At 72.3% G+C, this 54,820-nt stretch carries 52 protein-coding genes (1 of these 52 cut by a window edge); 24 read left to right on the forward strand and 28 right to left on the reverse strand.

Annotation, left to right across the window (positions count from 1 at the left end):
• A protein-coding gene (locus tag ACZ52C_RS31590) for a non-ribosomal peptide synthase/polyketide synthase (protein ID WP_469077944.1) crosses the window boundary here: on the reverse strand, window positions 1–8,270 show its beginning. It extends 10,630 nt beyond the left edge of the window; 8,270 of the gene's 18,900 nt are visible here — the first part of the coding sequence; its start codon is at window positions 8,268–8,270; its stop codon lies beyond the left edge, outside the window.
• Between the two features lie 199 nt (window positions 8,271–8,469).
• Here ACZ52C_RS31590 and ACZ52C_RS31595 point away from each other — a divergent pair, with 199 nt between their 5' ends.
• The 3 genes from ACZ52C_RS31595 (at window position 8,470) to ACZ52C_RS31605 (ending at window position 11,618) form a co-directional block, all read left to right on the forward strand.
• Window positions 8,470–9,510 (forward strand): FecCD family ABC transporter permease, encoded by a 1,041-nt coding sequence (locus tag ACZ52C_RS31595; RefSeq protein WP_469077945.1) that lies wholly within the window; start codon window positions 8,470–8,472, stop codon window positions 9,508–9,510.
• Window positions 9,511–9,574: 64 nt separating this feature from the next.
• A complete protein-coding gene (locus ACZ52C_RS31600) occupies window positions 9,575–10,684 on the forward strand; it encodes a FecCD family ABC transporter permease (protein WP_469077946.1) in 1,110 nt (369 codons plus the stop codon).
• A 4-nt stretch (window positions 10,685–10,688) separates the two neighbouring features.
• Complete coding sequence (locus ACZ52C_RS31605) at window positions 10,689–11,618, forward strand: ABC transporter ATP-binding protein (protein ID WP_469077947.1); 930 nt, start codon at window positions 10,689–10,691, stop codon at window positions 11,616–11,618.
• Between the two features lie 52 nt (window positions 11,619–11,670).
• On the opposite strand, the gene ACZ52C_RS31610 is transcribed toward ACZ52C_RS31605, so the two are convergent.
• Entirely contained in the window at window positions 11,671–12,618 is a 948-nt protein-coding gene (locus ACZ52C_RS31610; RefSeq protein WP_469077948.1) for a methionyl-tRNA formyltransferase, read from the reverse strand.
• Window positions 12,619–12,738: 120 nt separating this feature from the next.
• On the opposite strand from ACZ52C_RS31610, the gene ACZ52C_RS31615 reads away from it, so the two are divergent.
• A complete protein-coding gene (locus ACZ52C_RS31615) occupies window positions 12,739–14,070 on the forward strand; it encodes a lysine N(6)-hydroxylase/L-ornithine N(5)-oxygenase family protein (RefSeq protein ID WP_469077949.1) in 1,332 nt (443 codons plus the stop codon).
• 351 nt (window positions 14,071–14,421) lie between these two features.
• Here the strand turns inward: ACZ52C_RS31615 and ACZ52C_RS31620 are convergent, their stop codons facing one another.
• A complete protein-coding gene (locus ACZ52C_RS31620) occupies window positions 14,422–15,708 on the reverse strand; it encodes a streptophobe family protein (RefSeq protein ID WP_469077950.1) in 1,287 nt (428 codons plus the stop codon).
• A 208-nt stretch (window positions 15,709–15,916) separates the two neighbouring features.
• Here ACZ52C_RS31620 and ACZ52C_RS31625 point away from each other — a divergent pair, with 208 nt between their 5' ends.
• Window positions 15,917–17,272, forward strand: coding sequence for a DUF6777 domain-containing protein (locus tag ACZ52C_RS31625; protein ID WP_469077951.1), 1,356 nt, complete (start codon window positions 15,917–15,919; stop codon window positions 17,270–17,272).
• Window positions 17,273–17,338: 66 nt separating this feature from the next.
• On the opposite strand, the gene ACZ52C_RS31630 is transcribed toward ACZ52C_RS31625, so the two are convergent.
• Window positions 17,339–18,811, reverse strand: coding sequence for an esterase (locus tag ACZ52C_RS31630; RefSeq protein ID WP_469077952.1), 1,473 nt, complete (start codon window positions 18,809–18,811; stop codon window positions 17,339–17,341).
• Between the two features lie 304 nt (window positions 18,812–19,115).
• On the opposite strand from ACZ52C_RS31630, the gene ACZ52C_RS31635 reads away from it, so the two are divergent.
• Window positions 19,116–19,667, forward strand: a complete 552-nt coding sequence (locus ACZ52C_RS31635; protein ID WP_469078015.1) for a DinB family protein — start codon at window positions 19,116–19,118, stop codon at window positions 19,665–19,667.
• A gap of 80 nt (window positions 19,668–19,747) precedes the next feature.
• Window positions 19,748–20,101, forward strand: coding sequence for a helix-turn-helix domain-containing protein (locus ACZ52C_RS31640; protein WP_469077953.1), 354 nt, complete (start codon window positions 19,748–19,750; stop codon window positions 20,099–20,101).
• A gap of 109 nt (window positions 20,102–20,210) precedes the next feature.
• Here the strand turns inward: ACZ52C_RS31640 and ACZ52C_RS31645 are convergent, their stop codons facing one another.
• Window positions 20,211–20,813 carry a ClpP family protease gene (locus ACZ52C_RS31645; RefSeq protein ID WP_469077954.1) on the reverse strand — a complete coding sequence of 201 codons (603 nt, stop codon included), beginning with the start codon at window positions 20,811–20,813 and terminating at the stop codon, window positions 20,211–20,213.
• Complete coding sequence (locus ACZ52C_RS31650) at window positions 20,813–21,469, reverse strand: ATP-dependent Clp protease proteolytic subunit (RefSeq protein ID WP_469077955.1); 657 nt, start codon at window positions 21,467–21,469, stop codon at window positions 20,813–20,815. The genes ACZ52C_RS31645 and ACZ52C_RS31650 overlap by 1 nt, the downstream gene beginning before the upstream one ends.
• Window positions 21,470–21,691: 222 nt before the next feature.
• Here ACZ52C_RS31650 and ACZ52C_RS31655 point away from each other — a divergent pair, with 222 nt between their 5' ends.
• Both ACZ52C_RS31655 and ACZ52C_RS31660 read left to right on the forward strand, forming a co-directional pair.
• Window positions 21,692–22,171: a VOC family protein gene (locus ACZ52C_RS31655; RefSeq protein ID WP_469077956.1), complete on the forward strand. Its 480-nt coding sequence runs from the start codon at window positions 21,692–21,694 to the stop codon at window positions 22,169–22,171.
• A gap of 159 nt (window positions 22,172–22,330) precedes the next feature.
• Entirely contained in the window at window positions 22,331–23,359 is a 1,029-nt protein-coding gene (locus tag ACZ52C_RS31660) for a TerC family protein (RefSeq protein WP_469077957.1), read from the forward strand.
• Window positions 23,360–23,381: 22 nt separating this feature from the next.
• Here ACZ52C_RS31660 and ACZ52C_RS31665 read toward each other — a convergent pair whose 3' ends face one another.
• The 3 genes from ACZ52C_RS31665 to ACZ52C_RS31675 form a co-directional block, all read right to left on the reverse strand.
• Window positions 23,382–24,332, reverse strand: coding sequence for an SGNH/GDSL hydrolase family protein (locus tag ACZ52C_RS31665; RefSeq protein ID WP_469077958.1), 951 nt, complete (start codon window positions 24,330–24,332; stop codon window positions 23,382–23,384).
• Window positions 24,333–24,462: 130 nt separating this feature from the next.
• Window positions 24,463–25,134 (reverse strand): DUF3105 domain-containing protein, encoded by a 672-nt coding sequence (locus tag ACZ52C_RS31670; RefSeq protein ID WP_469077959.1) that lies wholly within the window; start codon window positions 25,132–25,134, stop codon window positions 24,463–24,465.
• An 87-nt stretch (window positions 25,135–25,221) separates the two neighbouring features.
• A complete protein-coding gene (locus ACZ52C_RS31675) occupies window positions 25,222–25,674 on the reverse strand; it encodes a DUF6153 family protein (protein ID WP_469077960.1) in 453 nt (150 codons plus the stop codon).
• Window positions 25,675–25,869: 195 nt separating this feature from the next.
• On the opposite strand from ACZ52C_RS31675, the gene ACZ52C_RS31680 reads away from it, so the two are divergent.
• Both ACZ52C_RS31680 and ACZ52C_RS31685 read left to right on the forward strand, forming a co-directional pair.
• Window positions 25,870–26,679 carry a VOC family protein gene (locus ACZ52C_RS31680; RefSeq protein WP_469077961.1) on the forward strand — a complete coding sequence of 270 codons (810 nt, stop codon included), beginning with the start codon at window positions 25,870–25,872 and terminating at the stop codon, window positions 26,677–26,679.
• Between the two features lie 33 nt (window positions 26,680–26,712).
• The gene (locus ACZ52C_RS31685; RefSeq protein WP_469077962.1) at window positions 26,713–27,459 is read left to right on the forward strand and encodes a ribonuclease H family protein; all 747 of its coding nucleotides are present in this window, start codon (window positions 26,713–26,715) and stop codon (window positions 27,457–27,459) included.
• Between the two features lie 33 nt (window positions 27,460–27,492).
• Here the strand turns inward: ACZ52C_RS31685 and ACZ52C_RS31690 are convergent, their stop codons facing one another.
• The 3 genes from ACZ52C_RS31690 to melC1 all read right to left on the reverse strand — a co-directional run bounded on the left by ACZ52C_RS31690 (window position 27,493) and on the right by melC1 (window position 29,339).
• Complete coding sequence (locus ACZ52C_RS31690; protein ID WP_469077963.1) at window positions 27,493–27,945, reverse strand: SRPBCC family protein; 453 nt, start codon at window positions 27,943–27,945, stop codon at window positions 27,493–27,495.
• A 97-nt stretch (window positions 27,946–28,042) separates the two neighbouring features.
• The gene (melC2, locus tag ACZ52C_RS31695) at window positions 28,043–28,867 is read right to left on the reverse strand and encodes a tyrosinase MelC2 (protein WP_469077964.1); all 825 of its coding nucleotides are present in this window, start codon (window positions 28,865–28,867) and stop codon (window positions 28,043–28,045) included.
• Window positions 28,868–28,955: 88 nt separating this feature from the next.
• Window positions 28,956–29,339: an apotyrosinase chaperone MelC1 gene (gene melC1 / locus ACZ52C_RS31700; protein WP_469077965.1), complete on the reverse strand. Its 384-nt coding sequence runs from the start codon at window positions 29,337–29,339 to the stop codon at window positions 28,956–28,958.
• 338 nt (window positions 29,340–29,677) lie between these two features.
• Here melC1 and ACZ52C_RS31705 point away from each other — a divergent pair, with 338 nt between their 5' ends.
• Window positions 29,678–30,889, forward strand: coding sequence for an FAD-dependent monooxygenase (locus ACZ52C_RS31705; RefSeq protein WP_469077966.1), 1,212 nt, complete (start codon window positions 29,678–29,680; stop codon window positions 30,887–30,889).
• Window positions 30,890–30,927: 38 nt separating this feature from the next.
• Here the strand turns inward: ACZ52C_RS31705 and ACZ52C_RS31710 are convergent, their stop codons facing one another.
• The gene (locus ACZ52C_RS31710; protein ID WP_469077967.1) at window positions 30,928–31,557 is read right to left on the reverse strand and encodes an alpha-ketoglutarate-dependent dioxygenase AlkB; all 630 of its coding nucleotides are present in this window, start codon (window positions 31,555–31,557) and stop codon (window positions 30,928–30,930) included.
• Between the two features lie 108 nt (window positions 31,558–31,665).
• On the reverse strand, window positions 31,666–32,340 hold the full coding sequence (locus ACZ52C_RS31715) for an AIM24 family protein (RefSeq protein ID WP_469077968.1): 675 nt from the start codon (window positions 32,338–32,340) through the stop codon (window positions 31,666–31,668).
• A gap of 103 nt (window positions 32,341–32,443) precedes the next feature.
• Here ACZ52C_RS31715 and ACZ52C_RS31720 point away from each other — a divergent pair, with 103 nt between their 5' ends.
• Window positions 32,444–33,127, forward strand: coding sequence for an NUDIX domain-containing protein (locus ACZ52C_RS31720; protein ID WP_469077969.1), 684 nt, complete (start codon window positions 32,444–32,446; stop codon window positions 33,125–33,127).
• 9 nt (window positions 33,128–33,136) lie between these two features.
• Here the strand turns inward: ACZ52C_RS31720 and ACZ52C_RS31725 are convergent, their stop codons facing one another.
• Complete coding sequence (locus ACZ52C_RS31725) at window positions 33,137–34,045, reverse strand: LysR family transcriptional regulator ArgP (protein ID WP_469077970.1); 909 nt, start codon at window positions 34,043–34,045, stop codon at window positions 33,137–33,139.
• Between the two features lie 78 nt (window positions 34,046–34,123).
• On the opposite strand from ACZ52C_RS31725, the gene ACZ52C_RS31730 reads away from it, so the two are divergent.
• From ACZ52C_RS31730 to ACZ52C_RS31740, 3 genes are all read left to right on the forward strand, one after another.
• Window positions 34,124–34,735, forward strand: a complete 612-nt coding sequence (locus ACZ52C_RS31730; protein WP_469078016.1) for a LysE/ArgO family amino acid transporter — start codon at window positions 34,124–34,126, stop codon at window positions 34,733–34,735.
• A gap of 145 nt (window positions 34,736–34,880) precedes the next feature.
• Window positions 34,881–36,200 carry an MFS transporter gene (locus ACZ52C_RS31735; RefSeq protein WP_469077971.1) on the forward strand — a complete coding sequence of 440 codons (1,320 nt, stop codon included), beginning with the start codon at window positions 34,881–34,883 and terminating at the stop codon, window positions 36,198–36,200.
• A 64-nt stretch (window positions 36,201–36,264) separates the two neighbouring features.
• Window positions 36,265–37,233 (forward strand): aldo/keto reductase, encoded by a 969-nt coding sequence (locus ACZ52C_RS31740; protein WP_469077972.1) that lies wholly within the window; start codon window positions 36,265–36,267, stop codon window positions 37,231–37,233.
• Window positions 37,234–37,254: 21 nt separating this feature from the next.
• Here the strand turns inward: ACZ52C_RS31740 and ACZ52C_RS31745 are convergent, their stop codons facing one another.
• Window positions 37,255–37,755, reverse strand: coding sequence for a hypothetical protein (locus tag ACZ52C_RS31745; RefSeq protein WP_469077973.1), 501 nt, complete (start codon window positions 37,753–37,755; stop codon window positions 37,255–37,257).
• A 325-nt stretch (window positions 37,756–38,080) separates the two neighbouring features.
• Here ACZ52C_RS31745 and mraY point away from each other — a divergent pair, with 325 nt between their 5' ends.
• Complete coding sequence (mraY, locus tag ACZ52C_RS31750) at window positions 38,081–39,148, forward strand: phospho-N-acetylmuramoyl-pentapeptide-transferase (RefSeq protein WP_469077974.1); 1,068 nt, start codon at window positions 38,081–38,083, stop codon at window positions 39,146–39,148.
• Here mraY and ACZ52C_RS31755 read toward each other — a convergent pair.
• The 3 genes from ACZ52C_RS31755 to ACZ52C_RS31765 all read right to left on the reverse strand — a co-directional run bounded on the left by ACZ52C_RS31755 (window position 39,124) and on the right by ACZ52C_RS31765 (window position 40,746).
• A complete protein-coding gene (locus tag ACZ52C_RS31755; RefSeq protein WP_469077975.1) occupies window positions 39,124–39,696 on the reverse strand; it encodes a GNAT family N-acetyltransferase in 573 nt (190 codons plus the stop codon). The two genes, mraY and ACZ52C_RS31755, sit on opposite strands and share 25 nt — an antisense overlap.
• 97 nt (window positions 39,697–39,793) lie before the next feature.
• Complete coding sequence (locus tag ACZ52C_RS31760) at window positions 39,794–40,345, reverse strand: DUF6624 domain-containing protein (RefSeq protein ID WP_469077976.1); 552 nt, start codon at window positions 40,343–40,345, stop codon at window positions 39,794–39,796.
• A 14-nt stretch (window positions 40,346–40,359) separates the two neighbouring features.
• A complete protein-coding gene (locus tag ACZ52C_RS31765; protein WP_469077977.1) occupies window positions 40,360–40,746 on the reverse strand; it encodes an ATP-binding protein in 387 nt (128 codons plus the stop codon).
• A 304-nt stretch (window positions 40,747–41,050) separates the two neighbouring features.
• On the opposite strand from ACZ52C_RS31765, the gene ACZ52C_RS31770 reads away from it, so the two are divergent.
• Window positions 41,051–41,905, forward strand: a complete 855-nt coding sequence (locus tag ACZ52C_RS31770; protein WP_469077978.1) for an SDR family NAD(P)-dependent oxidoreductase — start codon at window positions 41,051–41,053, stop codon at window positions 41,903–41,905.
• A 28-nt stretch (window positions 41,906–41,933) separates the two neighbouring features.
• On the opposite strand, the gene ACZ52C_RS31775 is transcribed toward ACZ52C_RS31770, so the two are convergent.
• The gene (locus ACZ52C_RS31775) at window positions 41,934–43,346 is read right to left on the reverse strand and encodes a hypothetical protein (RefSeq protein WP_469077979.1); all 1,413 of its coding nucleotides are present in this window, start codon (window positions 43,344–43,346) and stop codon (window positions 41,934–41,936) included.
• A 304-nt stretch (window positions 43,347–43,650) separates the two neighbouring features.
• On the opposite strand from ACZ52C_RS31775, the gene ACZ52C_RS31780 reads away from it, so the two are divergent.
• The 5 genes from ACZ52C_RS31780 to ACZ52C_RS31800 all read left to right on the forward strand — a co-directional run bounded on the left by ACZ52C_RS31780 (window position 43,651) and on the right by ACZ52C_RS31800 (window position 46,887).
• Window positions 43,651–44,472, forward strand: a complete 822-nt coding sequence (locus tag ACZ52C_RS31780) for a helix-turn-helix domain-containing protein (RefSeq protein WP_469078017.1) — start codon at window positions 43,651–43,653, stop codon at window positions 44,470–44,472.
• Between the two features lie 3 nt (window positions 44,473–44,475).
• Window positions 44,476–44,727, forward strand: a complete 252-nt coding sequence (locus tag ACZ52C_RS31785; protein WP_086804512.1) for a DUF397 domain-containing protein — start codon at window positions 44,476–44,478, stop codon at window positions 44,725–44,727.
• A gap of 287 nt (window positions 44,728–45,014) precedes the next feature.
• The gene (locus tag ACZ52C_RS31790; protein ID WP_469077980.1) at window positions 45,015–45,515 is read left to right on the forward strand and encodes a hypothetical protein; all 501 of its coding nucleotides are present in this window, start codon (window positions 45,015–45,017) and stop codon (window positions 45,513–45,515) included.
• A gap of 34 nt (window positions 45,516–45,549) precedes the next feature.
• Entirely contained in the window at window positions 45,550–46,359 is an 810-nt protein-coding gene (locus ACZ52C_RS31795; protein ID WP_469077981.1) for an SAM-dependent methyltransferase, read from the forward strand.
• 102 nt (window positions 46,360–46,461) lie between these two features.
• Window positions 46,462–46,887, forward strand: coding sequence for a MarR family winged helix-turn-helix transcriptional regulator (locus ACZ52C_RS31800; protein WP_469077982.1), 426 nt, complete (start codon window positions 46,462–46,464; stop codon window positions 46,885–46,887).
• Here the strand turns inward: ACZ52C_RS31800 and ACZ52C_RS31805 are convergent.
• The 6 genes from ACZ52C_RS31805 to ACZ52C_RS31830 are packed head-to-tail and all read right to left on the reverse strand — an operon-like array spanning window position 46,880 to window position 52,709.
• Window positions 46,880–48,625, reverse strand: a complete 1,746-nt coding sequence (locus ACZ52C_RS31805; protein ID WP_469077983.1) for a PP2C family protein-serine/threonine phosphatase — start codon at window positions 48,623–48,625, stop codon at window positions 46,880–46,882. The two genes, ACZ52C_RS31800 and ACZ52C_RS31805, sit on opposite strands and share 8 nt — an antisense overlap.
• Entirely contained in the window at window positions 48,622–49,689 is a 1,068-nt protein-coding gene (locus tag ACZ52C_RS31810; RefSeq protein WP_469077984.1) for a SpoIIE family protein phosphatase, read from the reverse strand. Before ACZ52C_RS31810 ends, ACZ52C_RS31805 begins: the two co-directional genes overlap by 4 nt.
• Complete coding sequence (locus ACZ52C_RS31815) at window positions 49,689–50,129, reverse strand: anti-sigma regulatory factor (RefSeq protein ID WP_469078018.1); 441 nt, start codon at window positions 50,127–50,129, stop codon at window positions 49,689–49,691. Before ACZ52C_RS31815 ends, ACZ52C_RS31810 begins: the two co-directional genes overlap by 1 nt.
• On the reverse strand, window positions 50,129–50,569 hold the full coding sequence (locus tag ACZ52C_RS31820) for an STAS domain-containing protein (protein WP_469077985.1): 441 nt from the start codon (window positions 50,567–50,569) through the stop codon (window positions 50,129–50,131). Before ACZ52C_RS31820 ends, ACZ52C_RS31815 begins: the two co-directional genes overlap by 1 nt.
• Window positions 50,566–51,465 (reverse strand): STAS domain-containing protein, encoded by a 900-nt coding sequence (locus tag ACZ52C_RS31825; RefSeq protein WP_469077986.1) that lies wholly within the window; start codon window positions 51,463–51,465, stop codon window positions 50,566–50,568. Before ACZ52C_RS31825 ends, ACZ52C_RS31820 begins: the two co-directional genes overlap by 4 nt.
• Window positions 51,466–51,524: 59 nt before the next feature.
• Window positions 51,525–52,709, reverse strand: coding sequence for a PP2C family protein-serine/threonine phosphatase (locus ACZ52C_RS31830; protein WP_469077987.1), 1,185 nt, complete (start codon window positions 52,707–52,709; stop codon window positions 51,525–51,527).
• Between the two features lie 63 nt (window positions 52,710–52,772).
• On the opposite strand from ACZ52C_RS31830, the gene ACZ52C_RS31835 reads away from it, so the two are divergent.
• Window positions 52,773–53,246 carry a MarR family winged helix-turn-helix transcriptional regulator gene (locus ACZ52C_RS31835; RefSeq protein ID WP_469077988.1) on the forward strand — a complete coding sequence of 158 codons (474 nt, stop codon included), beginning with the start codon at window positions 52,773–52,775 and terminating at the stop codon, window positions 53,244–53,246.
• Window positions 53,247–53,431: 185 nt separating this feature from the next.
• Here ACZ52C_RS31835 and ACZ52C_RS31840 read toward each other — a convergent pair whose 3' ends face one another.
• Window positions 53,432–53,836 carry an STAS domain-containing protein gene (locus ACZ52C_RS31840; RefSeq protein WP_469077989.1) on the reverse strand — a complete coding sequence of 135 codons (405 nt, stop codon included), beginning with the start codon at window positions 53,834–53,836 and terminating at the stop codon, window positions 53,432–53,434.
• Window positions 53,837–53,953: 117 nt separating this feature from the next.
• A complete protein-coding gene (locus tag ACZ52C_RS31845) occupies window positions 53,954–54,781 on the reverse strand; it encodes an RNA polymerase sigma factor SigF (protein WP_469078019.1) in 828 nt (275 codons plus the stop codon).
• Window positions 54,782–54,820: the final 39 nt, after the last annotated feature.

Here is a 54,820-nt window from a genome sequence, read left to right on the forward strand (position 1 = left end):
ATGTCCGCGACCGTCTCGTGCGGCACGGGCTGGCGCTGCGCGGCCTCCTCGCGGGCGAGAGAGGCGGCCTCGGCCGGCAGCAGCGCGTCCAGCGAGCCGACCGGGGCGGCCGGGTCGGCCACCAGCCGGTCGACCAGCAGCACGAAACGGTCCAACAGGGCCCGCGCGTAGGCGTCTTCCAGCAGATCGGGCCGGTAGGCCAGGGTCACCCGCACCCGCTCGCCCGGTGTCACCACCAGGTTCGCCGGATAGTGCGTGGCGTCCACGTTGGCCGCGGCCGTCGCGCCGTGCCGTTCGCGCAGCTCGGCGAGCCGCTCGTCCGTGTCGGCGTTGCGCAGCACGAACAGCGTGTCGAACAGCCGCCGGTGGCCCGTCTCGGCCTGGAGGACACCGAGCCCCAGGTACTCGTACGGCATGACCTCGAGACGCTCGCCCTGGATACGGCGCAGCAGATCCAGGACCGGCTCACGCGGGTCGAACGCGATGCGCGCGGGCACGGTGTTGAGGAACATGCCGATGACGTTCTCGACGTCCGGCACCTCACTCGGCCGCCCGGCGACCGTCGTACCGAACGCGATGTCCGTGCGGCCGGTCACGCCGGCCAGGACCAGACCCCAGGCCGCGTTGAGCACGGTGTTGAGCGTCAGACCGTGGAAACGGGCGGTGTCGCGCAGCCGCTCCCCGACCGCCGCGTCGAGCACGGCCTCCAGGTGTTCCGGGATCACCGGCTCCTGGCCCCGCTCGGAGGCGGCGGGCACGAGGAGCGTCGGCTCCTCGAAACCGGACAGGGCCGCCCGCCACGCGCGGGTCGCCTCGGTGTCGTCCTGACGCTCCAGCCAGGTCAGATAGTCGCGGTAGGAGCCCGGGCGGTCCAGGCCCGCCGGGTCGCCCCCGCTCTCGTACAGGGCGAACAGCTGGTCCAGGAACAGCCAGGCCGACCAGCCGTCCCACAGGATCAGATGACGGCCGACGATCAGCCGGTCACCGCGCTCCGCACCGAGCCGCACGAGCAGCATCCGGAACAGCAGCGGGCGGGTGAGGTCGAACCGCTGCGCCCGCGACTCCTCCAGCAACTCCCGCATACGCAGGTCCTGTTCGGCCGCCGGGAGTCCCGCCAGATCCACTTCCCTGAGCGGGACGTCGGCGTCGCGGACGATGAACTGCACCGGCTGGCGCAGCCCCTCACTGGTGAAACCGGCACGCAGGCTGGGGTTGCGGCCCAGCAGCGTCCGCACGGCGTCCGACAGCCGCTCGGCGTCGACGCGTTCGGCGAAGTCGAAGGACTCGTGGACCGTGTAGACGTCCAGGGAGCTGTCGTCGAAGTTCGAGTGGAAGAACAGGCCCTCCTGGAGCGGGGCGAGAGGCCAGACGTCCTCGATCCGGCCCGGGGCGAGCCCTTCGACCCGCTCCCGTTCCTCCTCGGTCAGCGTGAACGCGGACGCGACCGGGCTGTCCTCGGCGGTCGGCTCGTCGAGGGCCGCCGTCGCCGCGAGCGCCGCCGGCGTGCGGTGCTCGAACACCTCCCGCGGGCCGATCACCAGACCCGCGCGGCGGGCCCGGCTGGAGACGGCGATCGAGGAGATGCTGTCACCGCCGAGCAGGAAGAAGTCGTCGTCGACGCCGACCTCGTCGAGCTTCAGCACGGCCGCGAAGATCTCGACGAGCACCTGCTCCCGGGGGCCGGCCGGGGCGCGGGTGACGGTCGCGCGCACGGCCTGCGGCGCGGGCAGCGCGGCCCGGTCCAGCTTGCCGCTCGGGGTGAGCGGCAGCGCGTCCAGGACGACCCAGGCGCTCGGGACCATGGGGGAGGGGAGGGACCCGGTCAGGGCCTCGCGGAGGTCGCCCACCTCGGTGGCGCCTCCGACGGGCACGACGTAGGCGACCAGCGCGTCGTCGCGTACCGTCACGGCGGCCTGCGCCACCTCCGGCAGCCGCGCCAGCGCGGCCTCGATCTCGCCGAGCTCGATCCGGTTGCCGCGCAGCTTGACCTGCCGGTCCGTGCGGCCCAGGTACTCGATCACCCCGTCCGCGCGGCGCCGGACCAGGTCGCCGGTGCGGTACATCCGGCTGCCGGGCGGCCCGTACGGGTCGGCGGTGAACCGCTCGGCGGTCAGGGCCGGCCGGGCGTGGTAGCCGCGGGCGAGCTGGACGCCGGTCAGGTACAGCTCGCCGGGGACACTGTCCGGGACGGGCCGCAGACAGGTGTCCAGCACACGCAGCCCGGTGTTCCACACGGGGCGCCCGATGGGCACGGACGCGCCGGTCGGCTCCTCCTCGGGGGTGTACGGGTGGTACGTGACGTCGACGGCCGCTTCGGTCGGGCCGTACAGGTTGTGCAGCGGAACGCCCGTCAGCGCGTGCCAGCGGCTCGCGGCGGTGACCGGGAGCGCCTCGCCGCTGCTGAGGACGCGGCGCAGCGAGGCCGACCAGGTGGGGTCGCCGGTGACGGCGTCGTGCTGGAGGAAGGCCTCCAGCATCGACGGCACGAAGTGCATGGTCGTGACGGCCCGCGCACGCACGAGTTCCGCCAGGTAGGCGGGGTCGCGGTGGCCGTCCGGGCGGGCGAGCACCACGGTCGCGCCTTCGAGGAGCGGCCAGAAGAACTCCCAGACGGACACGTCGAAGCTGGACGGCGTCTTCTGTAGCACCCGGTCGTCGGGACCGAGCCCGTACGCGCCCTGCGTCCACGCCAACCGGTTGACGATGGCCCGGTGGGTGACGACGACGCCCTTGGGCAGACCGGTCGACCCGGAGGTGTAGATCAGGTAGGCGGGGTCGTCGGGGCGTGCGGGTGTGGGGGCGGGGCCGGCGGCGGCCTCGGCCGGCAGGGCGTCGGCGGCGTCCAGCAGCAGTACGGAGGGCGCGTTCCCCCCGGCGGACCGGCTCGGCCCGGGCAGTCGGTCCCCCGTCGCGGCGAGGGTGACCACCGTCGTGGCGCCCGAGTCGGCCAGCATGTGGGCCACCCGGTCCGCCGGGTAGTCGAGGTCTACCGGCAGATAGGCGGCGCCCGACTTCAGGACACCCAGCAGCGCCACCATCAGCTCCGCCGAACGCGGCACGGCGACCGCCACGAACGCCCCGGGGCCCGCGCTCCGGCCGCGCAGCCGTACGGCCAACTCCTCGGCGCGGGCGTCCAGTTCGGCATAGGTCAGCTGCTCGTCCTCGAAGACGACGGCTGTCGCGTCGGGCGTCCGGGCGACCTGTGCGGCGAACCCTTCCGCCAGGGTGGACCCCGGTACGACGCGCTCCTCGCCGGCGAGGAGCGCGTGCAGGGCCTCGTCGGGGGCGAGCAGTTCGACGGAGGCGGCCGCGCCCTCCGGTGCCTCGGCCACGGCCTCCAGGACACGGGCGAGCCGGTCGCCGAGGGCGCGTACGGTGTCGCCGTCGAGACGCTCCGCGTGGTGCTTGAGCCGCAGGTCGAGCCGCCGGCCGGGCTTGACGACGAGGGCGAGGGGATAGTGCACGGCGTCGTGGAAGGCGTCGCCGGTGATGCGTACGGTGCCCGAGGCGTCCCGCAGGTCCGACTCGGCGGGGTAGTTCTCGAACACCACGAGGGTGTCGAAGAGTTCACCGGAGCCCGCGTGGCCGGTGAGCCGCTGGATCTCCGCGAGGCCCAGGTGCTGGTGGTCCAGGAGCCGGGCCTGTTCCTCCTGGAGGCGGACGAGCAGGGTTCCGAGAGACTCGCGCGGTGCCCAACGGAAGCGTGTCGGCAGGGTGTTGATGAACAGGCCCACCATGGAGGCGATGCCGTCGACCTCGCCGTCGCGCCCGGAGACCGTGGTGCCGAACACCACGTCGTCCCGGCCGGTCAGCCGGCCCAGCAGCAGACCCCAGGCGCCCTGCACCACGGTCCCGAGGGTGACACCGAGTTCACGGGCCCGCTCGGCGAGCCGCGCGGTGGTCCGCTCGGACAGCTCCACCCGCACGTGCTCCGGCCGTACGGGTGCCCCCCCGTCGCCCGGGGCGCCGACCAGCCGGGTCGGCTCGTCCAGCCCGGCGAGCGCGTCGCGCCAGACCTCGCGCGCCGTGTCCCGGTCCTGCTCGGCGAGGCGGCGCAGGAAGCCGCGGTAGGGGGCGACCTCGGGCAGCGCGGGCGCGTCGGTGCCGTAGTACGCCATCAGTTCGCGGTGCAGCACCGGCAACGACCAGCCGTCCGCGACGATGTGATGGAACGTCAGCACCAGGCGGCTGCGCTCCTCGCCGAGCCGGACCAGGGCGCAGCGCAGCAGCGGCGGCGCGGCCAGGTCGAAGCCGCGGGATCGCTCGTCCGCGGCCACGGCGTCGCCCAGCGACTCACGGACCTCGCCGTCCTGGGACGAGAGGTCGACCTCCCGCCAGGGCAGTTCGGCGTCCCGCGTGATGATCTGCACCGGGGTGCCGTCGGGGCGCTGGCGGAACGCGGCCCGCAGCGGCGCGTGCCGGTCCAGCAGGCACTGTGCGGCACGGCGCAGCACCGCGGCGTCGACCGGTCCGGCGAGGTCCAGGACCTGCTGGACGACATAGGTGTCCCCGTCGGCGCCGCCGGTGAGGGAGTGGAAGAAGAAGCCCTGCTGGAGCGGGGTGAGCGGCAGCAGTTCGGCGACCGGCAGCGGGTGGGTGCCCTGGATCTCGGCGAGTTCGGCCGGGTCGACCTCGATCAGGGGCTCGTCGGCGGTGTGTTCGGCGACCCGCTCGACGGCGGCCTGCGCCAGTGCCTCGACCGTGCGGTGCCGGAAGACGTCGCGGGTGGTCAGCCTCAGGCCCGCCTCCCGGGCCCGGATGAGCAGCTGGATGGCGCTGATGCTGTCGCCGCCGAGCGCGAGGAAGTCGTCCTCGGCCGTCACCGCGTCCACGCCGAGCACCTCGGCGTACAGCGCGCACAGCAGCTTCTCGCGCGGGGTGCGCGGGGCCCGGCCGGAGCTCATGGTGGCGTAGTCCGGGGCCGGCAGCGCTCTGGCGTCGATCTTGCCGCTGGGGGTGACCGGCAGGGCGTGCAGCGGGACGAACGCCGAGGGGACCATGTAGTCGGGCAGCCACTCGGCGGCGTGCCCGCGCAGGGTCCGCATCAGCGCGTTCACGTCACGGAAGGGCGCGGGCCGGTTGGCGTGCGGACGGGTCCCGGTCGTCCGGTACAGCGGGCCGAAGGGTCCGTCGAGGACGAGCACGGCGTCGAACGCGCCGTCGTCGGCGTTCCCGTTCCAGGTCAGTGCCGCCCGGTAGCCGTGCTCGGCCGCCAGCGCGTGCAGGTCCTCGGGGTCGGTGGCGTCGGCCGCCTGCCGGCTGCTGTCCTCCAGCCGCCGCAGGTCCGCCAGGTCGTCCGCGAGGCGCGCGTTGGGCACACCGGTGACGCGGAGCCCCTCCGGGCGCCCGGCCAGCAGCTCCGCCAGTCCGCCGAGTCCGCCGACCGCCGACCAGTCGGCCTCCGGCAGCTCCCGGGCGGCCACCGGCGCCGCCGGACGCAGCACGACGTCGTAGCGGTACCGGCTCAGCTCGTTGTGGTGCGCGGCCCGCTTGAGACGGATCTCCGCGTCGAAGCCGTCGAGGGCGGCGAAGAAGTCCGGGTCGAGCAGGAGTTCGCCCTCCCAGCGCACCGAGCGCTCGACGGCGGCCCGCAGCGCGCTCTTGTCGCCCTCGTCGCCGCCGGCGGACCGCCGGGTCTCCACGGCCGCGCGCAGCGTCCGCAGCAGACGCAGATTGCGGACGTCGCCGACGAAGATCCGGCCACCGGGGGCGAGCAGCCCCGCCGCCTTGCGGAGCACGTCGGCGAGGTACTCCCCGCTGGGGAAGTACTGCGCGACGGAGTTGACGACGACGGTGTCGAAGTACCCCTCGGGCAGGCCCTCGGTGTCGTGCGCGGGCATCGCCCGCAGCTCGACCTTGGCGGCCAGCTCCGGATCGGTGTCGACCTGCGCCGCGAGTGCCGCGACGGCCTCGGCCGAGAGGTCGGTGCCCCAGTAGGCCTCGCTGTCGGGCGCGATCGCGGACAGGATCAGGCCGCTGCCGACGCCGATCTCCAGCACCCGCCGGGCGGGGCCGAGTTCACGGATGCGGTCGATGGTCGCCGTCCGCCACTCGCGCATCTCCTCGACGGGGATCGGCGTGCCGTCGTACATGCTGTTCCAGCCCGCGAAGTTCTCGCGCAGGCCGGAGCCGTCGGTGTCCGCCGCGCGCGAGTCCTCGGCGCCGGCCGCCCCGTAGAGGAGTTCGTGCAGTTCCTTCCACTCCTCGACCCGCGCGTCCGCGTCCGCGGCACGCGGCGCGTCGAGGGCCGGGACGACATAGGCGGCGAGGCGGCGGTCGCCCGGCCGGTCCTCGCGGACGACGACCGTGACCTGGTCGACGGCCGGATGGCCGCGCAGCACCGACTCGATCTCGCCCGGCTCGATGCGGAACCCGCGGATCTTGACCTGGGCGTCGGCGCGCCCCAGGAACTCCAGTCGTCCGTCCGCCCGCCAGCGCACCAGGTCGCCGGTGCGGTAGAGCCGCTCGCCGGGCTCCCCGAAGGGGTCGGCGACGAACCGCTCGGCGGTCAGGTCCGGCCGTCCGAGATAGCCCCGGGCCAGGCCCGCGCCGCCCAGGTACAGCTCGCCGGTGACTCCGGCGGGCACCGGCCGCAGGAACGCGTCCAGGACGTACGCCCGGGTCCCCGGGTCGGGCACACCGATCGGCACGATCGCCCCGGCCGGGATGTCGGGATCGCACAGGCCGAGCGTGGAGTTGGTGGTGGCCTCGGTCGGGCCGTAGGCGTTGAACATCATCCGGCCGCGCGCGTACCGGCCCACCAGCTCGGGGGAGACCCGCTCGGTGCCGGCCAACAGCGTTGCGGTCGGGGGCAGTTCGACGTCGTCGGGCATGGCGGCGAGCAGCGCCGGCGGCAGGATCATGAAGGTGATGCCGTGCGCGTTCGCGTAGTCGGCGAGCGGCGCCCCGGGCACCCGGCGCTCGGCGGGGACGACGACGAGCCGGCCGCCGGACAGCAGTCCGAGGCACAGGTCCCAGAAGGCGACGTCGAAGCTGGGCGAGGCGAACTGCAGCACCCGGCTGTGCGGTCCGATGCCGAACCGCTCGCTCTGCGTGGCCACCAGCTTCGCCACACCGCCGTGGGCGAGGACGACGCCCTTGGGGCGGCCGGTGGAACCCGAGGTGTAGATCACATAGGCGGCGTTGAGGACGCTCAGAGGCGCCCCGCGGTCCGCCTCGGTCGGGTCGTGGACCGGCCGCCCCGCCAACTCGGCGGCCGTGGCGGGCGCGTCCAGTTCCAGGAGAGTCATCCCCTCGGCCGGTTCGGGGAGATCACGCGCGGTCTCGCCGGTGGTCACCATGCAGACGGGCCGTGCGTCGCCCAGCATGTACGCGACGCGGTCCGCCGGATAGTCGTGGTCGATCGGCAGATAGGCCGCGCCCGACTTCAGGACGGCCACCTCGGCGACGATCAGCTCGACGGAACGCGGCAGCGCCAGGGCGACGATCCGCTCTGGCCCGGCACCCCGCGCGATCAGCGCGTGCGCCAGGCGGTTGGCGCGTTCGTCCAGCTTGGCGTAGGTGAGTTCCTCGTCCTCGAAGACCAGCGCCACGGCCTCGGGCCGCTGTCGCACCTGCGCGGCGAACATCGCCGGCCAGGTGTCCGACGGCACCGTGTGCGTGGTGTCGTTCCAGTCGAGGACGACCTGCCCGTACTCCTCCCGGGACATCAGGTCCAGCCGGGCCACCGCCGTCCCGGGGCGGTCCACGGCGTCGGCGAGCAGCGTGCGGTAGTGACCGAGCAGCCGCTCGATCGTCGTGCCGTCGAACAGGGCGGGGGAGTACGACGCCCGCGCCGAGTCCCCGTCCACCTCCAGCAACACGTCGACCGGGGCCGGGAGTTCACCGGCCGGGCGGGAGGCCGTGGCGAACGCCGTGTTGAAGAACAGTCCGCCGCCGCGCGCCGGCCGGGGCCGCAGCTCCTCGACCAGGAGGCCCACGGGCACCCGATGGGTCTGCGCCTCCTCCCACGCCTGCGTCACCCGCCGCGTCAACTCGGCGAACGTCGGCTCGTGTTCGACGGAGACCCGCAGCGGGAGCCCGTCATGGCCGACGGTGAGGTCCGTCGCCCCGGTGTAGCGGTGCAACAGCGCGACGAACGCGGCGAGTCGGACGGCGTCGGGGGCGTCCGGAACGTCCGACAGCACCCGTGAGTCCCGCTCGGGCAGCGGTTGTGGCGGATGCGGCCGGTCGGCGGGCAGCGCGATCTCGAGCGGAAGCGGTGTCAGCAACCGCCGCCAATGGGACAGAACTTCCTCGGAACCGCACACAGCCGTGAGCCTCCCCAGCGGGTCGGGGTCCCGGACCTGGGGCCGGGGTCGCCGACATACTAAGGTAAGGGTTACCTAATTCACAGAGTGCTCCCAGAGAGGTACCCGCCGGGACGGTGCGGCATTCGACGGAAGACCTACAGTTCACCCCGTGCTCGCCCTACAGTTAAGGCAAGCCTCATCAAAGAAAGTTGAAGACGTGGGGACCTCGACGGTCCGGGCGGCGAAAGGCCCCCGCGCGGTACTGCTGCTGACGCTCTCGGGCGTACTCCTGCTCACGCTGTGCGCCCTGTCGATGGCGTTCGGCGCCCTGGGCGTCCCGCTCGACCAGGTGTGGCACACCCTGGTCGGCGACGCCCCCAGCACCCGCGTCGACAACGTGATCTGGGCGGTGCGCCTGCCGCGCACCGCCCTCGCCCTCGCCACCGGCGCCGCCCTCGGTCTGTCGGGCTCGCTGATGCAGGCGCTGACCCGTAATCCGCTGGCCGATCCCGGCATCCTCGGAGTGAGCGCGGGCGCGGCCTTCGCCGTGGTCCTGTCGGTCGGGGTGCTGGGCATCGGATCGGTGTACGGATACATCTGGTTCGCCTTCGGCGGCGCGTTCGCCGCCAGCGTCCTCGTGTACCTCCTCGGCGGACTGGGTCGCTCCGGCTCCACCCCGGTCAAACTCGCGCTGGCCGGTGTGGCGGTGACCTCCCTGCTGTTCTCGCTCACCAGCGCCATCGCCCTGACCGACCCGGACGCGCTCAACCGCTACCGCTTCTGGAGTGCCGGCTCCCTCGCCAACCAGGACGAGGCCGTGCTCCTGCGCGTCCTGCCGTTCCTGGTCGTCGGCGCGATCCTCGCCCTCGCCTGCGCCCCCGCCCTCAACAGCCTCGCCCTCGGCGACGACGTCGCGAAGTCGCTCGGCCTCAAGCTCGGCCTGGTCCGCGTCCAGGGCGTCGTCGCCGTCACCCTGCTCACCGGGGGAGCGGTCGCCGTCATCGGGCCCGTGGTCTTCGTCGGCCTGGTCGTCCCGCACATCGCCCGCGTCCTCGCCCAACTCGCCGGGATCGGCCCGGACCACCGCTGGCTGCTCCCGCTGTCGGCCCTCCTCGCCCCCTGCCTCCTGCTGGCCGCCGACATCGCCGGCCGCCTGCTCGCCCGCCCGACCGAGATCCAGGCCGGCGTCCTCGTCGCCTTCGTCGGCGGCCCCTTCTTCATCGCGCTGGTCCGCCGCCGACGCCTCGCGGAGCTGTGAACCATGACCTCACGACCGGGCGTACGCGGGCCCGTCGCGACCGATTCCGTGGAGCTGTGAGCCGATGACCACCGAACTCGCGCCCGTACCGCCTCCGAAGGGCGCCGGGGACCCCACACCCGCACGGCGTACGGCCGACCGCATCGCCTTCCGGCTGCCCGCCCCGCCCGTCTCCGGAGTCGTACGGCCCCGGCTGCTGGTGGTCTGTCTGCTGCTCGCGGCGGCCGCGTTCCTGGCGTTCGCGGTGGTGACCTCCGTCGGGGACATCGCCCTCCCGCTCGGCGACGTGCTGAAGGCCCTGGTGGGCACGGGCGACCCCGGCACCGAGCTGATCGTCCACGAACTGCGGCTGCCGCGTGCCCTCGCCGGACTGCTCGTCGGCATCGCCTTCGGCGTCTCCGGAGCCCTCCTCCAGACGGTGACCCTGAACCCGCTGGCCAGCCCCGACATGATCGGCATCACCCAGGGCGCCGGCACGGCGGTCGTCGCCGGGATCGTCCTCGGCTGGGACGCGGGCCTGGGCACCCAGGCCCTGGGCCTGCTCGGCGCGACGGTCACCGGGCTGCTGGTCTACACGCTGGCCTGGAAACGCGGCACCACCGGCTACCGCATCGTCCTCGTCGGCATCGGCGTCGCCTGGATCTGCACCAGCCTCACCGACTACCTCATGGCGCGCGGCCAGCGCTTCCAGGCCCAGGCCGCCCTCGGCTGGCTCGTCGGCAACCTCAACGGCCGTACCTGGGACCAGATCGGCCCGCTCGCCGTCACCCTGGCCGTCCTCGTGCCGCCGGCGATCCTGCTCGGCCGGCAGATCCGCGTCATGCAGCTCGGCGACGACGTCGCGAAGGGCCTCGGCACCCGGGTGCAGGTCGTCCGGGTGGCCGTCCTGCTCATCGCCGTCGGCCTCGTGGCCTTCGGCACGGCCACCGCCGGACCCATCGCCTTCGTGGCGCTCGCCGCGCCCCAGGTCGCCCAGCGCCTGGCCGGCACCCCGTTCCCACCGCCCGTAGCCGCGGGGCTCACCGGCGCCGTGATGGTCCTCGTGTCGGACCTCGCCGCCCGCAAGCTCGTCCCGGACACCGAGCTGCCGGTCGGGGTCGTCACCGGGGTGCTCGGGGCCCCCGTACTGCTGTGGCTGCTCATCCGCGCCAACCGCGCCGGTTCAGGAGGCTGAAGACGTGTCATCGAAGGACGAGCCGACGACGAAGCGCGACACCCGCGCCGACGCCCACGTCGCCGATCCCCGGGCCGGCGGTCCCGCCGACGGCCCCGAACTGCGCGCCGAGGGCCTGCGCCTGGCCTACGACGACCGGATCGTCGTCGAGGACCTCGACCTGGTGATTCCGACCGGCCGGGTCACCGCGATCGTCGGCGCCAACGCCTGTGGCAAGTCGACCCTGCTCCGCGCCCTGGCCCGCCTGCTGACCCCCAAGGCGGGCACCGTCCACCTCGACGGTCGCTCGGTGCACTCCATCCCGACCCGGGTCCTCGCCCAGCGGCTCGGCATCCTCCCCCAGACGCCCGTCGCACCCGAGGGCCTGACCGTCATCGACCTGGTGGGGCGCGGACGTTCCCCGCACCAGACCTGGTGGCGGCAGTGGTCCCAGAGCGACGAGGAGGCCGTGCACGAGGCGCTCAGGGCCACCGCCATGAGCGACCTCGCCCACCGTCCCGTCGACGAACTCTCCGGCGGACAGCGGCAACGCGCCTGGATCGCCATGGCCGTCGCCCAGGGCACCCCCGTGATGCTGCTGGACGAGCCGACGACCTATCTGGACCTCGCCCACCAGATCGACGTCCTGGACCTGGTCACCGATCTCAACCGACACCAGGGCCGAACCGTCGTGATGGTCCTGCACGACCTCAACCAGGCCTGCCGGTACGCCGACCACATCGTCGCCATGAAGGGCGGGCGCATCGCGGGCCAGGGCGCCCCGGCCGACGTCATCACCGCCAGGACGGTCGAGGACGTCTTCGGACTGCGCTGTGTGGTCGGAGAGGACCCCGTCAGCCGCACACCGCTCGTGATCCCGATGGGCCGTCACCACGAGGGCGAGGGCGACGGCGTGGACGCCGACGCGGTGCCCGTGGCGGGCACCGCCGGCTGACACGGGCGCCAGGTCGGGCGCCGCCGGCCGCCACGGCCGACGGCGCCCGATCTCACGGACGGGCCGTCAGATAACCACCCATCGTGCGGAAGTAGTCCGTGGCCGCGAGTTCCGTGCCGTCCTCCGTCCGCACCCGCTTGACCACCAGCCCCGGCAGCCGCCCGGAGCGGGCCTCGGCACCGGCGACGATGACGACACCGTCGCCCTCCCGGATGAAGATCCGCCCCGGCGTGCCGCCGTAGCGGCCCTCGGACACGGCGGCCGAGACGATCCGGATGCGCTGCCCCCGGTGGTGGGTGAAGGCGTTCGGGTACGGGTCGGACTGGGCCCGTACGAACCGTTCCAGGTCCTCGGCGGGCCAGGTCCAGTCGATCCGGCTGTCCTCCAGGGACCGCTTGTGGAAGAAGCTCGACCGGGAGCGGTCCTGAGGCGTCCACACGGCCTCGCCGGAGGCGATGAGGTCCAGCGACTCGGTGACCAGCGGGCCGATCAGATCGACCGTGCGGTGGAACAGGTCCGTCGCCGTGTCCTGCGGTCCGACCCGCACCGAACGCTGCAACAGCACGTCGCCCATGTCGAGTTCGGCGTCCATGCGGTGGGCCGTGACACCGACCTCCGGCTCGCCGTTGATGAGCGCCCAGATGAGCGGCGAGAAGCCCGCGTAGGTGGGGAGCAGCGAGTCATGGATGTTCAGGGTGCCATGCGGCGGAAGGTCGAAGATCTCCGGCGGCAGCCAGGTGCGCCAGTTGTTCGCCACGATGAGATCCGGCTCGGCCTCCTTGAGCACGCGCAGCAACTCGTCGTCGTCCGGCCGGTTGCGCAACAGCACCGGTACGCCGTGCTGTTCGGCCAGGTCGGCGACCGAGTCGTTCCAGATCTTCTCGTACGCGTGGTCGCTCTTCGGATGGGAGACCGCCAGCACCACCTCGTGGTCGGATTTCAGCAGTGCCTGCAGCGTCCGGTGTCCCCAGGTCTGGTACCCGAACATGACGACCCGCATATGAGCCCTCCTCAGCCGTTGCTAGGTAAGGCTTACCTTATCTAACATGGCTCTGCTGGGGGAGGCTGTGTTCCGGCTTGGGAGACTCTGTGACCCCTTCTATGAAAGGCAGATGACGCGGTGACGACGCTGCACACCGGGGCGGATTCCATCTACGACGTACTGGGGATCGGGTTCGGCCCCTCCAATCTCGCACTCGCCATCGCATTGCACGAACACTCCGTGGCGTCCGGCACCGAGGACGGACTGCGGGTCGGGTTCCTGGAGAGACAACCCCGGTTCGGATGGCACCGGGGCATGCTCATCGACGACGCCACCATGCAAGTGTCCTTCCTGAAAGACCTGGTGACGATGCGTGACCCCACCAGCGACTTCAGCTTTCTGTGCTACCTGCGCGACCGCGGACGTCTGGTCGACTTCCTCAACCTGAAGACGCTCTTCCCGCTGCGCATCGAGTTCCACGACTACTTCGAGTGGGCGGCCGCCCGCGTCGCGCACCTCGTCGAGTACTCCGCCGAGGTCGTCTCCGTGCGCCCCGTCACCCGGGACGGCGAGATCCGCTACTTCGACGTCACCAGCCGCACACCCGGCGACCCGGACAGCCTGACCGTCCGCCGGACCCGTAGCATCTGCGTGGCCACCGGCCTGGAACCCCACCTCCCGCCCGGCGCGGCCCTCTCCGAACGGGTCTGGCACAACAGCCAGTTGCTGCCCCGCGTCGACCAGGTCGTAAGCTCCGGACAGCCGGTGCGCCGCGCGGTCGTCCTCGGCGCCGGACAGAGCGCGGCGGAGGCCGTGGACTACCTCCACCGCAGCTTTCCCGAGGCCGAGATCTGCTCCGTCTTCGCCAAGTACGGCTACACGCCCGCCGACGACAGCCCCTTCGCCAACAAGATCTTCGACCCCGAGGCCGTCGACCTGTACTACGGCGCGCCCCGCGAGGTGAAGCAGTCGCTGTTCGACTACCACCGCAGCACCAACTACTCCGTCGTCGACATGGACCTGATCGAGTCCCTGTCCCGGTCCATGTACCAGGAGAAGGTCCAGGGCCGGGAGCGGCTGCGGATGATGAACGTCTCCCGGCTGCGCGAGGTCGAGGCCGGCACCGAGGACGTCAAGGTGACGGTGGAGTTCCTGCCGACGGGGGAGCGCGAGATCCTCTCCGCCGACCTCCTCGTCTACGCCACCGGCTACCGGCCCCAGGGCGTCGGCGACAACCTCGGCGAGATCGGCAAACTCTGCCTGCGCGACGACGAGGACGCCCTCATGGTCGGCCGCGACCACCGGGTCACCACCAACCCCAACGTCACCGCCGACATCTATCTGCAGGGCGGCACCGAACACACCCACGGCCTCACCTCGACCCTCCTGTCGACGACCGCCGTACGCGCGGGCGAGATCTGTGCCTCCCTCCTCGCCCGCCGGGCCACGGCCCTGGCGGCGCGCGGGTGACCGACCGCTGAGGTGCGCCCCCGGAGAGCCGGACGACCGGACTCCGGGGCGGGCCGGCACCGCGGGGTGATGTTCTCCGTCGCGCCGGCACACGGCGCGACTCCGCACAGCGCCGGTGCACACGGGACGACCGGTGCCGTGACACACGCGACTGGCTCGTCCGAACTCCCCCTCCACCGCGGTGACATACCGCCCACAGCCTCCCTGTCGGTCGGGGGCCTGCGCCGCACGGGCCGACGCGCGGCCCCCACGCCGCAGCCGGTGCCCGTCCGACGGGCCTGATCGGCCGGCGAGGGCGGACGCCGTGCCGTGTCCGCCCCCGTCGTGGCCGGCGGTCGATGCCGGCCCCCGCTACCGGTGGCCGGGGTGCGCGTCGACCTCGCCCCTTCGACGTACGCCCTTCGCCAGCGCGCCGCCCAGGGCACCGGTCACGAGTCCCCACAGCACGGCGAGTCCGAGCGCGGACCACAGGTGGGGGCGCAGGTACAGTTCCCCGCCCAGATCGCCACCGAGGTCGCCGATGCCGAGGACCGACAGTCCGTAGTGCGCGGAGATGCGGCCCACCAGACAGATCGTCAGGACGGTGAGGGCGAGCGCGGCCGCCATGTGCACCCCGTGCTGCCACCACCGCACCCGGGCCGGGGAGCGGGCCGCCATCACGAACGCGGCGAGCGTCAGCAGCACGGCGTTCACGAGCAGCAGCCACCAGACCCGGCCGTCGTACTCGGCGAGGGAGTCCAGGTTCAGGGTCGACACGTCGGGGCCGCGCACCACCTCGTCCAGGATCTTCGGCATCGGCAGCCCGAAGGGCCCCTCGACCTGGCTGTCCCAGGTCGCGCCCAGCCCGATCGTGAGGACCAGCCACATCACGTTCGGCAGCCCCAGCAGGATCACCGCGGCCGTCTCGGCGGCGTGCCCCCGGGTCAGCGCCACCACCACCGCGATCACCAGCCCGATGCCGACGTACGCCAGCAGCAGGCCCACCATCGCGTACGCGGCGGGCCGCACCGACTCCTGGAACCGCAGCAGCCGCGCCGGGAGCGGCGCGCCGCGCGACACCAGCAGCGCCAGGACCAGCACACCGGCGAGCCACAGCAGCCCGAAGTACACGGTCGGTGCCATGGCCGTCTCGAAGCCCACCTCGGCGGAGGTGCCGAAGAAGTCGCCCACGTCGCCGAGGGAGATGTCGAAGTCCTGGCGGGCCGTGAGCGCGAGGCCGACCAGCGCCGCAAGCCACAGGACGGCGACGCGGGCGGCCCAGCCCGCGAGTTCGCCCGCCCCCGCGACCGCCCGGTGCCGCAGCGGCCGCAGGAATCCGGCGGCGATCACCAGCGCGCCGACGAGGGTCACCGACAGCGGGACCACGGTCAGGCCCGCCCGTGTATCGGCGAGGGGCCCGGCGTCGCCGGAGAGTTCGATGGTGCCGCCCACCGCCGTCACCACGGTGGCCGCGACGACCCGGGGGAACGCCCCGTCCGGGAGGTCCGTCGCACCCGCCGCCCAGAGCCCGAGGGCCGCCGTCACGACCATCGCGACCAGCCCGGCCAGCACGGTCGCGAGGGCGTGGAGCCAGCCGTGGCGGGCGGGCACCCGCTCGGGTGAGGTCGTCCGCCGCGGACGCAGGGTCTGGGGACTCACTCTTGCCACGCTAAGCACGGCCGAGGCACTCCGCGCGCCGAGGCCGGGTCCGACGGGCGCGCGGGCCGGCGGGGCGACCGCCTTCGGTCCGCCGACGCCCCTCGGCTTGCGGGCGGCACGGGACCAGAGCACACAATGGGCCTGTTGTGGAGCAGAACGCCGTCATCGGTGTGAATCGCCGCAGAATCCCTACGGCGGGAGAAGCCCTGTGAGCGCCGACCAACCGTCCTCCGGCCGCCCGACCGGCCCGCCCTCCGGCCCCCTGTCGGGACCGTCCCAGCCCGGCCCCACCCCGCACGACCCGACCCGGCCGAGCGTCGGGCGCCCGCCGGAACCCCCGAGCGGGCCCTCGGGCCCGGGCGGAACGGGCGACACCGGCGGCGGGAGCGGCGGACCCGGCGGTCCTGGAGGGCCCGAGGGGCCTGGAGGCCCCGGCGGGCCCGAGGAGCCCGGCGGTCCCTCCGGCGGCTCCGGGGCAGGGCCCGCGGGCCCCGGACGCCCGTGGTGGCGGTCCGCGCCCCGCATCGCGCTCATGGTCCTCGCGGCCGTCGTCGCCGTGGTCCTGGTCGTCGTCCTCACCCGCTCCGACGACCCGGGCGGCTCGGCGGACGGCGAGGTCTTCCTCCAGGCCGCCGGCAAGTCCGGACCCGACCCGTTCACCGAGTCGACCGCGAAGGACAGCTCCACCCCACCGGAGACCCCCACGGCGACACCGACCCGGTCGGATCCCGCCCACGTGACCCGCGCCGTGGACGGCGCCGCCGCCGGCCTCTACGGCGGCACCCGCGACGTCGCCAGCTGCGACGTCGAGAAGCAGGTCGAGGTGTTGCGGGCGAACCCCGCCAAGAACGACGCCTTCGCCTCCGTCGCAGGCGTCGACTCCTCCGACGTACCCGCCTATCTGCGCGCGCTCACCCCGGTGCAACTGCGCATGGACACCCGCGTCACCAACCACGGCTACCGCGACGGAGCCGCCACCAGCTACCAGGCCGTCCTCCAGTCCGGCACCGCCGTCCTCGTCGACGACCGCGGGGTGCCCCGGGTGCGCTGTGCCTGCGGCAACCCCCTCAAGCCACCGGTCGCCCTGAAGACCACACCGGAGCCGAAGGGCGACTCCTGGGCGTCGTACCGGCCCCAGAACGTGGTGGTGGTCGAGCCCGCGACGGTGATCATCAACGTGTTCGTCCTCTACGACCCGGAACACGACGACTGGTTCACCCGTCCCGCCGGCGACACCGGAGGCACGGACAAGAAGACCACCCCGCCCGTCGACCAGCCCTCCCCGTCGGCGTCCACGTCGTTCTCCGAGGAACCGCCCACCGAGTCGCCCGAACCGTGTCCCTCGACCCCGGGCGGAGCCGCGGACGACGAGACCGCCACTCCGTGCCCCTCGTCGTCCTCGGTGACACCCTCCACCTCCGCACCGACCGAGACGAAGACCTCCGCGCCCGAGCCGGAGCCGGAGAGCCCCGAGACGGCCGACTCTCCGCAGGACGACACCGGGACGACCGGGTCGGCGCCCCTCCAGGGCAGCAGCCGGGAGCCGGTCACCCCGACCTCGTGACCGGCCCGGCGAGCGGCCCGGGGGACTGCCGGCCTTTTCGATCCGGCAGTCCCCGGGCCGTCCTGCTCATTCGTCGATCGCCGACCCGAACAGCGCGTCCACGGCCGGCGCCCCGAGCGAGGCGGCGTCGAAGGTCCACGACCCCGACGCCGTGATGCCGCCCGCGCCCGCCGACAGCACCCAGACATGCCCGTCGTCGGTGTTCTCGCCCGGCGCGGCGGCGAGCAGCCCGAAGCGGCCGTCGCCGTTCGGGTCGGTCAACCGGACCTGGGCGCCCCACTTGTCGCCCTTCTCGGCCGCGCCCGGCACGTCCGCCGAGTTCTGGTCCCAGGACCTGGCGCCGGCCGAGGTCAGCCCGGAGGCCGAGCCGCGCAGCACCCACACGGCACCGGCGTCCCGCACCGTGCCGATGTCCTCGCCCGCGGCGCCGATCGCCACGTCCGCGTAGCCGTCCCCGTCGGTGTCCGCGACCGACAGGTCCGAGCCCCAGCCGTCACCGGCCTCGGCGACCCCGGGCACGCCGTCGGAGTCCTGCACCCACCAGTCGGGCTCGGCCGCCGGCCCGTCCGGACCGCCGAGCCGTACGCCGACCAGGCCGCCCGTCGTGGTCTCGCCGGGCTGGTCGTCCGGGGAGTTGGGCTCACCGGTCACCAGGTCGTCGTACCCGTCACCGTTGATGTCGCCGGACGCCGCCACCGGACCGCCACGCAGATCACGCTCGTACGTCAGCCCGTCGGCGTTCCCCGACAGATAGGTCGACCAGCCGTAGCCGGGTTCGTCACCGACGCTGAGTCCCGACACGACGAGGTCGGCGAAGCCGTTCTTGTCGTAGTCGCCCGTGGTCAGGGACTTGGCGGCGATCTGGCGGGCCTCGGCGGACTTCGGTGCGACCCGCCGGGTGGCCTCGTGGCGCATCGAGGCGCGGGCCGCCTCGTCGTACGCGAACAGCTCCACGTCGTACCCGTCGAGGACGGCGAGGAGGTCGCCCTCCGTCTCGGCGGTGAAGCGCGCGGCGGCGAGGCCGAGGCCGAACCGCTCGCCGGCGGCGGGTTCCTGGGTCTCCAGCCAGTCGCTCGCGGCGCCCGTGAGCCCGGCCTTCGAGCCCCACAGGACGGCGACGCCGCCCGCGTCCTTCAGGGTGCCGAGGTCCTCGCCGGGGATGCCGACCACCGCGTCGTCGAACCCGTCGCCGTCCAGGTCGCCGGTGGCGACCGCCCGGCCGAAGCCGTCGCCCGCCTCGGCCGCCCCCGCGACCCCCGAGGTCGACTGGCTGAACCGGGCCACGTCGCCGGTGCCGATGCCTCTGGCCGAGCCGTACTGCACGGTCACCAGCCCCGCGCCCTTGCTCCCGCTGACGGTGGCACCGGGCGCGCCGACCAGCACGTCCTCGTAGCCGTCGCCGTCGAAGTCGCTGTTGCGGTCACTGGCTTGCGTACTGCCGGGCACCCCCGCGTAGGCCGACGGCGCGGCGACGATCGCCGCGCCGGAGACGAGAAGAAAGGTGGCTGCCGCGAGGGCAGCCGAACGGATCTTGCGCATGTACGGCTCCAAAGAGTAAGAACGGCCGGGCAGCGCGGGGGTGTCCGGAAAGGGCCCGTTCCTTGTCCGGCGCCCTGTTCGACCGCGGAGGAGAGGGAAGGGTTGCACGGCCGGGAGCGAAGGAAGCAGAGGGAAAAGAGGTGGCGCGCCGCCCTGGTGGACGCCGATGCTCCTTCGCATGACCGACCGAGGCGCAACACGCCAAGACGCACAGCCGCGACACGCACCGCACCACGAACAGGCTGAACACGAACAGGCTGAACACGAAGAGGTTCGACCGGCACATCCTCAGCACGAACAGCCGCTGCCCGAGCGTCGGCCCGGGTGGGGTGACCGCTTCGTCGGCCCCGAGGGGGACCCGCGCGCCGAGGGCGGCTTCGAGGGGGAACGGGCCACCCTCGTCGGCTACCTCCGCAACCAGCGCCTCACCCTGGAGTTGAAGTGCGCGGGCCTCGACGCCGAGGCACTGGCCCGCCGTTCGGTGCCGCCGTCCAACATGTCGCTGCTGGGGCTCGTACGCCACCTGGCCGGCGTCGAACAGTACTGGTTCCGCGAGGCGTTGGCGGGCCGGCCGGAGCCTCGCCACTACCGCGCCGGCGAGGACCCCGACGGGGACTTCAACGGCGCCGTGGCCGACCCCGAGGCCGTGGCCGAAGCCTGGCGGACCTGGCGCGCGGAGGTCGACTTCGCCGAGCGCTTCGTGGCCGCCGCCCCCGACCTGGCCGTCACCGGACAGCACGACGGCGAGCCCGTGGCCCTGCGCGAGGTGCTGGTCCACCTGATCGAGGAGTACGCGCGCCACAACGGCCACGCCGACTTCCTGCGCGAACGGATCGACGGCCGCATCGGTCAGTGACGCCCGGCGCGGAACCGGATTTCCCTCAGGGCGGAACGCCACCCCCTTCCCCTCCCGCCCGCCGTTCCTAGGCTGGAGAAGTGAGCCCACACGCCTCGAACCAAGCCCGAGTCATCCCCCTGCGTCCGGCCGCGGCCCCGCCTCCCGGCCCGCCCGCCAAGGAACCCCTGTGGCGGGACCTCGTCGGCGACGTGCTGCGCCGCGAGCGCCTGGCCCAGGAACGCACCCTGAAGGACGTCGCGGACGCGGCCCGTATCTCGATGCCGTACCTCTCCGAGGTGGAACGCGGCCGCAAGGAGGCCTCGTCGGAGGTCCTCGCGGCAGCCGCCCAGGCCCTGGGCCTCGGCCTGGGCGACCTGCTCTCCCTGGCCCAGACCGAACTGACCCGCAGCACGCCCCGGGCGTCTTACGACGGTCTGTGCCTCGTGGCCTGACGAGGGTTCACCGTCCCGCGCCCCGTCAGGGGCGCGGGGAACTGCGCGAGCAACCACGGACGACCCGCAGCCGCACGACAGGCGAAGCCCCCACCCCCGCAGGCGACACTCAGACCTCCACCAGCCGCCGGCTCAACACCTCGTCGGCCAGCCCGTACCCGACCGCCTCCTCCGCCGTGAACACCTTGTCCCGGTCCATGTCGGCCCGCAGTTCGGCCACTTCGCGCCCCGTGTGCCGCGCGAGCACCTTCTCGACCTGTGCCCGGATCCGCACCATCTCCTTGGCCTGGAGGGTGAGATCGGAGACCGTGCCCTGACGGCCTCCGCTCGCCGGCTGTCCCAGCAGCACCCGCGCGTGCTCCAGCACGAAGCGCCGCCCGGGATCCCCGCCCGCCAGCAGCACCGCCGCCGTCGAGGCCGCCTGACCCACACAGAGGGTCGAGATCGGCGCGCGGACGTACGACATCGTGTCGTAGATCGCCATCAGCGAAGTGAACGAGCCGCCGGGGGAGTTGATGTAGACGGAGATCTCGCGGTCCGGCATCGCCGCCTCCAGATGGAGGAGCTGGGCGATGACGACGTTCGCCACCCCGTCGTCGATCTCCGTGCCGAGGAAGACGATCCGCTCGGAGAGCAGGCGGCTGAAGACGTCGTAGGACCGCTCGCCCTGTGCGGTCCGCTCGACCACGTTCGGAATGGTGTACGTCCCCATCACTGCAGTCCCATCCGTCGACGCGAGGAGGCCGGCCGGACGTCGTCGAGCGACTCGACGACACGGTCGACCATCCCGTACTCCCGGGCCTGTTCGGCCGTGAACCAGCGGTCGCGGTCGCCGTCCCGGGAGACCGTCTCCTCGGTCTGCCCGGTGTGCTCCGCGGTGATCCGCTCGATGGCCCGCTTGGTGAACTCCAGGTTCTCCGCCTGGATCTCGATGTCCGCGGTGGTGCCGCCGATGCCGGCCGACGGCTGGTGCATCATGATCCGCGCGTTGGGCAGCGCGAACCGCTTGCCGCGGGCGCCGACGCTCAGCAGGAACTGGCCCATGCTCGCCGCGAAGCCCATCGCCAGCGTGGACACGTCGTTCGGGATCAGCCGCATCGTGTCGTAGATGGCGAGGCCGGCCGTCACCGAACCGCCGGGGCTGTTGATGTAGAGGCTGATGTCGGTGCGCGGGTCCTCCGCCGACAGCACCAGCAACTGGGCGCACACCCGGTTGGCGGAGACCTCGTCGACCTGGGTGCCGAGGAAGACGATCCGCTGGGCGAGGAGCTGCGCGGCGAGATGGTCGTCGAAGCGCGACGGCGGGGTGTCGCCCTCCTCCGCGCGCGGGGCGAGCATCGGGGCCCGGCCGGTGATCAGTGGAGCCACGGTTCCTCCCTGGGGGTGAACGCGACCGCGGTGGCCGCTGTCTCCACCCTTCCCGAGAACCCCCTCTCACCTGGCCTTTCTCTGCCCTGGGCAGATTCGCCGACAGCAGAGCGGAGCACGGCCCGCCCCCACCCGGCAGATCTCGTGGCCGCGCCACCGATGAGTTTTGGGACCAGCGTCGGTCGACACAGGAGACGACCCACCCCGCCGGAGGAGGCGCACATGTCCAGCGAAGGTTTCACCACCTGCCTGTGGTTCGACGGCCAGGCCGAGGAGGCGGCCGCCCACTACGTCTCGGTCTTCAAGAACTCCCGGCTCGGCCGGGTCACCCACTACGGCGAGGGCGCCCGGCAGCCGGCCGGCTCCGTGCTCACGGTGGAGTTCACGGCCAACGGCCAGCAGTTCGTGGCGCTGAACGGGGGCCCGGAGTTCAAGTTCACCGAGGCCGTCTCCTTCCAGATCCTCTGCGCCGACCAGGACGAGATCGACTACTACTGGAACAGGCTCACCGAGGGCGGCGAGCCGGGCCCGTGCGGCTGGCTCAAGGACCGGTTCGGGGTCTCCTGGCAGGTCGTGCCCGCCGAACTCGTCGACATGATCAGCGACTCCGATCCGCAGAAGGCGGCCCGGGCGACCGCGGCGTTCATGGCGATGGGGAAGTTCGACCTCGCCGCCCTGCGCAAGGCGTACGCGGGCGAGTAGCCGTCCCCGCGCCCCCTCCCGCCCTGGTGGGAGGCCTCCGCGACGGGGCCCCACCAGGGCGCGCACGACGATTTCCACGATTCTTTACCTGAGCCGGGTAGCGGCCGCAAAGGACTGCGGTGAGGCTTTCCAGTGCACCAGCTGTTACCCGGAGGAACCTTGAACGTCACCCTGACCACCTGGCTGTTCACCGTCGTCGCCCTGTGCGTCCTGGTGGGGGTGGACTTCTTCATCGGCCGAAAACCCCACGACGTGTCGCTCAAGGAGGCCGGCATCTGGTCGGCCGTCTGGATCGCCCTGGCCATCGCGTTCGGCCTGGGCGTGCTCGCCGTCGGCGGGGGCAAGCCCGCGGGCGAGTTCTTCGCGGGCTTCATCACCGAGAAGTCCCTGAGCGTCGACAACCTCTTCGTCTTCGTGCTGATCATGGCGAAGTTCGCGGTGCCCTCGCAGTACCAGCAGCGGGTGCTGATGGTCGGCGTCCTCATGGCCCTGGTGCTCCGCGCGATCTTCATCGCGGCGGGCGCGGCGATCATCTCCAGCTTCTCCTGGGTCTTCTACATCTTCGGCGCGTTCCTGATCTACACCGCCTGGAAGCTGGTCGAGGACGCCCGCAAGGGCAGCCACGAGGAGGAGTACGAGGAGAACAAGCTCCTCAAGGCGGTGGAGAAGCGCTTCGGGGTCGCCGACCGGTACCACGGCACCAAGCTGTGGATCGAGGAGAACGGCAAGCGCGTCATGACGCCGATGCTGGTCGTGATGCTCGCCATCGGCTCCACGGACGTCCTCTTCGCCCTCGACTCCATCCCCGCGATCTACGGCCTCACCCAGGACCCGTACATCGTCTTCACCGCCAACGCGTTCGCCCTGATGGGCCTGCGCCAGCTGTACTTCCTCATCGGCGGCCTGCTGAAGAAGCTCGTCCACCTCTCCTACGGCCTGTCGATCATCCTCGGCTTCATCGGCGTCAAGCTCGTCCTGCACGCGCTGCACGAGTCCGGTGTCCACGTCCCGGAGATCTCCATCCCCTTCTCCCTCGGCTTCATCGTCCTGGTCCTCGCGGTGACGACGGTGACGAGCCTGTGGGCGTCGAAGCGGCAGCAGGAGGCGGAGGCGGCCGCCACGTCGGAGGCGGAAGCGGCGAACGCCGAGGGCTCGGGCGACGACGAGCCCACGTCCCAGCGGGTCTGAGCGGCCGCCCGGGGCACGACCCCTAGTGCCGGTCGGTACGCGCGTCGGCGATGGCCCGGGTGATCTCCCGGGCCATCCGCGTGATCCCCGGGGACCGGACCGGGCACGGCCTGGGCTTGGACGTCGTCGGAGCCAGACAGAAGTGCAGGTAGTCCTGGTCGTGGTGGAGCGCGGTGCGGTCCCGGCCGGGCTGGGTGCAGTAGCCGTCGTGCTCGCGTTCGTAGGCGGTGCAGGGCAGGTACTGGGCCCAGGTGTAGCGGCCGGTGGCCGGGCTGACGGCCTTTCCGGCGTCCGCGACCAGATCCCCGGAGGCCTCGGCCTGCTTGGTGTACAGGGCGTTCACCCGGCGCACCCGCTCCGGCGTCATCGGGTCCGGGCCCTGGAGCACCCACACGATCCTCGGCCGGTGCTCACCACCCGCGTTCGCGATCTGCTCGGTGAGCTGCTCGGCGGCGGCCGTGTACCGCCGGAAGTACTCGGCGCGGGCCTTGCCGTAGGTCACGCCGTCCATGCAGGGCGTGTAGTCCCAGGCGTTCCCCCAGAACTGCAGGACCACATAGTCCGGGCGCAGCCGCCGCACCAGCGCGGCCGCCTTGTCCCGCGGCGGGACGAGCGACCGGTCGGCGGTGCCCTCCAGGTAGTCGCACAGGGTGGTGCCCGAGTAGGGGGCGCTGGTGTAGCGGGCGCCGAGGTCGTCCTTCAGCAGGTCGCCGAGCACGTTCTGGTTCTCCGTGGCGAGGGAGTCCCCGAGGTAGAGCACCTCGGGCGCGGGCTTCGCCGCCCCGGTGCCGCCCGTGCCGGCGCCGTCGCCGGGAGGTGCCGTGGCCGCGCGCCGGTGCGTGGTCGACGACGGGCCCGGTGCGGCGGCCGACGGCGGCACCTGGTCCGGCGCGGACTCCGGATCCCCGCACGCGCCGAGCAGCAGCCCGGCGAGCACCGCCCCCGCCACTCCCACGATCCACGGCTTGCCCATACGGCGACTCCCGCCCCGATCACCGAAACGGCTCCCCAGGCAAGCACAGCCCGCCCCGGGGCGGAAGACCCGTGTCGGCCATGAGGGCGCCCGGTCCGGCCGGACGCCCTCGCTCCGTCAGGTCACGGGGTCACGGGGTCATGCCACCCGTGCACGCGGCACCCGGCTCCGGTGTCTGCTCACCCTGCACGTACTTGTCGAGGAACTTCCGCACGCGCGGGTCGGACGCCTTGTCCACCTTCAACTGGTGCTCCCAGGCGCTCAGCACGATGGGCGAGGACTGGTCCTCGTAGGGGCTCATGAAGGTGTACGTCGTCTTGTTCACGAGGCCGGTCAGCGACTCGACGTCCGCCTTGGCCGCCTTGTCGTTGTAGGTGATCCAGACGGCGCCGTGCTCCAGCGCGTGCACCGCGTTCTCGTTCGGCACGGCCTTGGTGTACACCTGCTTGTCGCAGTTGACCCACACCTGGTTGTGGTCGCCGCCCACGGGCGGGCTCATCTTGTAGTCGACCTTCTCGGTGACGTGGTTCTGGGTGAGCTTCGACCAGCTCTTCACGCCCTCGACCGGCGCGGCCTTCGCCTCCTCCTTCTCCTGCGCGGCGTCGATCAGGAACCAGCCGCCGCCGACGAGCCCGGCGAGGATCACACCGGTGACGCCGAGGGTGAGCAGCCGCATGCGCCGCTCACGGGCCTGCTCCGCCTTGCGTATCTCCTCGACGCGGGCACGCCGCGCCGCCTCCCTGGCCTTGGGGCTGCTGTTCTTGCCCTTCGGCGCGCTGTTCCTGGACTTGGATGAAGCCATGGGGTGCCCTTCTCCCGGCCCTGCCCGCACGGGGCACGGCGGTCCTGCGAGTCGTCTGAGGTGGTGTCGTCGGGGCCGGCGGCCGGCCTAGACGCGGAGCAACTGCAGTTCGTGGAGATCGGGAGGGCGGGCCCGTCCCGGCTCCCGTGAGCCGTCCGGCGCGACCGCGGCCGGAGCCGGGGCGGGCTGCCAGGGCGCGGCGGTGTGATCGGCGCCCGGCAACGGCATCTGGCCCAGCACCGCGGCCGGGTCGGGGGAGTGGCAGTCGTGCTCACCGGGACTGTGGCCGCAGGGGTCGCGCTCCACCTGACGCGTGTGCGCCGTGACCGACCGGCCCGCGGCCGGCCGTCCCTCCACCGCCTTCTCCTGCGCCGGTCCCGCCGAGGCCGCCTGCGGACGCCGCTCGGGCGCCTCGCCGGGGGGCGAGCCCGCGCAGAACAACAGGAACGTGGCCAGGGCGATCGCGGCCACGAGCGACAGGTGCGCCGTCCGGCCCGGGGCGCACGGCAGCGCCGTACGTCGGAACGGTCGGCCGGACATGGCGGCACCTCACGCGGAGAGGCGAACGGGAGTGCGAGCGCCGCTGAAATTATCAGACGAGGCACGGCCGTGGCCCCGCCCCACGGAACTCGTGCCGGTTTCACGCGGTCCGTCCTGTTCGGCGCGCGACCGGGACCCGTCCTGGCTAGCGTGAGAGCCGGTGAACCACCTGTCGAACCGAGGAGAGTGGCAGTCATGGCCGCACACCCCGAGGGAACGCCCTGCTGGGTCGACGCGATGTTCAGCGACGTCGAGGGCGCCAAGAACTTCTACGGCGAGGTCCTGGGCTGGACGTTCGGCGAGTCGTCCTCCGAGTACGGCAACTACACCCAGGCGTACGCGGACGGCAAGGCGGTGGCCGCGGTCGTCCCGCCCATGCCCGGCCAGGAGGGCCAGTCCGCCTGGTGCCTGTACTTCGCCACGTCCGACGTGGACGCCACCGCCGCGAAGATCCGCGACAACGGCGGCGACGTGCTGATGGAACCGATGCGCGTCGGCGACTTCGGCTCCATGCTGCTGGCCCGCTCCCCGGACGGCGTCGTCTTCGGCGGCTGGCAGGCCGGCGCGCACCAGGGCTTCGAGTCGATGGGGGTGCCCGGCGCGTACACCTGGGCCGAGATCTTCACCCGGGAGCCGGAGAAGTCCGACGCGTTCTTCCCGGCGGTCTTCTCCTACCGTTCCAAGCAGATGGACGACCCCGACAACCCGCACATGGACTTCCGCGTCTTCGACCTCGGCCAGAACCCGCTGCTCGGCCGGATGAAGATGACGGCGGAGGACTTCCCGCCCGAGGTGCCCTCGTACATCAACGTGTACTTCGCCGTCCCCGACTGCGACGACGCGGTCGCCAAGGCCACCAAGCTCGGCGGTGTCCTGCGCTTCGGTCCGATGGACACCCCCTTCGGCCGCTTCGCCGCGCTCAGCGACCCGCAGGGCGCGTCGTTCTCGGTCATCGACGTCACCAACACACAGGGCGAGATGCCCGAGCTGAAGGACGTCGGCTGAGCGGACGGGCACGGACGGGAACGCGCGCATGGCATGATCGAGCGCATGTCGGAACGTGTTGTGGCCGCCTGCGACGGAGCCTGCAAGGGAAACCCCGGGCCGGCGGGCTGGGCCTGGGTGGTGGCCGAGGACGATGAGATCCCTGCGCGCTGGGAGGCCGGGCCGTTGGGCCGGGCCACCAACAACGTCGCCGAACTCACCGCGCTGGAGCGGCTGCTGGCGGCCACCGACCCGGCCGTCCCGATCGAGATCCGGATGGACTCCCAGTACGCGATGAAGGCGGTCACCACCTGGCTGCCCGGCTGGAAGCGCAACGGCTGGCGCACGGCCGCGGGCAAGCCGGTCGCCAACCAGGAACTCGTGGTCCGTATCGACGAGTTGCTCGCCGGCCGCTCCGTGGAGTTCCGCTACGTCCCCGCTCACCAGGTCGACGGCGACCGCCTCAACGACTTCGCCGACCGCGCGGCGAGCCAGGCGGCCACCGTCCAGGAGCCCGCCGGTACCGAGCTGGGCTCCCCGGAACCGCCGGCCGCGCCGGACACCGTCCCGGCCCGCCGCGCACCGGCGAAGAGGTCCGGGAAGCCGGGCGGGACCGGCGGCCGTGGCGGCTCCTCCGGCTCCTCGTCCCGCTCCGGCTCCTCGTCCCGCACCATCAAGGCGAAGTTCCCCGGCCGCTGTCTGTGCGGCCGCCCGTACGCCGCGGGTGAGCCCATCGCCAAGAACGACCAGGGCTGGGGCCACCCGGAGTGCCGTACGGGGGCGACCGCCGGGGCCGAGTAGGCCGCCGGGCGGGAGACCACCAGGGCGTGCGCGTCACACGACAGTGCCGCGCCACTCCCCGGTCTCCCGGCCGCGCTCCTCGATGAACTTCTTGAAGCGCTGCAGGTCGCCCTTGGTCTGCCGCTTCACCACGCCCAGCTTGTCGGCCACCTTCTCGGCGGTGCCCTCCGGCTGGAACTCCATCTGCAGCATCACCTTGGTGCGCCCCTCGGCGAGATGGTGGAAGGTGACGACACCGGCCTGCCGGGCGTCACCGGAGACGGTCGTCCACGCGACCCGCTCGTCCGGGACCTGCTCGGTGATCTCCGCGTCGAACTCCCGGTGCACACCGTCCACCTCGGTCACCCAGTGCGTGAGCGTGTCCGACCGCTGCTCGATCCGCTCGACCCCGCTCATGAACTCGGGGAACGTCTCGAACTGCGTCCACTGGTTGTAGGCGGTCCGTACAGGGACCTGGACCTCGACGGACTCCTCGATCTGGGTCATCGGGCGCCTCCCTCACATCGGTTCTCGTTGCGGTCGCGACCGGGTCGCCCCGGCCGCGTCCGGCGCGAGTACCCAGGTCCCCGGCGGATCAACGTCCTCAGGCCGCGTCGAACGTGTAGTGCGGGGTGTGGTCGAGCAGCGCCGCAGGGGTCGTGTCGTTCCACGGCTTCATGGTCTCGTTCAGGTCGACCACGTTCGGCGTCCCGGCCGCAGGTGCGTACGCCGAGCCCGGGTGCAGCCGCTGCCAGTCGGCCCACAGCTTGTCGACGAACGCGTGGTGCAGCCAGAACACCGGGTCGTTGGGGGAGACCCCGGTGCCCATCTGGCCGCCCACCCAGACGTGCACCCGGTTGTGGAGGTTCACGCCCCGCCACCCCTCCAGGTGGTTGCGGAAGCCGTCCGAGGCGCTGTTCCAGGGAGCCATGTCGTACGTGGACATCGCGAGCACCGAGTCCACCTCGGCCCGCGTCGGCAACTGCCGCACCGCGCCGCCGAGGGAGCGTCGCAGATAGGTGCGGCCGTCGATGCGCACATTGATCGGCCAGTTCCCGGTGGACGCCGCGAACGGCCCGTCCATCACCCGACCGTCGCGGCTGCGCCCGGTGCCGCCCAGGAAGTCGGGCGCCCAGAGGGAGGAGCGTGCCGTGCGATCGGCCGTCCAGTCCCAGTAGGGCAGGGCGACGGTGGGATCCACGGACTGCAGGGCCCGTTCGAACTCCAGCAGGAATCTGCGGTGCCAGGGCAGGAAGGAGGGCGAACGGTGGCCGGTGCGCTCGCCGTTGTCCGTGTCGCCGAGGATGAACGCGTTGTGCGTCGTGACGAACTCGTCGTAGCGGCCGGAGCGCTTCAGCGCGATCAGCGCGTCGACGAAGCGCCGTTTCTCGTCGGCGGTCAGGGTCGCCTGGTTCTTGCGTGTGGTCATGGCTCTGCGGCTCCTTGCGGTGTTTCCGGTGGTGCGTGTGCGTGTGCGTGTGCGTGCTGCGGTTGCCGGCGCGGTCGCGGGCGGCGGGTCAGTTGAAGGGGACGAGGCGGGCGCCCTGGAGTTCGTCGACCGCCGCGCGGGCCGCCGCGCGCGGTGTCGGCACGGGGGAGTAGTGGCTGACGACGCTGATCCAGCTGCCGTCGGCGTTCCGCATCACATGCAGCTCCGCCTCGTCGACGAACACCGCGTACCCGGTGCCGTGGTGGTGGCCGCCGCCCTCGGTCGGGCGCCCCTGTATCCGGCGGCCCCGGTAGACCTCGTCGAAGGGCTGGAGGCCCTGGTGACCGTCGTGGTCGCCGTGACCCCCGTGGCTGCCGTGGTCGTCCGCGGCCGCCGCGGTGAGCGGGGCTCCGACCGTCACGGCGAGGGCCGCCGCGGCCCCGAGAGCGTGGCGTCGGGTGATGTCGGGCATGCGAAAACCTCCTGGGAAAGGGGTGATTGATGACCCGTCATACCTATCCACCCGCTGTGCGGCGGGAGAAATCCCAGAAAACCGGTTGGCCGTGATCAGGACAATCGCGGATATGTCGTGCAAGGTTGAACAAAGATGATCTTGCTGTGGCGGCCTCGCGGGTGCGGGCGGAGGGAGATATTCCGCCCGGTGGCGGCGACGGTGCCGATGATCTTGCGGTGCGGGCGCAGGGGGCGTGGCCGGCGTCACGCGGGCAAAGTGGCGCGATTCCGGAGCGGTCGTACGCTGCTACTCTTCGTGGTCAATTGATCGCTTTGCGCAGCGAAATGGGAGTGTGCGTGAAGATCGCATGCGTCGGCGGCGGACCCGCAAGCCTGTACTTCTCGATCCTGATGAAGCGGCAGGACCCGTCCCACGACATCACCGTCCATGAACGGAACCCGGCCGGGTCGACCTACGGCTGGGGCGTCACCTACTGGTCCGAACTGCTGGACAAGCTCCGCGAGAAGGACCCCGAGACGGCCCTCGCCATCAGCGAGAACTCCGTCACCTGGAACAGGGGGGTCGCGCACGTCCGCGACCGCAGGACCGTCCAGCCCGGCGACGACGGCTTCGGCATCGGCAGGCGTCGCCTGCTCGAACTGCTCGCGGACCGGGCCCGCGCCCTCGGCGTCCGGGTGGAGTACGAGGACGAGATCACGGCCGACGCCCTGCCGGACGCCGACCTCGTCGTCGCGGGCGACGGAGTCAACAGCGCCGTGCGCGAGCGGTACGCCGACCGCTTCGGCAGCGACATCGTCCTCGGCCGCAACGCTTACATCTGGCTGGGCACGACCAAGGTCCACGACGCCTTCACCTTCTCCTTCCAGGAGACCGACCACGGCTGGATCTGGGCCTACGCCTATCCGTTCAGCGACGAGCAGAGCACCTGTGTCATCGAGTGCTCCCCCAGGACCCTGAGCGGCCTGGGCCTGGACCGCCTGGGCGCGGCCGACGGCCTGGCCCTGCTGGAGAAGCTCTTCGCCGACATCCTCGACGGCCACCCGCTGCTCGGCCGCGACCAGGGCGACGGCACCGCCCGATGGCTCACCTTCCGCACCCTGACCAACCGGGCCTGGCACCACGGCAACCTGGTCCTGCTCGGCGACGCCGCCCACACCACGCACTACTCCATCGGCGCGGGCACCACCCTCGCCCTGGAGGACGCCATCTGCCTGGCCGAGGCCCTCGGCGCCCACCCGGAGACGGAGGTCGCGCTCGCCGCGTACGAACGGCGACGCAAGTCCGACCTCCTGCGGCTGCAGAGCGCGGCCCGGTACAGCGCCCGGTGGTACGAGAACATCCAGCGGTACATCGACCTCCCGCCGGAGCAGATGTTCGCGCTCCTCGGCCAGCGGCACTCCCCGCTGCTGCCGTACGTGCCGCCGCAGCTCTACTACCGCCTCGACCGCGCGGCCGGCCGACTGGAGGCCCTGCGCCGCCTCAAGCGCTGGCTGGGCCCGAAGCTGGCCCGGACGTCCCAGTCGCGGGCCCTCGCCGGACGGAAGTAGCCGGCGGCGGCCGGCCCCGGGACGGCCGGGACGGGCCGCTAGCGGACGCCGTGCGGCCGGAACTGGATGCTGATGCGCGGCCCCACCGCCCGTGTCGACTTGGGCACCGCGTGGTCCCAGGTGCGCTGGCAGGAGCCGCCCATCACGATCAGATCGCCGTGGCCCTGCGGAAAGCGCCGGGTCTGACCGCCCCCGCCGTGCGGACGCAGGGCGAGGTCACGGGGGTCGCCCACGGACAGGATGGCCACCATCGTGTCCTCCCGGGCGCCCCGCCCGATCCGGTCGCCGTGCCAGGCCACACTGTCCCGCCCGTCGCGGTAGAAACAGAGCCCGGCCGTGGCGAACGGCTCGCCCAGCTCGGCGCCGTAGTGCGCGGACAGAGCCTCCCGGGCCTCGTCCAGGACGGGGTGCGGGAGGCGGTCCTCCGGGCCGTAATAGGCGAGCAGGCGTGGTACGTCCACGACCTGCTCGTACATCTGCCGGCGCTCCGCCTTCCACGGCACGTCCTCGGCGAGCTGTGTGAACAGCGCGTCGGCGCCCCCTAGCCACCCGGGCAGTACGTCGACCCACGCCCCGGCACCCAGCTCACGTCGGTGCAGCCCGTCGAGGGGGCCGAGGCGGAGGTCGTCGGACTGGTCGAAGAGGGAGCCCTGGAGGTGCGCGGCCATACCTGCAGCGTACACCCGTATTCGAAAATATGTTCGCTCGACGTATGGGCAGGCCCGCGAGGCCCCGCCGACACCTCGCGGGCCCGGCTCCTCTCCTCGCCCGCCCGCTCAGTGCTGCTGGGCCTGCGGAGTCACCTCGCTCGGCCGGACGACCACGAAGCCCTCGCCCTCCAGCTTCAGCTGCACGGCCTCCCCGGAGCCGCCGCGGATCATCGACCCGAAGGACTGCGAGCGGTGCAGCGAGGTGGAGAGGTGGGCCGTCCAGCCCACCACCGCGTCCGTGTCGACGAACACCGGCAGCTGCGGAGAGACCGGGATGACCAGCGGATTGCCGTCACAGACGAGACCCAGCCTGCCCTGTCCCGTGAAGACGCTGTTGAACAGCCCGCCACCGGTCATGCCGGCGCCCTTCACCGTCTTGATCTCGTACGACAGCGACGAGTCGAAGCAGAGCACGTTGCGGCCGTTGACGGTGAACACGTCGCCCGGCTCGATGTCGACGATGAAACAGTTCTGCGCCTCGTGCGCGAACCAGGCCTCACCCTGACCGCGCACCGCCATCAGGGCCAGCCCCTCCCCGGTGACCGCGCGCTTGAGCATGCCGCCCACGCCCTGGCCCTTGCGTTCGAACTGCAGATTCCCCCGGAAGGCGATCATCGCGCCCTGCCGGGCGAGCATCTCGCCGTTGACCGCGTACTTGATCGACTTGGCGTTCTGGACGCTCATCCCCGGCGCGTACGCCGGCTGGACCATGTTCTCGTTGGAGAAAAGATCGCTCTTCATACGGGCATGCTGTCCCGGACTGCCCGATTCCGCCAAGCGACGCGCGCGGCAAGCGAATTGAGGAGCATGACAACATCTCGACCGGACTGGTAGAAGCGGACGCATGACCGACAAGACCGCCGGTGTCGACCTCCCGGACCGCCGGGGCCGCACCGGGCTCGACCGCACCGGCCGCGACCTGACCGGCAACCCGCGCGTCAAGGTGCGCGACGTGCGCCTGCTCTCCAGTCACTGGTACGTGGAGCGCACGACGACCTTCGACTTCCAGCACGCCGACGGCACCTGGAGCACGCAGGAGCGTGAGACGCACGACCGCGGCAACGGCGCCACCGTCCTGCTCTACGACACCGACCGCGAAACCGTGCTGCTCACCCGGCAGTTCCGCTACCCGGTGTACGTCAACGGCCATCCCGACGGGATGCTCGTCGAGACGCCGGGCGGCCTGCTCGACGACGAGGACGAGCACCCCGAGGTCGCCGTGCGGCGCGAGGTCGTGGAGGAGACCGGCCACACCATCGGCGAGATCCAGCACGTCTTCGACATCTACATGAGCCCCGGCTCGGTCACCGAACGCGTCAGCTTCTACGCCGCCCCGTACGGACCGTCGACCCGCACCCACGAGGGCGGCGGGCTGGAGGAGGAGGGCGAGGACATCGAACTCGTCGAACTGCCCTTCCGCCGGGCCCTGGAGATGATCCGCAGCGGGGAGATCGCCGACGCCAAGACCATCATGCTGCTCCAATGGGCGGCGCTGGACGGGCCGTTCGGCGCCGGTCGCGAGTCCTGACGGCAGCGCTCAGGGGTCGAGCGCCTCGGCGGCCTCGGCGGCGACCGCCTCCGCCACCGCCGTCAGCGCGGGAGAGTCCAGCTTCCACTGCTGCCAGAACAGCTGGGCGTCCATGGACCGCTCGGGCGCCAGGTCGACGAGCCGGCCGCTGTCGAGCAGCCGTCCGGCCTGGGCGGCGGGCACCATGCCCCAGCCCATGCCGGCGGCCACGGCGTCCACGAAACCCTCCGAGGTCGGCACGTAGTGCCGGCGGGGACCGGCCGGGCGGCCCCGCGTCAGCCGCCGGACGAAGGCGTCCTGGAACTCGTCCCGCCGGTCGAAGAACACCACCGGCGCGTCGGCGATCAGGTCCCTCAGCGGTGTGCCCGATCCGGCGCCGAGCCACCGCTCCGCGAAGGCGGGCGCGGCACACGGCCGGTACCTCATCCGGCCGAGCGGCCGGACCGAACAGCCGGCCACCGCGTCCGGCGCCGAGGTGACCGCGGCCATCACGAGCCCCTCACGCAGCAGCCGTGCCGTGTGCTGCTCGTCCTCCCGGAGCAGTTCGTAACAGGGACGCAGTTCCTCCGGCACCCGGGTCAGGGCGGGCAGGAACCAGGTGGCCAGCGAGTCGGCGTTCACCGCGATCGACACCCGCGTGCTCTCCCCGGCGCCCGTCATCCCGAGCGCGGCGTGCGCGTCGTGTTCGAGACGGGCCAGCTGACGCGCGAACCGGACGATCACCTCACCGGACTCCGTCGGACGCACCGGCTTCTCCCGGATCAGCAGGACCCGGCCGACCCGCTGCTCCAGCGCCTTGACCCGCTGGCTGACCGCCGACGGCGTCACATGCAGGGCACCCGCCGCCGCGTCGAAGGTGCCCTCGTCCACCACGACGAGCAGGGTGCGCACCAGGTCGAGCGGAAGCTGAGACATCACGAGCGCTAATGATACGTAAGAATCTTTAGCTGTACGCATGGCGGTGGGTTTCCTACCGTCGTGGGGGTGTTCAGCGAAATGACAGCCCTCGCGGCCGGCTTCGGCACCGGCCTCTCCCTCATCGTCGCCATCGGCGCCCAGAACGCCTTCGTCCTCCGCCAAGGCCTGCACCGCGACGCCGTGCTCCCGGTCGTGGCCATCTGCGCCCTCTCCGACGCGGTGCTGATCGCCCTCGGCGTCGCCGGGGTCGGCGCGGTGGTCGTCGCCTGGCCCGGCGCGCTGACGGCCATCGCCCTGGTCGGCGGCGGCTTCCTCCTGGTCTACGGCGCGCTGGCCGCCCGCCGCGTCCTGCGGCCCGGCGACGACGCGCTGCGCGCGGAGAGCGGGAGCGGGGCGGCGGGCTCACGGCGCCGGGCCGTCCTCACCTGTCTGGCGCTGACCTGGCTCAACCCGCACGTCTACCTGGACACCGTGTTCCTGCTCGGCTCCATCGCCTCCGACCGCGGCCCCCTGCGGTGGACCTTCGGCCTCGGCGCCGGCCTCGCCAGCCTCTGCTGGTTCGCCGCCCTGGGCTTCGGCGCCCGGCTGCTCAGCCGCTTCCTGGCCCGCCCGTCGGCCTGGCGGGTCCTCGACGGTCTGGTCGCGGTGACCATGCTCGTCCTCGGCGGGATGCTGATCGCCGGAGCCTGAGCCACGGCGGACGCGGACGGGTCCAAGGGCCCGCGGGGGTTCGGCGACAGCATGTGAGACGGCGGCGAAATCGCCTGTCCCGGCGGCGGTGATCTCCGCGATAGTGGTGCCCGTATCGAAAGATGTATCGAGCATCAGGATGCCCGTGGACACCACCCAGAGCAGCGCCGACGACGACACCGCACCGGAGGACGACAGCGCGGCGGACGACGCCCCGACGGCGCCGGCCCGCAGGGGCCGGCGCCACTGGGCGATGGACACCCGCCCGCTGCGCCGCCCGGCCTACCGGCGCCTGTGGTCCTCGACCATCGTCACCGCCGTCGGCAGCCAGCTGACCGCCGTCGCCGTCCCCAAGCAGATCTACGACATCACCGGCTCCTCCGCCTGGGTCGGCTACGCGAGCCTCGCCGGCCTGCTGCCCCTGGTCGTCTTCGCGCTCTGGGGCGGCGCGGTCGCCGACAGCGTCGACCGCCGCACGCTGCTGCTCGTCACCAACACCGGCATCGCCGTCACCTCGGTGCTGTTCTGGGTACAGGCCGTCACCGGCCTCGAATCCGTGTGGACGCTGATGGCCCTGCTCGCCCTCCAGCAGGCGTTCTTCGGCCTCAACTCACCCGCCCGCAACGCCTCCGTGGCCCGCCTGGTCCCCGCCGAGGAACTTCCGGCGGCCGCCGCGCTCGGCTCGACCGTGATGCAACTCGGCCTGGTGGCGGGACCGTTGCTCGCCGGCGCCCTCATCCCGGTGATCGGCCTGGCCGAGCTGTATCTCCTCGACGCGCTGGCCCTCTGCGTCACGCTCTGGGCCGTGCACCGGCTGCCCTCCCTGCCGCCCCTGGACGCCACCACGAAGGGGCGTGCCGGCCTGCGGGAGGTGCTCGCGGGCTTCCGCTACATCGCCCTGCACAAGGTGCTGCTGCTGTCCTTCCTCGCCGACATCATCGCGATGGTCCTGGGCATGCCCCGCGCCCTCTTCCCGCAGCTGGCCGCCACCACGTACGCGCCCTACGGCGAGGGTCTCGCCCTCGGCCTGCTGTTCGCCGCGATCCCCGTCGGGGCCGTCGTCGGCGGACTGATGTCGGGCACCTTCTCCCGCTCCCACCGCCACGGACTGATGGTGATCGCCGCCGTCATGGCCTGGGGCGCGGCCATCACGGGCTTCGGGCTGAGCACCAGCCTGTGGTTCGCGGTGGTGTTCCTCGTCGTCGCCGGAGTCGCCGACATGGTCTCGATGGTCTTCCGGGGCGCCATCCTGCTCTCCGCCGCGACCGACGAGATGCGCGGCCGGATGCAGGGCGTCTTCACCGTGGTCGTCGCCGGCGGCCCCCGCCTCGCCGACGTCCTGCACGGCACGGCGGGCGCCGCCTTCGGCACCCGTACGGCCGTCGCCGGCGGCGGACTGCTCGTCGTCGCGGCGGTCCTGATCCTGGCGACGGCCACACCGGCACTGCGGCGGTACCGGATCTGACCGTTCGGCACACCGCTCTTTCGTACGCTTGTCAGCCCACCCCTCACCGGCAGGAGTTGCGACGATGCAGTACGTGAAGCTCGGCTCGACGGGTCTGGACGTGTCCCGGATCTGTGTGGGATGCATGAGTTTCGGCCTCCCCGACCGAGGCACGCACGAATGGACCCTGGACGCGGAGGCGTCCCGCCCGCTGATCCGGCAGGCACTGGACGCCGGGATCAACTTCTTCGACACCGCGAACGTCTACTCCGACGGCACCAGCGAGGAGATCGTCGGCCGCGCGCTCGCCGAGTTCGCGCGCCGCGAGGAGGTCGTCGTCGCGACCAAGGTGAACGGCGCCATGCACCAGGGCCCCAACGCCTGGGGCCTGTCCCGCAAGGCGATCATGACGGAGATCGACAACAGCCTGCGGCGCCTCGGCACCGACTACGTGGACCTCTACCAGATCCACCGCTTCGACCCCCACACCCCGGTCGAGGAGACGATGGAGGCCCTGCACGACGTGGTCAAGGCGGGCAAGGCCCGCTATCTCGGGGCGAGTTCGATGTACGCCTGGCAGTTCGCGAAGATGCAGCACACCGCCCGGCTGAACGGCTGGACACGGTTCGTGTCCATGCAGAACCACTACAACCTCCTCTACCGCGAGGAGGAGCGCGAGATGCTCCCGCTGTGCGAGGACCAGAGCGTCGCCACGCTGCCCTGGAGCCCGCTCGCGCGCGGCCGCCTCACCCGGGACTGGAACACCGTCACCGCGCGCGCCGAGACCGACGAGTTCGGCAAGACCCTCTACCAGGAGGGCGACCGGGAGATCGTCGACGCCGTCACCCGGATCGCCGGTGAGCGCGGCGTGCCCCGCGCGCAGGTCGCCCTCGCCTGGCTGCTGAGCCGGCCCACGGTCACCGCCCCCATCGTCGGCGCCACCAAGCCCCACCATCTCGCCGACGCCGTGGCCTCACTCGACGTCACCCTGACGGAGAAGGAGACCGAGGAACTGGAGCGGCCCTACACCCCGCGCGCGATCAGCGGCCACTGAGCGGCCGCGGGGCCGTAGGTCTCACAGCCGGGAGTACTCCAGGCGCACGGTCGTGGCGAGCCGGGCCAGGGCTTCCTCGGCGCCCTCGCGGTCGGTCTTGTCCAGGAGCGCGAGGGCGTCCGCGGCGGCCAGGCGCACCCGTTGGGGCACCTCGTCGAGGGCGGCCATGCGGTAGGCGATGGTGCGGCGGGCCTCGCGCTCCTCGGTACTGACCCCGCTCGGCCCGGTGCGGGGGAAGACGGCGGCCTCGTAGGCCGTCACATGGATGAGCACGCCGTGTGCGATGCCCTCCGCGTAGCCCCGCTGCCCGGCCTGCCGCTGGGCCATGGCGAAGTGCGCCATGGCCCGTCGCCGCACGATGAGCGAGCCCACCATGCCGACCAGCCCGGCGCACACCGCCGCCCCCAGGGCCACGGGGCCGCCGCCGATCAGCGCGCCGATGAGGGCGCCGCCCGCCATCAGCAGACAGGTGAGCCCGGTGGTCAGCATCAGCAACGCGCGCGCGGGAGTGAAGGAGGCCATGACGTGCAGTGTCTCAGCCTCGCCCGGGTGCGCGAGCGGTGGGCCGGTGGGGGAGCGGCGAGACGGTTCGTGCCGCCTCGTCGGTCGACGCCCGCGACGCCGGGCGGGCGCCCGCGCGGGCCCGGGGGGATCGCGGCGGGACGGTTCACCCCCTGAGCACCGTTTCGAGTGACCCGGCGACCGGGCCGCGCTTCCTCGGACGTCCGTCAACTACCCAGCGCGGTACGAAGATCAGGTGACTGCATAGGGTGGGGCCCGTGAGAAAGAGCGACACCGGTGCGGCAGTCGCGTGTCCGAGCGCGACCGAGGGGGAGACCACCGTCCGATGAACCAGATCCTGTACGCCGGGGCCATCGGCCTGTTCCTGACGCTGATCGGCACTCCGCTGCTGATCAAGCTGCTGGCCCGAAAGGGATACGGCCAGTTCATCCGCGACGACGGCCCGCGCGGCCACGCCGGCAAGCGCGGTACGCCCACCATGGGCGGTATCGCCTTCATCCTGGCCACCCTCGTCGCCTACGCCGCGACCAAGGTCATCACCGGGGAGAGTCCGACCTACCCCGGTTTCCTGGTGCTCTTCCTCATGGCGGGCATGGGCGTGGTCGGTTTCCTGGACGACTACATCAAGATCGTGAAGCGGCGGTCGCTGGGGCTGCGGGCCGGGGCCAAGATGGCCGGGCAGCTGATCGTCGGCATCGTGTTCGCCCTGCTCGCCATCCGGTTCGCTGACGAACGGGGCCAGACGGCGGCCTCCCTGAAGGTGTCGTTCGTCACCGACTTCGGCTGGACCATCGGGCCGGTGCTGTTCGTCGTCTGGGCCCTGTTCATGATCCTCGCCATGTCGAACGGGGTGAACCTGACCGACGGTCTGGACGGCCTCGCCACCGGCGCGTCGGTCATGGTCTTCGGCGGGTACACCTTCATCGGCCTGTGGCAGTTCCAGAACTCGTGCGCCAACGCCCTCGAACTCACCGACCCCGCCTCCTGCATAGAGGTGCGCGACCCGCTCGACCTCGCCGTCGTCGCGGCCGCGCTGATGGGTGCCTGCTTCGGGTTCCTGTGGTGGAACACCTCGCCCGCCAAGATCTTCATGGGCGACACCGGGTCCCTGGCACTCGGCGGCGCGCTCGCCGGTCTCGCCATCTGCTCCCGCACCGAACTGCTCATGGCCGTCCTCGGCGGGCTGTTCGTCCTGATCACCATGTCGGTGGTCATCCAGGTCGGCTCGTTCAAGCTGACCGGCAAGCGCGTCTTCCGGATGGCCCCGCTCCAGCACCACTTCGAACTCAAGGGCTGGTCCGAGGTTCTGGTCGTGGTCCGCTTCTGGACCATCCAGGGCATCTGCGTGATCGCCGGCCTCGGCTTGTTCTACGCGGGCTGGGCCGCGAGCTGACCGACCGACCCGGGGGGCCCGGCGGGCGCCAGCCGGAACACCACGTTGTGGCACGGCGGCCCCTCCGGGACGGGGTGGTCGTCGAAGTCGTCGCTCGGGTTCCGGGTCATGCCGAGGCGTCGCATCACGGCCTGGGAGCGGAGGTTGCCGGCCGTGGTCACCGCGAGGATCTCCGGGAGCCTCAGCTCCTCGAAGCCGAAGTCCACGACCGCCCGCCCGGCCTCGGTGGCGTAGCCGTGGCCCCACGCCGTACGCGCGAGCCGCCAGCCGGCCTCCACCCCGGAGAACGGCATGTCGTCCTCCACCGGATCGAGCCCGGCGAAGCCGATGAACCGTCCCGTGGACCGCACCTCCAGGGCCCACCACCCCCAGCCCCGCCGGCCGAGGTCCGCCTGGAAGCGGGCGGCGGACGCGTCGCTCTGCTCCCTGGTGAGGAGACCCGGGAAGTGTTCGCGGACTTCCGGGTCGGCGTTCATGGCCGCCCAGGGAGCGAGGTCGGACTCCCGCCAGTCGCGCAGGAGGAGGCGTTCGGTTCGTAGGTCGGGCATGGGGCGAACGTAACGCGACCGCGAGGCGGGGGGCGATCGAATATCCGGGGCGAGGACGCCGACCCGGACCCGGCGTGTACCGCGGGCACACCGTGGTTCACAGTCCGCCGCTCGCCCCCAGGTCGAGGCGTACCGCTCGCAGGTGGTCGGTCAGGGGGCCGAGGCCCACGTCCCTGCGGCGTTCGTCGACGGACTCGGGGTGGCGGATCGGGTAGGGGAAGAGGGTGCCGGGGTCGATGCGGGTGCCGTAGAACTGCGGCTGGCTCAGGGCGACGGCGCAGTGGTCGGCGATGTACGCGTGGTGCACGGCCGGGCAGCGGCCGTCCGCGACCGCCTCGGCGATCAGGTCGCGGCAGGCGAGCTGGAAGCCGAGGTCGGGGGAGTGCAGCAGGAGCATCAGGGCGGCCGTCGACGCGGGTTCACCGACCGACTCGGCGGTGGGCCACCCGTGGCGGGCGACGATCGCGCGCAGGGCCTCGCCGTTGCCGCTGTGGCACGCGGCGATACGCTCCCGGGCCCGTGCGGTGGGCGCGGACCGGGCCTCCCGGGCGAGCCGCCGTTCGTCCTCGGCCCGGCGGATCAGCTCGGCGGCGAGGACCCGCTCGCGGGGCGACCCGGTGCCGGGCGTGGGTTCCGAGACGGGTTCCATGGCCGGGGCGCCCTTCACACCGGCTCCCGGACGGCGAGCGAGAACCACACCTTCTTGCCCACGTCCCCCGTGTCCGGCGGCTCGGTGCCCCAGTCGTCGGCCAGCGCGGAGACGATGGACAGCCCTCGCCCGGACTCGGCGAACGAGGTCACCGCGCGAGCCCGGGGCGGCACGGGCGAGGGGTCGGCCAGTGTGACGCGCAGTTCGCGCCCGGAGCACTCGAGGACCACGGCGATGGTGTCGGCGGGGTCGGCGCTCGCGTGCCGGACCGCGTTGGCGAAGAGTTCGTCGGTGGCGAGGACCGCGTCGTCGACGATCGCGGACAGTTCCCAACGGGCGAGGTGCGCCGCCACCGTACGGCGCACTCCGGCGGCGCACGACGGGTGCGCGGGTACCGCCATCCGGAAGAGGCGGGGCCTCTCGACGGAGATCAAGGCAACCTCACCGCACCCGGGGGTCGTCCGGCCCCGCCGGACGGGGTGTCGTGGACGCTCCATCCGGGGTCGTGCGCAGTCGCGGCTGGGATCCGTCGGCGGGACCTGCCGACACTGACCGCCGTCATCGAGTTCCTCCACATCCTCGAAGGTGGTTCTCCTGGGGGTGCTGTTGTCGAAGACAACAGCACCGGGCACACAAAACACCAGGTGGTGGAGGGGTTGTGCAGGTGCGGGCGGGTAGTGGCGCCCGCTGTATAGGTTCCCCACCATGGTGAACGTCGACGAGAGCCCGGCCCCGCGGGAGCGGTACGTCCCCGCCGGGTGGCCCGGTATGCGGGGCAAGAGGGTGGTGGTCACCGGGGGCACCCGGGGGCTGGGCGAGGGGGTCGTACGGCTCCTGCTCGCCGAGGGGGCCGAGGTGGCGACCTGTGCGCGCCGGACGGCGGGGCTGACGGCATTGGGCGACTCCTTGACGGCGGAGGAACGGGCCAGGCTGTTCACCGACGCGCTCGACGTCACCGAGCTCGGACGGCTGGAGGACTTCGTCACTGCTGTGGCGAAACGCTTCGTCCCGGCGGGCCGCACAGGCGGTCTCGACGGGCTCGTCGCCTGTGTCGGCGGTTCCCGGGGCGGCGACGCGTTCGAGCAGGCGGACGGCGCCGACTGGGCGGCCACCTGGGAACTGAACGTCGGGCACGCCACCCGTCTCGTCCGCGCCGCGCTGCCGCACCTGCGCGCGGCCGGCGGCGGCTCGGTCGTGCTGATCGGTTCGGTCTCGGGCTGGAAGCCCGGTCCGCCCGCCCAGTACGGGGTCGCGAAGAGCGCCCTGGTCCAGCTGGCCGCCTCCCTGGCCCGTGAGCTGGGCCCGGACCGCGTCCGCGTCAACACCGTCTCGCCGGGTTCGATGCTGGTCCCGGGGCGCCGCTGGGACCGGATGCGCCGGGAGGAGCCGCGGGCGTACGAGGCGTTCGTCGGGGCGGAGTTGCCGACCGGTGCGCCCGTCACCCCGCACGAGGTGGCCCGTACGGTGGTGTTCCTGCTCTCCGACTGGGCGACCGGTGTCTCCGGCGCCCACCTGCCGGTGGACCGGGCCCAGAACGCGCCCTCGCCGGACGGCTACTGAGGCGGCTGTCCGCCGCGGCACTGCCACCTCAGGCGGCCGCCCCCAGCACCACACGCGACCGGCGTTCGAAGTCCTGTACGAGGGGTTCGTGGCGGCGGGACGCCAGTCGGCCCCGGAAGTCGCGGAGGGCCTGGATGGACCGCTCGCTGTGCACACCGCTGAGCGCTTCGAGCGCGTCCGAGGCAGTGGCGACGGCCTCGTCGAGGCGGTTCTGCTGGAGGTGGGCCGTCGCGAGCACGGAACGGCTGATGGCCTGGCGTCGGCGGCGGTCGGCGTGGGCCCGCACCGACGCGCCGGCCGTGTGCTCGGCCTGCGCGGCGAGGCCCAGGTCACGGAAGCAGAGCGCGGACTCGGCCTGGAGGTAGTGGTGGTCGAGGAACCGCACCCAGGGCGACTCCTCGGCGGCACCCCGGCTCGCGTCGAGCTGCTTCTCGGCGGCGCGCAGTGCCTCGGCGGTCTCGCGGGGCCGGCCCAGCGCCGCGTGGCCGCGCGCGGACATGGCGTGCAGCCGCATCAGACCGAGGGGGCTGCCCGAGTCCTTCGCGGTGGCGACCCCGGCCCGGGCCAGCGCCACACCCTCGTCGGGGCGGCCCAGACTGGTCGCCAGATGGGACAGCCCCGCCAGGATCTGCCCGCCCAGCACATGGTCGCGGCCCTCCGCACAGAGCCTGAGCCCCTGCGTCATGTACCGCTGGGCCAGGCCGTACTCCCCGGCGTCGTACGAGCTCCAGCCCGCCATGGCGGCCAGCCGGGCGGCGGCGGCGAACAGCTCGCGGCGGTGGTGCGGGGTGAGACCGCGCTGCTGGAGCAGGGGGATCACCTCGGTGGTGAGGTACTGCACGATGCTCGTGCGGATCCCGCCTCCCCCGTAGTGATTGTCCATCTCGTCGAACATGCGGAGCATCGCGTGGACCTGCTCCACCGGCCCGCCCCCCGACACCGCCGCGAGCCGGGGCGCGTCACGGCTCTCCACCAGCCAGAGCAGCCAGGCGCGTTGGGGGTTCGTCAGGGCACCCGGCACGAACGGCACCGCACCGAGCAGACTGCGGCGCGCGATGTCGGTGGAGCCCAGCTCGGCCAGGGTGTGGAGGGTCTCGGCCACGTTCTCGACGTACATCAGCGCCCGTCCCGTCACCGGCCGTCCGCGGTCGAGCGGAAAACCGAGGTCGGCCGGAGTGAGCGCGCGGCCCAGCCGTTCGCCGAGGACCGCGGCGATCAACTCCGGTGTGTTTCCGCGTGGTTGCTGGCCCTGGAGCCAACGGGTGACGGAGGCCTTGTCGTAGTTGGTGTCCGCGCCCTGACAGCGGCCCAGTTCATTGACCCGCAGGGCGAGGGACGCGTACGAGCAGCCCGCCTCCTTCAGAGCTGTGGCCAGCGGCTTGTTGGGCCCGCCGGCCCCTTTGACCGGGCTCCTTGGTAATCCGTTCGTCACGGCGGCCATCCAGGTGTCGCATCGTGTCGGCGCGCGGCTTGACCCCTGCCCGCCGTGGCGCCAACTCCTGGGCGGGCCGGAGGAGTTCGAAAGGACCTCGCGCAGCGTGTGCGGTAGGTCACTCGATCACTATGGTGGCCGAACGGCTCAGCCCGCAACCTGCGTTCTGATAATTTCAGAATGAACCGCGAGGACCTGTCCGTGTCAACGGATCGCGTGGCACACTGCACGCTGTGAATCCCGCCCCGGGAGGTTGCCCGTGAGTGAGACCCGCGTCGGAGGGAGCGCTCCCGCGGCGCCCACCGTCCTGCGCATGGTCCTCGGCAGACGGCTCCGCCAGCTGCGGGAGCGGGCCGGCGTCTCCTTCGAGGAAGCCGCCCGCGCCATCGAGGTCACCGCACTGACGGTCCGCCGTATGGAGAAGGCCGAGGTCGGCCTCCGCATCCCCTACGTGAAGGAGCTGCTGCGCACCTACGGGGTCTCAGGCAAGGAGATCGAGGACTTCCTCTCCCTCGCCCGCGAGGCCAACCAGCCCGGCTGGTGGCACAAGTTCCGCGACGTGCTGCCCGAGTGGTTCAGCGCATACGTGAGCCTGGAGAGCGAAGCCGCTGTCATCCGGCTCTACGAACCCCAGTACGTGCCGGGCCTGTTGCAGACCCACGACTACGCGGCCGCCCTCATCCGGGTCGGCTTCCCCAACGCGAGCCCCGAGGAGGTGGATCGGCACGTCGCCCTGCGCCTGAGACGCCAGGACCTGCTGGTCAAACCCGAGGCACCGGCCATCTGGGCCATCCTCGACGAGACCGTGCTGCGCCGGCCGGTGGGCGGCCCGGAGGTCATGCGGGAGCAGATCGACCGGCTCGTCGAGGCGACGGAACGGCCCAAGGTCAGGATCCAGATCATGCGGTTCGCGGCCGGACCCCACCCCGGGGCGTACGGCCCCTTCCACTACTTCCGGTTCGGCTTCTCCGAACTCCCCGACATCGTCTACACCGAGGGTCTCGCGGGCGCCCAGTACGTCGACCAGCCCGTGGACGTCGTGACCTATCTGGAGGTCCTGGACCGGATGTCCGTGCAGGCGGAACCGGTGGCTCGGACCAGGGACATCCTGGCGGCACTACGCAAGGAGTTGTGACACATGGCAAGGACACCCGACGGCCCCGTCCCGAGCGGCCTGCCCGCTCCCGAACTAGGCGCCGAGGGCTGGCGCAAGCCCTGGAGCGGTACGAACGGCGGTTCCTGTGTGGAGGCCAAGCGGCTGCCCGACGGCCGGGTCGCGTTCCGGCAGTCCACCGATCCGGAGGGGCCGGCCCTCATCTACTCGCGGGAGGAGATGGTGGCGTTCCTGGAGGGGGCGAAGGCGGGGGAGGCGGACTTTCTGATCGCCTGAGGGCTCGGGAGTTCGGGTGCGTCGGCGGGTGCGGGTGTGTGGGGGCTTCTCGCGCCCACGCGGCGGAGCCGCATGTCGACACAGCCCCGCGCCCCTGAAAAGCGGGGCTGCGCCCCTGCTTTTCACGGCCGACCGGCAGGCGCCGCCCGGACCACTACGCCCGCACAACCGGACAACCCCCGCGCGCACTCCCGTCACCTCCCGGCCCCGCCCAGACTGGGGGCACCTCCGGGCCGGGAGTCGGTCCCGGGAGGCCGACACCCGCCGCGTACCCCCGAAGGGAAGGGATGACAGCGTCCCCCGCCCCCGCCCTCACCCGGTACCGCACCCTGATCGTCGAGGGACACGAGGGGCACGGCCGGACCCGTCTGGTCGCCGAGCTGGCCCATCTCGGGTTCGCGGTCCGGCGGCTGCCGTCCGCCCTGCACCACCTGGACCCCGCCCTGCCCTGCCGTGAACTCCTCGCCGGGCCCGGACGCCTGGCCGTCGACGGCAACCTCATCGCGGAACTCGTCCACGGCCCGCTGCGCCGGGGCCGCTCCCGGATCACCTGGATCCAGGCCCTGGACCTCGCCGACGCCGTGGCCGAACGCGACGGAGCGATGCTCCACCTGACCACGTCCTCGGTCACCGAGGCGGCCACCGCCTACGCCCGGGTGTTCCGTACCCTCGCCCAGCACGTACCCGTGCTGACTCTCGATGTCGGCGAGCCTGGCGGCCCCATCCGTGCGCCCGCTGCTCGCTCGCACCAACTCTGGGGTGAAGCAGGTCAGTTGACGATAGGTTAGCGACGACCACGCGATGTGAGGCAGGAGAGTCCCCATGGCAGAAGGCCACCCCACCCCCGATCAGGAAGCCCTGTCGAAGATCGACACCACGGTGCCCCACTCGGCCCGTATCTGGAACTACTGGATGGGCGGCAAGGACAACTACGAGGTGGACCGTGAGGCGGGCGACGCCTACCGCGAGATCGCCCCCAACATCGAGACGATGGCCCGCGCCTCCCGCGTCTACCTCATCCGCACGGTCACCTTCGTGGCCCGCGAGCGCGGGATCCGCCAGTTCCTCGACATCGGCACCGGCCTCCCGACGTACGACAACACCCATCAGGTCGCCCAGAAGGTGGCCCCCGAGTCCCGCATCGTCTACGTCGACAACGACCCGCTCGTCCTGCGGCACGCGCAGGCCCTGCTCACCAGCACCCCCGAAGGGGTCACCGACTACGTCGACGCCGACCTGCACGATCCGGACACCATCCTCGAGGCCGCCGGCAAGATCCTCGACTTCGACAAGCCGGTCGCCCTGATGCTGATGGGCATCCTCGGCCACATCCAGGACTACGAGGAGGCCAAGGAGATCGTCCGCCGCCTCCAGGCCGCCCTGCCGTCCGGCAGCTACTTCGTCCACTACGACAGCACGGACACCGACGCCGAACTCAAGCGCGCCCAGGACGGCTACGACGACACCGGCGCCGTCCCCTACGTCCTGCGCAGCCCCCGCCAGCTCCACGCCTACTACGAGGGCCTGGAACTGCTGGAGCCGGGCATCGTCTCCTGCCCGCTGTGGCGCCCCGAACCGGGCACCGCTCCGGAGCCGACGGACGTGTACGGGGGAGTGGCCTACAAGGCGTAGCGGCACCGGTCGGCGCGCTCGGGGACGGGCGGCCGGGCCGGGCGACACCGGAGGGCGCGGAAACGGTCGTGTAGTCCGGGGCACTTCGGGTAGGCCCCCCGCATGACCGGCCCCGCCGACTTCGACCGGCAGGTTCTCGACGCGGTGGAGAACCTGGTGCCGCTCTGGTTCTCGGCAGTGGAGGAGGTCGTCCCGAGACTGTCCCCGAGACAGATACTGGCGCTCCGCGCGGCGCGCGGCGTGCCCGAGCTGAACCTGACCGGTCTGGCGGAGCGGCTCGGGGTCGGTCTGCCCACCGCCAGCCGGCTCTGCGACCGCCTCGAAGCGGCCGACCTGCTGCGCAGGAGCGTCCGGCTCGACGACCGGCGCGAGGTCCGCCTGGTGGTGACCGAACGCGGACACCGGCTCCTCGCGGACGTCACCGAACGCCTGTCGGCACGGCTCGGCGACGCCCTGGCGGCGCTGTCACCCGCCGAACGGGCCCGGGTGGAGCAGGTGTTGCGGACCCTGGGGGGAAGCGTCAGTTGAGGTGCGCCGTGACGCGTCCCGCGGCACTGTGCACATGGCAGAGCAGCAGACAGACGTCGTCCTCGTGCTCCTCGTCCAGCAAGGGGGCGAGCAACTGGTCGGCCGACTCCTGGAGATCCCCGTCCAGCGTCGCGGGCGGCAGTCCGCCGAGCGCCGTGGCCAGCTGTTCGATGCCCGGGTCGATCCCCAGGGCACGTCGCTCCACCAGCCCGTCGGTGTAGAGCGCCAGGGTCGAGCCGGGCGGCAGCGGTTCGGTGTGGTCGGCGATCTCCTGGTGCAGCGGGATGCCGAGCATCGCGCCGGGCTTGGCGTCCAGGATCCGCACACCCCCGTCGGGCGAGCGCAGCACCGGCGGCGGATGGCCGGCGGCGGCCCAGGTGAGGGTGGGTTCGTGCGGATGGAACCGGGCGATGACGGCCGTGGCGTACAGGTCGGGCTGGAGATGGTGCAGGAACAGATGGAGATGGGTGAGGAGCTGGCCGGGGGTCTTGCCGTCGACCGCGTACGCGCGCAGCGCGGTCCGTAGCTGGCTCATCATCACCGCCGCGTGCAGACCGTGTCCGGTGACGTCGCCGATCACGGTGATCAGGCTGCCGTCGGGCTGCCGGAAGGCGTCGTACCAGTCGCCGCCGATGTTCAGGCCCCGGGTGGCCGGCAGATAGCGCGCGGCCAGCCGTAGCCCCGGCGTGGTGGGCAGCTCGGTGAGCAGGGCCCGTTGCAGGGTCTCGGCGATGTCGCGGTTGTGCTCGAAACGCCGGGCGTTCTCCAGCGCCACCCCCGCCCGTCGGGCCAGCTCGATCAGCATGAAGACGTCGTCGGCGTCCCAGCGCTCGTCGTCGGGCGGCGACAGCGTCAGTACGCCCAGGGGCGCGCCCCGCGTCACCAGGGGCACGCACAGCAGCGGCCGGGTGGGGTCGAGCGCCGAGGGCGGATGGTCGTCGACCCCGGGCAGCTCGCCGGGATGGTCGGCGGCGTACTGGGGCCGCCCGCGGCGCGCCGCGACGACGGCGGCGGCCGGACGCGGACCGCCACCGGCCACCTCGCCCTCCCCGTCGAACAGCCATACGTCGGCGCTGCCGGCGTACCGGGGCACCAGCAGGGACGGCAGCAGCCGCACGATCGCGTCCGGGTTGAGCGACGCGGTCAGGGCGGCGCTGGCGTCGGCGAGCAGGGTGAGCCGGCCGCGCGCGTTCTCGGCCTCCTTGCGGGCCTGCTGCTCGGCGGCGAACAGCTCGCGCTGCGCCCGCCCGGCCGCGTCCAGCTCGGCGTGCAGGGCGAGGACGCCCTGGTTGGTCTGGTGCAGTTCCTCGCGGTGGAAGGCGACCAGCGCCTCCTGCTCGTCGAGCTTCTCCAGCAGCAGTGCCGCGTCCTCGTCGGCTCCGAACAGGGCCTCCGCGAGCGTCGTCGGATCACCGGCCACATGCTCGCTGTCCGGCAGCCGCGCCTCCTCCGAGCAGGCGACCGTCAGCCGCCACGGCTGCCGGTACTCGCCCGGCCGCCCGTGGGCCGACGTCACCTCGACCAGGAACCGGCAGCCACCTGGCCGCGCCGTGACGGCCCGCGCGGTCAGCAGCCACGCGCCGCCCTTGGTCAGACACTGCCGCAGCTGAGCCGAGAGCGTGGACACCAGCCGCGCCCGGTCGGTCGGCGACACACCGTGCGCGGTGGCCAGCCGCGCGGTGGCGATACGCGCCCGGGCGGCGTCGGTGACGGAACGGACGGTCCAGGTACGGGTCATGGGAGGCGGTCCGGCGGGGAGGGGCTCAGTACGGCGACGGTGGTGTCGTCGCGGACCGGCCGGGCGGGGCTGCTCGCGTCGCGCACGATCACGGCGGCGATCACAGCGGGGTCGAGGGAGGGGCTGTGGGCGGCGGGACCCGGGCTCCAACGGCTGGGCAGACCGTCGCTGTGCAGCACGAGCAGACGGTCGTCCCCCCAGTCCACCTCGTGCTGCGGAAGACGCGCGGCCCGGTGGGCGCCGACTATGCCCGGCCGGGACAGCAACGGCTGCCAGTCCGCCCCGGTGCGTAGCCTGGCCCCGATGTTGCCGACCCCCGAGAACAGCAACCGACCTGCGGCGACGTCGAGTTGGGCGACGGCGACGGCCGCGCCCCGGGTGTCGCGCAGTGCGCCCTCCAGCCGACGCAGCAACTGGGCCGGGGGCAGCTCGGGAGCCCGGTACAGCTGCTCCACGGCCGCCGAGGAGGCCCGGGCCGCCGCCGGGCCGTGGCCCAGCCCGTCGGCCAGCATCAGCGTGGTGAGGTCGCCCGCCCGCACCCAGGCCCAGGCGTCGCCGGAGAACTCCGCGCCGGCGAAGGGGACGTTGACACCGCCTGCCCGCACGCCCGGGACGGGGGAGGCCTGAGCAGGCCGGCGCACCCGCCGGGAGCCGAGCCGGGCCAGGGCGATGGTGCCCCGGCCGACCGTGCTGTGCAGGTCGAAGTCGTCGGCGACCCGGCGGCAGGTGCCGAGGCCCGCGCCGAGCGACGACGTCGTCGAGAAACCGTCGCGCAGCGCGCCCGCGACGTCGCGCACCCCCGGTCCGTGGTCGATCGCCACGATCTGCACCATGGGGGCCGCGCCGTCCGCCCGGCCCGGGTCGGGGCGGGAGACGACGTCCAGCAGTATCAGCCCGCCGCCGGCGTGCTTGAGCAGGTTGGTCGCCAGCTCGGTGGCCACCAGCGCGCAGCCCGCGGCGCGGCCCGCGTCCAGCCCGGCCCGCGCCGCGGCCGCCTCGGCGGCCACCCGGGCGTCGCGCACCCGGGTGGAGTCGTGCACCGGCACCTCCCAGACCCGTGGCATCAGCGCTCCTCGCGGGGGCGCGGCGCGCCCGACAGCCAGGACGTGACCGTCACCGTGGTGCCCGACCCCGCCCGGCTGTCGATGCTGAACTCGTGGACGAGTCGCCGGGCGCCGCCCAGCCCCATCCCCAGCCCCTCGCCGGAGGTGTAGCCGTCGAGGAGGGCCTGGTCGAGGTCGGCGATACCGGGCCCCTCGTCGCTGAACGTCAGCCGCAGTCCTCGTGCGCCGCCCCGGTCCACCGGGGCGCACTCCATCTGGCCCCCGCCGCCGTGGACCAGGGTGTTGCGGGCCAGCTCGCTGGCCGCGGTGACCAGTTTGGTCTGGTCGACCAGACCGAAACCGAGCTGGGCGGCCGCCTGCCGCACATGCTGACGTACCCACACCAGATCGAGATCCGAGTGGATCGGCAGGCAGGCGGAGATGCCGCCGGCGGTCTGCATCACGGACTCTCCTGGCGGGCGTGGACGCGGCGGGGGAAGGTCGGGTCCGGTTCGCCGAGGAGGCGCAGCGCGTCCTCGGTGCTGAGCGCGGTGCGCAGTCCCGGCAGGGTCAGACCGAGCTCCACCAGCGTGATCGCCACGGCCGGACGCATCCCGGCGACGACCGTCCCGGCGGCGAGCAGGCTCGTCTGGGCGGCGATGTCGCCGAGCACCCTGCCGAGGAAGGAGTCGACCATCTCCACTCCGGAGAGGTCGATCACCACACCCGTGGCGCCACTGCGCGCGACCGTGTCGCTGATGTCCTGCTGGAGCTGCTCCGCCGCCCCGTCGTGCAGATCGCCCTGGAGCGACACCAGGAGGACCTGGCCGAGTTTGAGCACGGGGACGGGCGCCCCGTACGAGGACGGGCCGCCGTGTGCGGCGAAGAGATCGCCGCTCACCTGTGCCCCGAACCGGCGCCGTCGCGGGACACGATGTCCGTGCCCAGCTGCCCGAGCGCGTAGGCCAGGGCGTCCGCCAGACCCGTGCGGGTCAGCACCGAGCTGAGGTCGATGCCCAGATGGACGATGGTCTGCGCGATCGGCGGCCGGATGCCGGAGACGATGCACTCGGCGCCCATCAGCCGGGCCGCCGCCACGGTCTTCATCAGGTGCTGCGCCACCAGCGAGTCGACGGTCGGCACGCCGGTGATGTCCAGGATGGCGAAGCGGGCGTGCTGCTCGACGATGGAGTCCAGGAGCCGCTCCATCACCACCTGGCTGCGGGCGCTGTCCAGCGTGCCGATGAGCGGGACGGCGACGATGCCCTCCCACAGTTTGATCACCGGGGTGGCGACCTCCATCAGCTGCAGCCGCTGCCGGTGGATGAGCTCCTCGCCCTCGTTGAGCGCCGTCTCCAGCACCACCAGGCGCAGGGTGCCCATCAGCACCGTCAGGGTCGTGGTGCACTCCCGCAGATGCGCCGCGGGCGCCGCGGCGAACTCGGCCAGCAGCAGCTCGGTCACGGGCGGCCGCAGCGCGTCCACCTCAGCGGAGATCTGGGTGACCGTGGAGCCGGCCCGCGCCCGGGCGGCGGCTGTCCGCGCCAGCTGCTCCCGGACGACGTGAAAGCCGCCGGCCTCCGCGTCCTCCACGCTCTCCGCGGCGGCCACGGCGGCGAGCGCGTCCACCACGGCCCGGCCCGCCTCCACCGCCTCGTCGCGGGAGTGGGTGAAGACGGTGCGGAACAGCGCGGCGTCGGCCCAGCGCTGTGCGATCTGTTCCTGGCGGTCGCGCAGGAAGCGCGCCACCTCCTGCGTCGGTGTCAACTGCTGGTCTGCCGTGTCCTGTTCCGGCACGGGTCTCTCCTCACTCGCTGGTGCGCCTCCCCGCTCCGGGGAACGACTGCTGGGCTGGTTCATCGGTGCGACCGGTCGGCACCCCCTCGGCCGAACCAGTCGAGACAGACCACGAGCGCGTCGTCGTCCGCCACGGGTGTGCCGCGGTGACCGGAGAGCTCCCTGAGCACCGCGCCGGGGACGTCGGCGGCGGGCAGCAGCCGGGTGGCGTTGATCGCCCGGGCCAGTGCCCGTTCCCCGTACGTCTCCCCGCCGGGTGTGGCGACGGAGTACACCCCGTCGCTGACGAAGACCAGCCGGTCGCCCGGTTCGAGCCGCAACTCCTGGGCGAGGTAGTCGGTCTCCTCGAACATGCCCAGCGGCAGCTGTGCCTCCAGGTCGACGGCGGTGACGCTCCGGTCGCGCAGCAGCAGCATCCGGGGCGAGCCCGCGTCGACGATCTCCAGGTGTCCGGTGGCCAGGTCCAGATCCAGCAGCAGCACCGACAGGTGCTGGGCCCCGCCGTACTGGGCGTGCACGGCCTGGTCGGCGAGGGCGGCCTGCTCGGCGATGGGGACGCCGGCCCGGCGGGCGTTGCGCAGCGCGTTGATCCCCAGCTGGGTCAGCAGGGAGGCCTCGATGCCCTCGCCCATGCCGTTGGTGACGTACAGCATCAGGTGGTCGGCGTCGGCGGACCAGTCGAAGTTGTCGCCGAAGATGGCGTAGGCGGGCTCCAGTTGGCCGCCGAGCGCGTAGTCGGCGCGGGTGGAGGAGCGGCCCGGCAGCAGCTGCCACTGCATCTCCGCCGCCAGGGTCAGCCGGCTGGAGCGGCGCGCCCGGAGGTACACGTCGGTGTCCCGCTCCGCGACGATCAGCTCGTGTCCCAGCACCTGGGCGAGCTCGGTCAGCTCGGCGAGGCATTCCTCGGCGTGCGCGGCGGACGGCAGCGTCAGCCGCAGCACGCCCAGCCGGTCACCGCGCACGGTGACCGGCAGATGGAGCCGTACCCGGTCGTCACCGCGTTTCTCCACGTACGGCTCCTGCGCCCCGAACGCCCGGCCGGCCGGGCCGTCGTGCATGGGCAGGGAGTCCGGCGGGGCCGGGCGCGTGGACGCCGGCCGGAGCGCGGTGAGCGAGTAGTCGGCCAGGTAGAGCTCGACGTCACGGGCCGACCAGTCGTCGGCCAGTACGTCGCTCAGAGCGTCCACCAGGTGGTGCGGAGCAGCGGAGCGAAGGGCTCGCTCGGCTGCCACGAATCTGTTCACGATGTCGGATACGCCATTCTTGCCAGAGCTGACAGTGTTCGAGATGCCTGGAAGAGTGGTCCCGTGACTTCCTCCTCCAACCCGCGGCCGGTCGAGGTGGCGCGTGCGACCTCCGAGGCGGCAGAGCTGCTGGAAGTCGTGTGGGGACGCGCCTCGACGGCACCGGTGTCCGCCTCCCAGCTCCGTGTGCTGTTCATCCTGGAGCACAACGACGGGATCAACCTGCGGATGCTCGCCGACGCCCTCGGCTCCACACCGCCCTCCACCAGTCGGCTCTGTGACCGGCTGGAGGCCGTGGGCTTCGTCGAGCGCCACGCCAGCGAGGCCAGCAGGCGCGAGCTGTGTCTGCGGCTGAGCCGACGCGGGCGGTCGTACCTCGTGGACCTGCGTGCCCGGCGCGAACGCGCCCTGCGGTCCGTGCTGGAGCAGATGCCGGCCGCGAAGCGGACCGCGCTGGTGGAAGGGCTGGAGGCGTTCTGCGACGCCGCGGCGTCGCAGCTCCACGGTGGCGACGCCAACGACGCGCGGAGCGCCTGACCGCCGCCGACCCGGTTCCGGTCCGACAGCCTCATTCCAACCCTTTCCACACTCTCGGCCCCCGCCTTCACTCTGTTGCCTTCCGGCCATAGTTGTCAAACGACAACCATTGGCCATGGGTGTGTGCCGCCATGCCGGCGGATGATGCCAAGCGGCAGTGCCCGTCGGTGCGTTGGGGGCGACGGCTATTCCTGCGCGGGCGGTTGGTCCGGAAGCGGGGCGACCTGCCCGGAGTCCACGGCGGCCAGTGCCTCGTCCACGCTGTCCACCGTGGTCACGGTGAGGCTCACGCCGGTGAGGTCGAGTATCCGTCGTACGGCCGGAGCCGGAGCGATCACATACACACCGCCCGGAATCTTCCGCACCTCCTGATATGTCCGCAGGATGATGTTCATGCCGGACGAGTCCATGAAGGGAACGGCCGACACGTCCAGCAGGAAATGCCGTCGGCCGTGCCGCAGTTGGTTCGCCAGATGATGCTGCAGCTCGGTCGCCGTGTCGATGTCCAGTTCCCCTTCGATCGTGAGCAGCACGGCGTCGGCCCGGGGCAGATCGACCTTGATCGACAGGGGGTTGTGGGCAACGGACACGAGAGCCTCCCAAGGAGTGGCCGACCGGGGCGGGTGCCCCGGTTCAGGGATTCGACGCATCGCCCGGCGATGCGCCCGTGCGCATACCCGCGAATCGCGCGGGCACACGGGCCCCGATCAGGCCACTCCGGGTTCCAGCAGGCCCGCCCGCAGCCGCTTGATGATGCGGCTGATCAGCCGGGACACATGCATCTGGGACACCCCGAGCTGCTCGGCGATCTGCGACTGGGTCTGTTCCTCCACGAACCGCAGATGCAGGATCCGTCGCTCACGGTCGTCGAGTTCGGCGATCAGCGGCGCCAGCGAGTGGAAGTCCTCCACGAGCTGCATCGCGTGGTCCTCCTCGCCGATGAGGTCGCCGAGCACGGTGTCGCCGTCCTCGCCGCTGTCGGAGGTGAGCGCGGCGTCGAGGGAGGAGGTGTTGTAGCCGTTGGACGCCTTGCGCGCCTCGATGACCTCCTCCTCGGACAGCGACATCAGCTCCGACAGCTCACGGGTCGTCGGCATCCGGCCCAGCCGGGACTGCAACTCGTCCGTCGCCCGGGCCAGCTCCACCCGCGCCTCCTGCAACCGCCGCGGCACATGCACCGCCCAGCTGGTGTCCCGGAAGAACCGCTTGATCTCGCCGACGATGTACGGCACGGCGAACGTGGTGAACTCCACCTCCCGGGACAGCTCGAACCGGTCGATGGCCTTGATCAGCCCGATGGTCCCGACCTGGACGATGTCCTCCAGGGAGTCCTCGCGCCCGCGGAAGCGCGAGGCCGCGTACCGCACCAGCGAGAGATTCATCTCGATGAGCGTGTTGCGCACGTACTGATAGGTGTGGGTGCCCTCGTCCAACATGGCCAGCCGGTCGAAGAACTGCCGGGACATCTCCCGCGCATCCTTGGGCCTCACCTGCGACGGGTCCTCGATCAGGGGCAGGTTCACCCCGTCCGCCATGACCCTCCCCCGTGCCGTGGCCGTTGTACCTGCCGTCAC

Source organism: Streptomyces sp. NPDC034049 (genome assembly GCF_055575575.1).

What these genes read in the sequence shown, in the direction of transcription:
- ACZ52C_RS31600 (WP_469077946.1), top strand. Translation starts at nt 9,575, where the DNA reads ATGACCACCGAACTCGCGCCCGTACCGCCTCCGAAGGGCGCCGGGGAC.
- ACZ52C_RS31610 (WP_469077948.1), bottom strand. Translation starts at nt 12,618, where the DNA reads ATGCGGGTCGTCATGTTCGGGTACCAGACCTGGGGACACCGGACGCTG.
- ACZ52C_RS31630 (WP_469077952.1), bottom strand. Translation starts at nt 18,811, where the DNA reads ATGCGCAAGATCCGTTCGGCTGCCCTCGCGGCAGCCACCTTTCTTCTC.
- ACZ52C_RS31645 (WP_469077954.1), bottom strand. Translation starts at nt 20,813, where the DNA reads ATGGGGACGTACACCATTCCGAACGTGGTCGAGCGGACCGCACAGGGC.
- ACZ52C_RS31655 (WP_469077956.1), top strand. Translation starts at nt 21,692, where the DNA reads ATGTCCAGCGAAGGTTTCACCACCTGCCTGTGGTTCGACGGCCAGGCC.
- ACZ52C_RS31665 (WP_469077958.1), bottom strand. Translation starts at nt 24,332, where the DNA reads ATGGGCAAGCCGTGGATCGTGGGAGTGGCGGGGGCGGTGCTCGCCGGG.
- ACZ52C_RS31670 (WP_469077959.1), bottom strand. Translation starts at nt 25,134, where the DNA reads ATGGCTTCATCCAAGTCCAGGAACAGCGCGCCGAAGGGCAAGAACAGC.
- ACZ52C_RS31675 (WP_469077960.1), bottom strand. Translation starts at nt 25,674, where the DNA reads ATGTCCGGCCGACCGTTCCGACGTACGGCGCTGCCGTGCGCCCCGGGC.
- ACZ52C_RS31680 (WP_469077961.1), top strand. Translation starts at nt 25,870, where the DNA reads ATGGCCGCACACCCCGAGGGAACGCCCTGCTGGGTCGACGCGATGTTC.
- ACZ52C_RS31685 (WP_469077962.1), top strand. Translation starts at nt 26,713, where the DNA reads ATGATCGAGCGCATGTCGGAACGTGTTGTGGCCGCCTGCGACGGAGCC.
- ACZ52C_RS31690 (WP_469077963.1), bottom strand. Translation starts at nt 27,945, where the DNA reads ATGACCCAGATCGAGGAGTCCGTCGAGGTCCAGGTCCCTGTACGGACC.
- melC2 (WP_469077964.1), bottom strand. Translation starts at nt 28,867, where the DNA reads ATGACCACACGCAAGAACCAGGCGACCCTGACCGCCGACGAGAAACGG.
- melC1 (WP_469077965.1), bottom strand. Translation starts at nt 29,339, where the DNA reads ATGCCCGACATCACCCGACGCCACGCTCTCGGGGCCGCGGCGGCCCTC.
- ACZ52C_RS31710 (WP_469077967.1), bottom strand. Translation starts at nt 31,557, where the DNA reads ATGGCCGCGCACCTCCAGGGCTCCCTCTTCGACCAGTCCGACGACCTC.
- ACZ52C_RS31715 (WP_469077968.1), bottom strand. Translation starts at nt 32,340, where the DNA reads ATGAAGAGCGATCTTTTCTCCAACGAGAACATGGTCCAGCCGGCGTAC.
- ACZ52C_RS31720 (WP_469077969.1), top strand. Translation starts at nt 32,444, where the DNA reads ATGACCGACAAGACCGCCGGTGTCGACCTCCCGGACCGCCGGGGCCGC.
- ACZ52C_RS31730 (WP_469078016.1), top strand. Translation starts at nt 34,124, where the DNA reads ATGACAGCCCTCGCGGCCGGCTTCGGCACCGGCCTCTCCCTCATCGTC.
- ACZ52C_RS31740 (WP_469077972.1), top strand. Translation starts at nt 36,265, where the DNA reads ATGCAGTACGTGAAGCTCGGCTCGACGGGTCTGGACGTGTCCCGGATC.
- ACZ52C_RS31745 (WP_469077973.1), bottom strand. Translation starts at nt 37,755, where the DNA reads ATGGCCTCCTTCACTCCCGCGCGCGCGTTGCTGATGCTGACCACCGGG.
- mraY (WP_469077974.1), top strand. Translation starts at nt 38,081, where the DNA reads ATGAACCAGATCCTGTACGCCGGGGCCATCGGCCTGTTCCTGACGCTG.
- ACZ52C_RS31755 (WP_469077975.1), bottom strand. Translation starts at nt 39,696, where the DNA reads ATGCCCGACCTACGAACCGAACGCCTCCTCCTGCGCGACTGGCGGGAG.
- ACZ52C_RS31760 (WP_469077976.1), bottom strand. Translation starts at nt 40,345, where the DNA reads ATGGAACCCGTCTCGGAACCCACGCCCGGCACCGGGTCGCCCCGCGAG.
- ACZ52C_RS31765 (WP_469077977.1), bottom strand. Translation starts at nt 40,746, where the DNA reads ATGGCGGTACCCGCGCACCCGTCGTGCGCCGCCGGAGTGCGCCGTACG.
- ACZ52C_RS31770 (WP_469077978.1), top strand. Translation starts at nt 41,051, where the DNA reads ATGGTGAACGTCGACGAGAGCCCGGCCCCGCGGGAGCGGTACGTCCCC.
- ACZ52C_RS31775 (WP_469077979.1), bottom strand. Translation starts at nt 43,346, where the DNA reads ATGGCCGCCGTGACGAACGGATTACCAAGGAGCCCGGTCAAAGGGGCC.
- ACZ52C_RS31780 (WP_469078017.1), top strand. Translation starts at nt 43,651, where the DNA reads ATGGTCCTCGGCAGACGGCTCCGCCAGCTGCGGGAGCGGGCCGGCGTC.
- ACZ52C_RS31785 (WP_086804512.1), top strand. Translation starts at nt 44,476, where the DNA reads ATGGCAAGGACACCCGACGGCCCCGTCCCGAGCGGCCTGCCCGCTCCC.
- ACZ52C_RS31790 (WP_469077980.1), top strand. Translation starts at nt 45,015, where the DNA reads ATGACAGCGTCCCCCGCCCCCGCCCTCACCCGGTACCGCACCCTGATC.
- ACZ52C_RS31795 (WP_469077981.1), top strand. Translation starts at nt 45,550, where the DNA reads ATGGCAGAAGGCCACCCCACCCCCGATCAGGAAGCCCTGTCGAAGATC.
- ACZ52C_RS31800 (WP_469077982.1), top strand. Translation starts at nt 46,462, where the DNA reads ATGACCGGCCCCGCCGACTTCGACCGGCAGGTTCTCGACGCGGTGGAG.
- ACZ52C_RS31805 (WP_469077983.1), bottom strand. Translation starts at nt 48,625, where the DNA reads ATGACCCGTACCTGGACCGTCCGTTCCGTCACCGACGCCGCCCGGGCG.
- ACZ52C_RS31810 (WP_469077984.1), bottom strand. Translation starts at nt 49,689, where the DNA reads ATGCCACGGGTCTGGGAGGTGCCGGTGCACGACTCCACCCGGGTGCGC.
- ACZ52C_RS31815 (WP_469078018.1), bottom strand. Translation starts at nt 50,129, where the DNA reads ATGCAGACCGCCGGCGGCATCTCCGCCTGCCTGCCGATCCACTCGGAT.
- ACZ52C_RS31845 (WP_469078019.1), bottom strand. Translation starts at nt 54,781, where the DNA reads ATGGCGGACGGGGTGAACCTGCCCCTGATCGAGGACCCGTCGCAGGTG.